The sequence below is a fragment of the Nocardia sp. NPDC127526 genome (assembly GCF_042672265.1).
Lineage (GTDB): Bacteria > Actinomycetota > Actinomycetes > Mycobacteriales > Mycobacteriaceae > Nocardia.
Genome location: NZ_JBHXVO010000014.1, coordinates 1 through 57,671, shown reverse-complemented (window position 1 = coordinate 57,671; position 57,671 = coordinate 1). Strand labels below are relative to the sequence as shown.

Here is a 57,671-nt window from a genome sequence, read left to right as displayed (position 1 = left end):
GAGCAGGCCGAGGTGGCAGGCGAAGCCGAAGCGGCGGGGGTGGGCCAGGCCCTGGCTGTCGCAGATGAAGAGATCCGGTGTGACGGTGAGCTTTTCGAGGGCCCGCAAGGTTGTCGGCAGTTCCCGGAAGGCCAGCAGTCCGGGAACATACGGGAAATCGGTGGTGCCGCGGGCGGTGACGGTCTCCACCGTTTCCAGGGTGTCGAGATCGAGGACTACTATGGCGGCGGCCACGTTGCCGTGGTCGTCGTAGGCGGAGTCAAGGCCCGCTACCGTGCGGAAATGCGGTGGCCGGGGGTTTTCCGGGACCACCAGGGAGCGCAGTCGATCTTGCAGGGCGACGGCTTCGTCGGGGGTGCCGGGCCAGTGATCGATGTTCGCTACCTTCACAATTCGCTCCAAACGCCCTCGCACGATCTGCAACGAATACCCATCGTAGGGGTCGGCCGATTCCGGGCTGACGGCTCGGGAGCTGTACCGTTGTCGCCGCTGTCACAGGGCGAGCGGTATTCGAGCGTCGTTAGACTCGGGACCGGAAGGGTGAGGATCATGACGAAAGTAGGCACACTCTCGTGAGCACAGCCATCGGATTGGGGATGCCCGCTGCGCCGGCGGCGGTCCTCGCACCCCGGCGCAAGACCCGCCAGCTCATGGTGGGCAATGTCGGCGTGGGGAGCGATTTCCCCGTCTCCGTGCAGTCCATGACGACCACCAAGACCCACGATGTGAACGCCACCCTGCAGCAGATCGCGGAACTCACCGCCTCCGGCTGCGACATCGTGCGCGTGGCCTGCCCGCGTCAGGAGGACGCGGACGCGCTGCCCATCATCGCCCGCAAGTCCGGCATCCCGGTGATCGCCGACATCCACTTCCAGCCCCGCTACATCTTCGCCGCCATCGACGCGGGATGTGCTGCGGTGCGCGTGAATCCGGGCAACATCAAGGAATTCGACGGCCGCGTCAAGGAGGTCGCCAAGGCGGCCGGCGACGCCGGCATCCCGATCCGCATCGGCGTCAATGCGGGCTCGCTCGACAAGCGCATGATGGCCAAGTACGGCAAGGCCACCCCCGAGGCCCTCGTGGAGTCGGCGCTGTGGGAGGCGAGCCTGTTCGAGGAGCACGGCTTCGGCGATATCAAGATCTCGGTCAAGCACAACGACCCGGTGATCATGGTGGAGGCCTACCGCCAGCTGGCGGCCCAGTGCGACTACCCGCTGCACCTGGGCGTGACCGAGGCGGGCCCGGCCTTCCAGGGCACCATCAAGTCCGCGACCGCCTTCGGCGCGCTGCTATCCCAGGGCATCGGCGACACCATCCGCGTCTCGCTGTCCGCCCCGCCCGCCGAGGAGGTGAAGGTCGGCGGCCAGATCCTGCAGTCGCTGAACCTGCGCCCGCGCAAGCTCGAGATCGTCTCCTGCCCGTCCTGCGGCCGCGCCCAGGTCGACGTCTACACCCTGGCCAATGAGGTCACCGCCGGCCTGGAGGGCATGGAGGTGCCGCTGCGCGTGGCCGTCATGGGCTGTGTGGTGAACGGTCCCGGCGAGGCCCGCGAGGCCGATCTGGGCGTCGCCTCCGGCAATGGCAAGGGCCAGATCTTCGTCAAGGGCGAGGTCATCAAGACCGTGCCCGAGCACCTGATCGTGGAGACCCTCATCGAGGAGGCCATGCGTCTCGCCGACGAGATGGGTGAGACCGCTGGCAGCGGTTCGCCGGTCGTCACCGCGGGATAACCACCTGGTCGCAGGCGTGCCGTGGCCGCGAGACGCGCGGCCACGGTCAATAGTGCGGCGTGTTGTCAGAAGTTCTGGCACGCTGTGAACGTGCGGAGTGTGCTGGAGCCGACCCGGCGGGCGAAGTCGTCCGGTGCCCGTCAGCTCGCGAACCGCGATCTGACGCAGGTATTGCGGGTGCTCGACACCGATCCGGTGGCGACCTGCATGGTGGCCGCGCGCTTGCAGGAGTACGGGCTCGACGCCCGCGGCACCTACGGCGAACTCTGGAGCCGCGGCGGCCCCGGGGATTCCCTGTGCTTCTCGGGCGCGAATCTGGTCCCGCTGCGCGGCAATCGGGCCGATCTGCGCGCCTTCGCCGATCGGGCGGTGCGCGGCCCGCGCATCTGCTCCTCGGTGGTGGGCCGCCGCGAACTCGCGCTGCCGCTGTGGGAGCTGCTGTGTGAGCACTGGGGCCCGCCGCGCGATCTGCGCGCCGATCAGCCGCTGCTCGCCCTGGAGAAGCCCGCCGGGGTGCAACCGGACCTGCAGGTGCGCCGGGTGCGTCCCGAGGAGATCGACCGCTACCTGGTCGCCGCGGTCGCCATGTTCACCGAGGAGATCGGCGTCGATCCCCGCGCCGGCGACGGCGGCCGCAGCTACCGCCGCCGGGTCGCGAGCCTCATCGAATCCGGCCGCGCCTGGGCGCGATTCGAGGACGGCGAGGTCGTCTACAAGGCCGAGGTGGGCGCGCTGTCCCGCCGCACCGGCCAGATCCAGGGCGTCTGGGTGCATCCGGACCGCCGCGGCAAGGGTCTCGGCACCGGGGGCACCGCCGCCGTCGCCAATGTGGTGGTGGCCTCCGGCCGCACCGCCAGCCTGTACGTGAACTGCTACAACGAGGCCGCCCGCCGCGCCTACGCCAAGGTGGGATTCCGGCAAATCGCCACATTCGCCACGGTGCTGCTCGACTGACCCATTTGTGTGATATCGGCGTGAAATCCGTTCCGGTGCAGTGTGTCGCGCGGGTTTGCCAGTAGTTGGCTCTAGCATCTGTGCCGATGTCAACACGGGTGCTCACCATGCTGATCGCGGCCGCGATCACGATTGCCGCCGCCGGCTGCTCGTCGGGTCCGCAGGGTCCGGCGCAGACCGCCGACGCCTTCCTCGACGCCTTCGCCCGCCACGATGTGCGGGCCGCGGCGGATTTCACCAGCCTGCCCGAAAAGGCCGGTCCCGCACTGGCTTCCGCCTGGGATCAGCTCCAGGCCGAGGAACTGTCGGCGACCTCCGGCGATATGCGGGTCAGCGGCGATACGGCCACCGTGGACTACACCTACGAGTGGAAACTGCCCAAGGATCGCGTCTGGACCTATCGCGGCCAGCTCAATATGGGCCGCAGCGACGGGCGCTGGGTGGTGCGCTGGATGTCGTCGAATATCCATCCGCAGCTGGGCGATACGCAGAGCCTGCAACTGCGGTCCGTCCCCGCGCCGCGCGCCCGGGTCAACGAGCGCTCCGGCACCGATGTGCTGGTGCCGGGCCCGGTCTACCGCGTCACCTTCACCCGCTCCGCCAATGTCGATCCGACCGCCGTGGCAACGACATTGGCGACGGTGCTGCGGCAGTTCGACGAGCGGATCACCCCCGCCTCGGTCATCGACGCCGCCCGCAAGACCGAGGGCCCCTACACCGTCGCGGTGCTCTCGGAATGGGAATTCGGCCAGGTGAGCGCCGATCTGCTCGGCCTGCCGGGCGTCACCTTCGGCAAGCAGTGGGATATGGTCCCCACCGATCGCCGCTTCGCCCCGGATCTCATGACCCAGGTCCGCAAGACCGTGATCGACGAGGTGGACGGCAAGGCCGGCTGGACCGTGGTCACCGTCAATGCCAACGGCGTCGACACCGATGTGCTGAAAGAGGTTGCGCCGCAGGTCTCCCCGTCGTTCTCGCTGAGCGTGGACCGGCACATCCAGAATGCCGCCCAGCGCGCGGTCGACGGCCGCACCGAGCAGGCCATGATGGTGGTGATCCAGCCGTCCACCGGCGCCGTTCTCGCCATCGCGCAGAACGAGGCCGCCGATGCCGACGGCCCCGTCGCCGCCTCGGGCCTGTACCCGCCGGGTTCCACGTTCAAGACGGTGACCGCGGCCGCGGCCATGACCACCGGCGACGCCACCCCGGACACCATCGTCCCGTGCCCGAGCCGGATCGTGGTGGGGGAGCGCACCATTCCCAACTACAACCTCTTCACCGTCGGCGACGTGCCCATGTCCACGGCCTACGAGCGATCCTGCAACACCGCCTTCGCCAAGATCGCCTCCGAGCTCGGCGGCGAGGATCTGCGCACGGCCGCCGCGGCGCTGGGTATCGGCCCGGACTACACGGTGGCCGGGCTGCCGACGGTCTCGGGCTCGGTCCCGCGCAGTGACGATCTCGTGCAGCGCGCCGAGGACGGCATCGGCCAGGGCAAGGTGCTGACCAGTCCCTTCGGCCTGGCATTGATGGCCGCGACGGTCGCGCACGGCAGCACGCCGGTGCCGTATCTCATTTCGGGCCACCCGACCGAGGTCACCGGTGAACGCCCGCAACTCCCCGAGGACGTGCTGGCGGGCCTGCGCGCGATGATGCGCAAGGTGGTGCTCGGCGGCACCGCCGAGCGCGTGCGCGATCAGGGCGAGGTCTACGGCAAGACCGGTGAGGCCGAAGTCGACGGCGGCTCGCACTCCTGGTTCATCGGCTACCGCGGCGATATGGCCTGGGCGACCCTGCTGGTGCGCGGCGGCAGCTCCGATAATGCGGTGGCGGTGACCCGGGACATGCTCACGGCGCTACCGCCCGGGTACTGAGCCGGGGGCAGGTCGCGCGGTCAGCGCGGGGAGGAGGTCTGGTAGCGCCCGCCGAGGCTCACGCACGCGGCGGGCTGGATTTCCCCGGTGAGGGCTTCGGATACATAGCGCTGCTGGGCCAGGGATTTCGCGGGCGGGCCGACGGTGGACGCATCGCCGACGATTTCGACGACACCGGCTCCGGCGAGGACCATGCCCGCGGTGGTGAGTAGCAAGAGGGCCGAGCGCTTCATATCCAACTCCCTTGTTCAGGGGGATCGAGTTGGGCGGTCCGAACGATGAGTTTCGGATAGCCGGTGCTCATTAGGGTTGGCTGACTGTTTGCCACCGTAAGGAACGGTAATCCGAGTGTGCTGGGCCTGGCAACCCTCGAGTGTGATCGGGCACACCTCTGGAACCGCAGTGCCGCAGGTCACCTGGACGTTGGTCGCGGAAGTTGGATTTCAGTTCAGCGGGCCGTCACCCGCCGCGCTCGCGGCGCTCAGTTGGCGCGCTGCATGGTGGCGGCGAGGTGATGCTGCAGCGGCTGCTCGACCGCGGCCATGCGCAGCCGGTAGCTCAGGGTGTCCCCGGCCAGGGTGATGCTGCGGCCCAGGGCGGTCACCGATTTGGCGGTGCTGCTGCGGCCGATCGAGGTGGAGTCCAGCTCGATGCGCATGCCCTCGTCGTCGCGGACGATGGTGCCCTCGCAGATCTCGGTGATGCCGGTCGGATGGGCCAGGATCAGCTCGATCCGGTCGCCGCCGATGGCCCGGAGATATCCGGTTTCGCTATGCATCGGGCGGCCGTCGTCGGCGGCGCGGGTGCGTTGCCGGTAGGTCAGGAACGGCCGGCCGACATGACCGAAATGCACTTCCTCCAGATATTCGAAGGAGTTGATGGTCGGGTACTCGCCCTGTCCGCGGCCGCGCCACGTGCCCAGCAGCGGGGCCAGATGTGCGATATCGGGATGGGGCGCGACGGCGGTTTCGGGTTCGAGCACGGCGGTCAGCTTAATCCGCCGCGTGTGATTCGGCGGCCGGTCGACGCGCCGTGCACGTGTTATTTACCGAAAGGGGGGTTGATAGGGCGTTTCGATCATGGAATCCCGGATGACGAGGTTTGCTCAGCGGCGGCTGGCGCGGCGGTAGCCGTAGGCGGCGGGCAGGGCGAAGACGATGATGGCGCCGACCGACCAGGCGATGGTGCGCAGCAGCGGACTCGCGAGGGGTCCGCCTTCGGCGAGGGCGCGCATGGTGTCCACGGCGACCGACATGGGCTGATTGCGGACCACCGGCTGGATCCACTCCGGATACGCGCCCAGCGGGACGAATCCGGTGCTGAAGAACATCAGCAGCGAGGACAGGATGGCAATGGCCTCGACGAGGGTGGATTTGGCGGTGAACACCGCGATGGCGGTGACCATGGTGGCGAAGGCCAGGCCGAACAGCACCGGCACCCACAGGAAGGCGAAGGCGGCCAGCGGGCCCTGCCGGAAGCGGAAGCCGAGCAGCATGGCGAATCCGATGATCACCAGGGTGCCGCCGAAGATCCGGCAGCCCTCGGCCAGAATGCGCGCGGCGAGCCCGGAGGCGCGGTGCACGGGCAGCACCCAGAACCGGGCCAGCAGGCCGGCATCGCGTTCCCGGCCCAGCATGACGCCGCTGGCGACGGTGCCCGACAGCGCGCCGACCAGGCACACCATGGGGACCGAACCGTAGAGGGCGCTGCTGCCGGAGAACTTCTCGATCTGGCTGCCGACCACGATGTCGAGCATGAGCAGCAGCAGGCAGGGCACGATCAGGGTTTCCAGCAGGGTGATCGGATCGCGGACCCAGCGCAGCAGCAGCCGCAGCGTCTGAATCCAGGTGTGGCGCACCAGCGCCGGGGCCGAGCCCTCGGTCGTGGTGATGGTGTCGGCGGAGTCGGTGCTCGGGGCAAGGGTGATCACGTCACGACCTCTTCGTGTTCAGGCGGACAGTGAAGTACAGCGAGAAGAGAATGATTCCGATGCCCCACAGCAGTGGCGGCGTCATGACCGCCCAGCTCACCTCGCCCGCCTTGCCCAGTGAGTCGCCGCCGAGCGCGCGCAGGCCGAAGGCGAATTGCGAGACGGGCTGATTGCGGACGAAAGGTTCGACCCAGTCCGGGAATTGGTTCGCGGGGGCGAGGCCGGTGGAGAGCATGCCGAGGATGAGCGGCGGCAGCACCAGCATCTGGGTGGTGGCCTCGGGGGATTTGGTGACCGTGCCGATGACGTCGGCGCCCAGGCAGAAGGCGATGCCGATGAGCATGGCCAGGCCCAGGAAGCCGAGGGTGTGCGAGAGCGGGCCCTCGAAGCGGAAGCCGATGACGTGCACCGAGATCAGCGCGGAAATGAGCGCGATGATCATGCGGAAGACATTGGCGGACATGCGCGCCGCGGTCGGCACCAGCGGGTGCATGGGCATGGCGTCGAAGCGGCGGTCCAGGCCGGAGACCATATCGGTGGCGGCGCGGAAGGCGGCGGAGATGGCGGTGAAGGCCGCGGCCTGCAGGATGACGATGGGGGCGAAGAATTGGGCGTAGCTGCTGAATCCGTGCCCGGCGAAGCTCATCACCTTGTTGAGCGGGATGTAGAAGCTGATGGCGAAGGTCGCCGGAGCCAGCACGGCGGTGAGGATTTCGCCGGTCTTGACCGACGGCACGATGAGCCGCACCGTCAGCACCCACCACTGCTGCAGCGTGCCCGGGGTGGCGCGGGTGCTCGTCAGCCACCCGCCCGGCGCGGTGGCCGTCGCGGCGGTCACGAGCGGGCCTTTCCATTGAGCTCCTGCTCCTCGGTCATATGCCCGGTGAGCGAGAGGAATACATCGTCGAGCGAGGGCCGGCGCAGGGCGATGTCCACCAGTTCCAGTCCCGCCCCGTCGAGCCGGCGCAGCGCCTCGGCGAGGGTCTTCGCGCCCTCGGGTGCGGGAATGCCCAGCCGATCGGTATTCCGCGTCAGCGCTTCGCGACTGGCGTCGGGCAGCAGATCGCCCAGGGCCGTGGCGATTCGCGGCAGCTCCTCGATCCGCAGCGGCACGATCTCGCAGTAGCTGCCGCCGGTGCGCGCCTTGAGTTCGTCGGCGGTGCCGTCGGCGATGACCACGCCGTGGTCGATGACAATGATCCGATCGCACAGCGCGTCGGCCTCTTCCAGGTACTGCGTGGTGAGCAGGGTGGTGATGCCGTGCTTGCGGAAGCCGCTCACCAGGTCCCAGACGCCTTGCCGGCTGCGCGGATCCAGGCCCGTGGTCGGCTCGTCGAGGAACACCACCTCCGGCCGCACCACCAGCCCGCACGCGATATCGATGCGCCGTCGCATACCGCCGGAGTAGGTGCCGACGCGGCGGCCCTTGGCGGCGCCGAGATCGAATTCCTCGATCAGCTCGTCGGCCCGCGCCCGCGCCGCGCGTTTGCGCAATCCCATGAGCCGCCCGAACATGACCAGGTTCTCGTACCCGCTGAGGGCGTCGTCGAGCGCGGCGAACTGGCCCGTCAGCATGATGGAGCGCCGCACCGCGGCCGCCTCGCTCACGCAGTCGTGCCCGGCGACCTGCGCGCGCCCGGCATCGGGCGCGATGAGAGTGGACAGGATATTGACGGTGGTCGTCTTGCCCGCCCCATTGGGCCCGAGAATGCCGAGCACCTCGCCGGGCGCGGCCTTGAAGGTGATGCCGCGCAGGGCTTGTACGGTTCCGAATGATTTCTCGACGCCTTCGACGATCACGCCGTCCACGCCGCTGCCGGGTTTCACTGTGTCCCTCCGAGGTGTTCGTCGAGGATGCGGGCGATGGCCGCCAGCGCGTCCGGCGAGGTGAGCTCGTCGTGTGTGGCCTCGATGTCGTAATTGGTGATCTCCCCGGTGATCCAGGGCCGCCAGCCGGCCGGCCCGAAGATGTCCGAGGTGTCCACGGTGCCGCTGAAATACAGGGCGTCACCGTGGAATACCGGCCGCTGATAGCCGGTGCGGGTGCGGGCGGAGGCGTTGTAGGACGCGGCCATCCGTTCCAGGGTGAGGGCGTCCACGAGCGCGACCCCGCCCATGCGCTCGCGAATCAGTTCCGCCGCCTCCTCGGCGGTGGCGTCGGGTGAGACGTCGGCAATGCCGAAGACCTGGCCGAAGGTGGCGACGAAGGATCCGGCGGTGAGCTTGTCGACGCTGTCGCCGTCGATATCGGTGCTGTCGGCGTCGAGCAGGGTGAGGGTGCCGATTTCCGCGCCCTCGGCGAGCAGCCGGGTGGCGACGGCGTGCGCGATGAGGCCGCCGAAGGACCAGCCGAGCACGTGGTACGGGCCCTCCGGTTGCAGCCGGCGGATCTCGCGCACATAGCGTTCGGCGAAATCGTCGATGCTGCGGGCGGCGGGTTCGCCGGACAGGTCGGGGGCCTGCAGGCCGTAGATGGGGCGGCCGGGGCGCAGCAGTTCGGCCAGGCCCAGATAGGTCCAGGCGATGCCGGAGGACGGGTGGATGCAGAACAGGGCCGGTTCGTCGCCGTCGGGACGAATGGGCAGCACCACATCCAATCCGAGACCGGGGCCCGAAGCCGGTTGCGCGGCAGCGAGTTCCGCGGCGGCCCGTGCTTGTTCCTGCTCGGCCATGTACTTCGCTTCCGCCTGGGCGGCCTCCTGGGCCGCGGGCATATCGGCGAAATCGGCGGCCGCCGTGAGGGATTCCATCCACAGCATGGCCAGTTCGGCGATCTCGTGCCGCGCGGTGAGCGTGACCGGGAAGGTGAAGCTCGCCTGCAGCCGGTCGCCGACCACGACGGCATTGATCTCGATCTCGGCGGTCACCGGCACTTCCGGATTCTCTTCGGTGTGCAGGTCGCCGAACTCCTCGGTCGGCAGCCAGCCCAGCCCCTCCAGTCCGGCCGGGATATCGGCGGCGGCGTAGCGGCCGAGATAGTTGAACCCGATGCGGCCCGGAACCCGGTGCGGCAGTTGGCGTGCGGTCTCCGCGTTGAGATAGCGCAGCAGGCCGTAGCCGATGCCTCTGCCGGGTACCGCGAGCAGTTGATGTTTGGCCGCCCGGATGGCGTCGCCCATGGCCGGTCCGCCGTCGAGCGCGTCGTCCACATCGATGCCGGGCAGGTCCAGCCGCATCGGGTACAGGGTGGTGAACCAGCCCGCGGTGCGGGACAGATCCGCGCCCGGAACGATCTCCTGTTGCCGCCCATGCCCTTCCATACGGATGAGTACCGAGGCCGGATTCGGTTCGGTTCTGCCGGTGTGCCCGGAACGCTCGGCCCGCCAGCGCAGCACCGCCAGTCCGAGGGTGGCCAGCAGGGCGTCTTCGACGGTGCCGTCGAACAGCGCCGGGATGGTGGTCAGCAGTGCGGTGGTGACCGATGCGGGGGCCGACACCTCGACGGCGCGCACGGTGACGGCGCGGTCGACGGCCGGATCCAGTTCCCGGGGGCCGATGAGCGGATCGGGCGTCTCGGCGATCTCGCGCCAGTAGCCGAGTTCGGCTGTGCGGCTGTCGCTGTGGGCCTCCTCGCGCAGTGCGTGCGCCCACCGGCGCATGGAGGTGCCGGTCTCGGGCAGGATCGGCGTCGCCCCGCCGGAGAGCTGCGCCCAGGCGGCGATCAGGTCCGGGATGATGATGCGCCAGGTCACGCCGTCGGTGACGAGGTGGTGGGCCACCAGGATCAGCCGCCCGGTGCGCTCGTCGGGTCCCGAGCCGACCGGGTCGAACCAGATCAGCTGCATGACCACGCCATTGGCCGGATCGAGCCGGTTGAGGGCCGAATCCACCTCGGTCACCGCGTATTCGCGCAGTTCGACGGTGCCGGCCGCGCGGAATTCGATGCGGTGCACCAGCTTGTCGACATCGACGGTGCCGGGTTCTCCGGTCTGCAAACGCCATTCGCCGTCGGCGTGGGTGAGCCGGGCGCGCAGCATATCGTGCTTGTCCACCACCGCGGTGACGGTGGCGACGAGCTGTTCGCGGGTGATGCCCTTCGGCATCTCCAGCACCGCCGACTGCGCGAAGCGCCCGAAATCGCCGCCGCGCTCGGTCATCCAGCGCACGATCGGGGTGAGCGGCAGCTCGCCGACCCCGCCGCCCGGCAATTCCTCGAGCACGATGGCCGCGCCCGCCTCCTCGGCGAGTGCCGCCAGGGCCGCGACCGTGCGATGCTCGAAGACCTGCAGGGGCGAGAGTTCGATGCCGCGCAGCCGTGCCCGCGACACCAGCTGGATGGCGAGAATGCTGTCGCCGCCGAGCGCGAAGAACGAGTCGTGCACGCCGACGCGCTCGCGGCCGAGCAGCTCCGCCACGATCTCCGCCAGCGCCGTCTCGGTGGCATCGGTGGGCGCGCGGTACTCGGTCTCGGCCTCGAACACCGGTTCCGGCAAGGCTTTCCGATCGAGTTTGCCGACCGCGTTGAGCGGGATGGCATCGAGCACCACGAAGGCCGTCGGCACCATGTAGCCGGGCAGCGTATCGGCCGCGTGGGCGCGAATGGCGGAGATATCCAGTACTGCGCCGGGGGAGGGGAGGACGTAGGCGGCCAGGGCCGTCGCCCCGCCCGGTCCCTTGACGCCCAGCGTGACGGCGAATTCGACGCCGTCGGCCCGCGCCAGCACCGCGTCGATCTCGCCGAGTTCGATGCGCTGGCCGCGCACCTTCACCTGGAAGTCGGTGCGGCCGAGGTATTCCAGGCGCGGCGCGGTGAGCGCGCCGGTCCAGCGCACCAGATCGCCTGTGCGGTACATGCGCTCGCCGGGCCCGCCGTAGGGATCGGCGACGAAGCGGGCCGAGGTCAGTCCGGTCCGAGCGTGGTAACCGCGGGCCAGCGCCTCGCCCGCCAGATACAGCTCGCCCGCCACGCCCATGGGCACCGGCCGCAGCCGATCGTCGAGCACGAGCGCGGCCGCGCCGCGGATCGGACGGCCGATGGTGACCGGCTGATTCGCCTGCAGCGCATCCGAAGTCGTCGCCCAGATCGTGAATTCGGTGGGCCCGTAGAGATTGACCAGCATCCGCCCGGCCGACCAGCGCTCGACCAGTTCCGGGCCGATGGCCTCGCCCGCCACCGCCAGCACGCGCACGCTGGACACCGCCGCCGGATCCATGGTCGCCAGCGCGGAGGGGGTGATCACCAGATGCGTGACCCGCTGGGTGGCAATGAGATCCTGCAACGCGTCGCCGCCGAACACATCGGGCGGTGCGACCACGGCGGTGCCGCCGGCGCCGAAGGCCATGAGCGCCTCGAACGCCGAGGCGTCGAAACTGGGCGAGGCGACCTGCAATACCCGCGACCGGTCGTTCAGCCCGAGCGTGTGGTGCTGGGCCCGAACGAGATCGGCCAGCCCGCGATGCGAGACGGACACGCCCTTCGGCGTCCCGGTCGATCCGGAGGTGTAGATCAGCCACGCGGGATGATCGGGGTTCACGGCGTAGTCGTAGTCCCGCTCCCAGGCTTCGCGTGACCAGCGGTCGATGTGAATCACCTTGGTGCGCGCGTCTTCCTGCGGGCCGTCGAGCACCAGCCACTGGATGGTGTCGGGCAGCAGCGGCCGATGCGCGCTCGTGGTGAGCCCCAGCACCGCCCCCGAATCGGTGAGCATGTGGTCGATGCGATCGAGCGGATTGCGCGGATCGATGGGCAGGAAGGCCGCGCCGGTCTTGGCGGTGGCCCAGATGGCGGTGAGCAGCGCGGCGCTGCGGGAGATCGCCAGGGCGACAACCGTTTCCACACCCGCACCGGCCGCGGTCAACTGCGCGGCCAGGAAGTCCGAGGCGGTATCGAGTTCCTGATAGGTGGTGGTCCGCCCCTCGGCGATGATGGCGGGCCGATCCGGGTGATAGGCGGCGGCGGTGGCGAGCACCTCGGCCAGCGTGGTGATCTCACCCCCGCGCGGCCCGCGCAGCGGCACCAGCGCGCGCCGCTCGGCGTCGTCGAGCAGATCGATATCCGACAGCCGCACCTCGGGATCGGCGATGACGGCGGTCAGGATGCGCTGCCAGCGGGTCACTATCCGGGCGGCGGTGGCCGCGTCGAACAGATCGGTCGCGTAGCTGAGCGTGCCCTCCAGCCCCGACGGTTCCGTACCCGGCCGGGGATCGCGCAGGTCGAGGGCCAGATCGAACTGTGAGGTATCGCGATCGAAGGGCTCCACCTCCACGCGCAGCCCGGGGAATTCGAGGCTCGGCGGGGCGAAGTTCTGCAGCGACAGCGTCACCTGGAACAGCGGGTGGTGGGCCGTGGAGCGCGCCGGATCCAGTACCTGTACCAGCCGCTCGAACGGCACCTCGGCGTGGGCGAACGCGTCCAGATCGGCCGAGCGCACCGAGGTCAGGAAGTCCCGGAACCCGCTGCTGGGGTCGACCGGGGTGCGCAGCGCGAGGGTGTTCACGAACATGCCGACCAGATCATCGAGCGCGGCGTCCCCGCGCCCGGCCACCGCGGTGCCGACCACCACATCGGGCGTGCCCGCCAGCCGCGACAGCAGCACGGCCAGGGCCGCGTGCATCACCATGAACAGGCTGGTATCGGTCTCGGCCGCCAGGGCCGCCAGCCCGGCGTGCAGCCGGGTGTCGAGCGCGAACGGCAGATCGGTGCTGCGCATGCTCTGCACGGCCGGCCGCGGCCGATCGGTGGGCAGTTCGAGCACGTCCGGGGTGCCCGCCAGCTTCTCACTCCAGTACCGGACCTGCTGGGCGGCACGGGATTCCGGATCCCGCTCGTCGCCGAGCAGCTCGCGCTGCCACAGCGAGTAGTCCGCGTACTGCACCCGCAGCGGTTCGCGCACCGGCTCCGCGCCCGCGCTGCGCGCCAGATAGGCGGTGAGCAGATCGGTGGCCAGCGGTTCCATGGACGCGCCGTCGGCGCTGATGTGGTGCACGACCAGCACCACGACATGGGTGTCGGGCGTATCGGTGATCCGGAACAACCCGACGCGCAGCGGCGGCTCCCGGGTCACGTCGAAGCCGGTTCCGGTCAGCTCCTCGATCCGATCCCGCAGCGCCGCACCGTCTTCGGTGTCGACGACCCGCATCTCCGGCGCGGCGGTCGCCACGCTCACCACGACCTGGCGCGGGCCGTCGGCATCACCGGGATAGATGGTCCGCAGCGTCTCGTGCCTGGTCACCAGATCGGTGACGGCGGCGCGCAGCGCATCGGTGTCCAGTGCACCGGTGAGCCGCAGCGCGGCGGTGATGTTGTAGGCCGCCAGGCTCGAATCCATGCGATTGAGCACCCACATGCGCTGCTGCGCGGGGGACAGCGGCACCCGGTCGGGCCGGAGGCGCGGCGCCAGCGCCGGGCGGCCGGACAGATCGCCGGAAGGGACCACCCGGGAAGACAATTGGGCGACCGTCGGCGCGTCGAACAGATCGCGCAGCGCCACCGTCGCGCCGAGCACCGCGTTCACCCGCGCCACCACCTTGGTGGCGCTGAGCGAGTTGCCGCCGAGTTCGAAGAACGACCGGTCGATGCTGACCCGGTCGACGCCGAGCACCTCGGCGAAGACCTCGCCCACCGCCGTCTCGACCGCCGTGCGCGGCGCGAGATACCGCTCTTGCAGGCTCGCGAAATCCGGTGCGGGCAAGGCGTTCCGGTCCAGCTTGCCGACCGGTGTCAGCGGGACGTCGTCCAGTTCGATGATGTAGCTCGGCACCATGTATCCCGGCAGCGCCGCCGCCACCCGGGTGCGCAGCAGTTCGGTGTCGAGCGGCTCGCCGCGCACGCCGACCACATAGGACACCAGCACGGTCTGCCCGCCGGGTCCCGGTGCGCCGATGGTCGCCGCGTACTCGATCTCGTCATCGGCATGGAGCACCGCGTCGATCTCGCCCAGCTCGATGCGCAGGCCGCGAATCTTGACCTGGAAATCGCTGCGCCCCTGGTATTCCAGCTCCAGCCGCGCGCCGTCCTCGCCCTTGACCTCCACCCAGCGCACCATGTCGCCGGTGCGGTACATGCGGGTGCCCGAGGCGCCGTACGGATTGGCGATGAAGCGCGCCGAGGTCAGCGCGAACCGGTTGAAATATCCACGCGCCAAGGCGGGTCCGGCAAGATACAGCTCACCGGTCACCCCGAGCGGCACCGGCCGCAGCCAGGAATCGAGCACCATGGCCTGCGCGCCGCGAATCGGCCCGCCGATGGTGATCGGTTCGCCGGGCAGCAGCACGCCGGGCCCGGTGGCCCAGATGCTGAATTCGGTGGGCCCGTACAGATTCAGCATGCGCCGGCCGGGGGCCCACGCGGCCACCAGTTCCGCTCCGGCGGCCTCGCCCGCCACCGACAGATTGGTCAGGTCGGTGAGCCCCATCGGGTTCATGGTCGCCAGCACCGACGGGGTGATGACCGCATGGGTCACGCCCTGGGTGCGCAGCAGCTGTTCGAGTTCGCTGCCGCCGTACACATCCGGCGGCGACACCACCAGCCGCCCGCCCATGCCGTGCGCCTTGAGCAGCTCGTGCACCGAGGCGTCGAAGCTGGGGGAGGCCACCTGCAGGGTGCGCGACATCTCGTTGAGGTCCAGGCCCTTCTCCTGGGTGGAGACCAGATTGGCCAGGCCGCGATGGCTCACCAGCACGGCCTTGGGCTTGCCGGTGGAGCCGGAGGTGTAGATCAGATAGGCGACCTGGTCGAGGCTGATGGGCCCGCCGCGCTCGGCATCGGTGATCGGCGCGTCGGAGACCGTCATGACGCGCCGGATGGTGTTGAGATCGTCGAGCAGCAGCCAGTCGATGCTGCCCGGCAGCGACTCGCCGACCGCGCACACGGTCACGCCGATGGGCGCGCGGGAGTCGGTGAGAATGTGCTCGATGCGCTCCACCGGATAGTTGGGGTCCAGCGGCAGGAAGGCCGCGCCGGTCTTGGCCAGCGCCCACACCGCCACCACCGATTCCACCGAGCGGGTCAGGGCCAGCACCACGAAGACCTCGCGACCGACGCCGCGCCGCAGCAGCACCCGCGCGAACCGGTTCGACCAGGTATCCAGGTCGCGGTAGGTCATGGTGAGATTGCCGGAGCTGATGGCGATGCCGTCCGGATTCACCCGCGCGCCGGCGGTGAGGATATCGGCCAGCGTGCGCATGGGCACCGGATCGCCGCCGCGCACCGGCAGCAGGGCGCGGCGCTCGGCCGGATCGCAGTGCTGCAACTGGGCGACCCGGCGGTCGGGCCGGTCGGCGATCTGGTCGAGCAGGTGCACGAATCGGTCCAGCAGCCGCCGCGCCGCCGCCTCGGGCAGGTGGTCGGCCAGGAATTTCACGCTGATCTGCAGGCTTTCGGTCCCGTCCGGGGCGCGCTGCGGAATCACCATGAGGTTCAACGGGTAGGGCGTGGCGTCGGTGCCCTCCACATCCAGGATGCGCATGCCCGCGATATCCATGGCCTGCGAGAGGGTTTCGCGGTCGATCGGGTAGGACTCGAACACGGTGAGGGTGTCGAAGAGCTCGGGCAGCCCCACGGCCTGATGGATGGCGGCCAGCCCGACATGCTGATGGTCCAGCAGCCGCGCCTGCTCGGCTTGCACCCGCGCCAGCAGATCCGCCACGCGCTCACCGGGATTCAGCCGCACCCGCACCGGCAGGGTATTGATGAACAACCCCACCATCTCCTCGACGCCGGTCAACTGTGGCGGGCGGCCGGAGACGGTGCCGCCGAAGATGACGTCGGTGCGGCCGGTGAGCATGGCCAGCAGCAGCGCCCACCCGGCCTGCACGGCGGTGTTCACCGTCGCGCCCGCCTCGCGCACGGTGGCTTCCAGCCGGGACAGCTGTGCGGCGGTGAAATCGACTGTCACCATGCCGGATTCGGTGGAGGTGATATCGGCCAGCGTCGGGACGGCCCGGGTGGGCGAGTCCACGCCCGCCAGCGCCTCGGTCCAGGCGGCGAGGGAGGCGGCGTCGTCCTGGTCGGCGAGCCAGGCCAGGAATTCGCGATAGGAGTGCGCGGGCGCGGCGGTGAGCTCCTGGCCCGTGATCGAGGCCAGATAGCCGGCCAGGAGTTCCCGCACCACCAGCGGCGTGGACCAACCGTCCAGCACCAGGTGGTGATTGGTCATGAGCAGCGTGCACGCCTCGGCGTCGGTGCGAATGAGGCTGAAACGCAGCAGCGGCGGGCGGGTGAGATCGAAACGGGAACCCGCGTCCACGTGCACCAGGCGCTCCAGCTCGCGCTGCCGGGCCGAGGCTTCCGGGATGTCCGTCAGATCGATTTCCTGCCACGGGATTTCGGCGGCGGCGAGCACCAGCTGCCGGGGCCCGTCGGGAGTCTCGGCGAAGGACACGCGCAGCACGTCGTGCCGGTCGAGCAGGGCTTGGGCGGCCGTGCGCAGCCGGGTGGAATCCACGCGCCCGGCCAGCGACAGCCGGGTCTGCACGGTGTAGCCGTCGGCGGTGTCGTTGTCGTAGCGGGCGTGGAACAGCAGCCCATATTGCAGGGGCGAGAGCGGCCACACATCGGTGAGGCCGGCGTATTCGCGCTCCCAGCCGTCGATGTGCTGTTGGGAGACGCCGACCAGCCCGAAATCGGAGGGCGTGTGCCCGCCCGCGCCGGATTGGCGCGCGTGTGCGGTGAGACCGGCCAGGGCCCGGGCCCACAGCTCGGCGAATTCCCGCACCTGCGTCTCGGTGAACAGCTCCGAGGCGTACGCCCAAGTGATCTCCAGCCCGGCGTCGGTGTGGAAGGCATTGATGTCGATGGCCGCTTCCAGTGGCGCGCGGTCGTCCTGCGTCGCCGCGAAACGTCGTGGCAGCCACGGGGTGTCGCCGCCGTCGGCGGTCTCGACGCCCGCGCCGGTGCGGCCCAGGTAGTTGAAGCTCAGCTGCGGGACCGCGGTGCGGGTCAGGCTCTGCCGGGTATCGGGGTGCAGATAGCGCAGCATCCCGTAGCCCACGCCCTTGTCCGGAATGGCGCGCAGTTGCTCCTTGACGGCCTTGAGCGCCGCGCCCGCCGCGGGCCCGCCGTGGAACGCCTCCTCGGGATCGATGCCGCCGAGATCGAGCGCGACCGGATAGACGCTGGTGAACCAGCCGATGGTGCGCGAGATGTCCGCGCCCGGTGCGATCGCCTCCTCGCGGCCGTGGCCTTCGAGGGTGAGCAGCGTCCGCCGGGTGTCGCGCCACCGGCTCGCCGCGAGCGCGAGCGCGGCGAGCAGCGCGTCGTCCACACCGCAGTGGAAGCGCTCGGGCACCAGTTCCAGTGCCGCGGCCGTGGTTTCGGCATCGATGACCGTCCGCACCTGCCGCATGGTCGCGACGGTGTCGGCCTGCGGGTCCAGCGCCCGCGATCCGAACAGCGGATCCGGGGTGTCCAGAATCCGTTGCCACAGCGGGACTTCCGCCAGTCGTTCGGCGGCCTGTTCGCGCTGGGCGTGCGCCCAGCGCCGGAACGAGGTGCCCACCGGCAGCAGCTCCCCGCCCGCCCAGGCGGTGGCCAGGTCGGGGAGCAGGATGCGCCAGGACACGCCGTCGGTGACGAGGTGGTGCAGCACCACCCACAGCAGCGGATCGGCGTTCTCCCGCTCGATCAGCACGAAGCGCGCGACCACGCCGGCGGCCGGATCGAGCAGGTCGGCCGCCGCCTCGAGTTCCTCGGAGCCATCGCTGTCCGCGAGCGCGTGGACGGTGTGCACGAGCGATTCGGCCCGCACCGTTCCCGGTTCGCCGACCGCCCACTGCCGGCCGCCCGAGCCATTGCCGCGCGAATCACCGTGGTGCGCGAGGGTACTGCGCAAGAGATCGTGCCGGTCCAGCAGCGCCTGCACCGCGGGCACGAGCCGGCCGCGATCGACATCGCGGGGCAGGCCGATCAGCACCGCCTGCGCGAAGCGCGGCCAGGTGTCGCCCTGCGCGAGCATGGCGTGCACGATCGGGGTGAGCGGCACCGCGCCGACCCCGCCGCCCGGCAGCTCCGGCAGGGCCGGCGCCGCCGCGTCACCGGCCACGGCCGCCAGCGCGGCAACGGTCTTGTGCTCGAACACATCCCGGGCGCGCACCGACAGCCCGGCCTTCTTGAGGCGGGCCACCAGCTGGATGGCCACGATGCTGTCGCCGCCGAGTGCGAAGAAGTTGTCGTCCGCGCCCACGGCGTCGAGCCCGAGCACCTCGGCGAAGACGGCGGCCAGGATCTGCTCCCGCTCGGTGCCGGGGGTCCTGCCGGTGTGCGCGCGGGTGGCGAAGTCCGGCTCCGGCAGCGCGCGCCGATCCACCTTGCCCGCCGGGGTGAGCGGCAGCGTGTCGAGGACCATGACCGCCGACGGCACCATGTGCGCCGGAAGATGCTTGGCGACCGTGGTTTTCACGGCCTCGGGATCGACCACGGCATCCGCGGCGGCCAGCACGTAGGACACCAGGGCCGTGGTTCCGCTCGGTGTCGTGGCCCCGACCGTGATCGCCACCTCGACCCCGGGGTGGCGCGCGACGGCGGCATCCACCTCGCCGAGTTCGATACGGAAGCCGCGCACCTTCACCTGGGTGTCGCCGCGCCCCGCGTACTCCAGTTCCGGGCGGCCGTTGCGCCGCCGCCAGCGAACCAGGTCGCCGGTGCGGTACATGCGCTCGCCGGGGGCGAACGGGCTGGCCACGAACCGTTCCGCGGTGAAGCCGATGCGCTGGTGGTAGCCGCGCGCCAGGCCCGGGCCGCCCAGGTACAGCTCACCGGTCACCCCGGGCGGCACCGGCCGCAGCCAGGGGTCGAGCACCACCGCGCTCATGCCCCGCGCGGGCGCGCCGATGGTGATCGGATCATCCGGCGCCAGCGGCGTACTCAGCGTCGCGGTCACCGTGGTCTCGGTCGGGCCGTAGCCATTGAGCACGCACCGACCCGCCCAGCGCACGGTCAGCTCCGGCGGCACCGCCTCGCCGCCGACCACCACGGTCCGCAGCCGCGGCAGGGTCTCCGGTTCCAGCGAACCGGCCACCACCGGAGTCACATTCAGGTGGGTGACCTCCAGTTTGCGCAGGACTTTCGCCAATTCCTCGCCGGCGTACGCGGCGGGCGGCACCACCGCCACCGTCGCCCCGACCGCCAGCGCCACCAGCAGTTCCTCGATCGAGATATCGAAGCTCGGCGACACCGCGTGCGCCATGACCGCGTCCGCGCCGACGCCGAAGGCCGCGCCCGAGCCGGTGACCAGATTCGCCAGGCCGCGGTGGGTGACGCCGACGCCCTTGGGCAGGCCGGTGGAACCGGAGGTGTAGATCAGATAGGCCAGCTGATCGAGCCGCACCGGGGCGAGCCGATCACGGTCGGCAATGGGCGCGGAATCGGTTGCGGCAAGGGTCTTCTCGGTCTCCGGATCATCGACTGCCAGCCATCGCACCCGATCCGGCAGCGCCGCCCGCGCGGCGGCGACCGTCACCCCGGCCACCACGCCGCTGTCGGCGATCATGTGCTCGATGCGGTCGGTCGGATAGCCGGGATCGATCGGCACGAAGGCCGCCCCCGTGCGCGCCACCGCGATCATGGCCAGCACCGACTCCGCCGAGCGCGGAATGGAGATCGCCACCGCGCGTTCGGGTCCGGCGCCGGCCGCGATCAGCACCCGCGCCAACCGGCTGGTGTACTCGCCGACCTCCCGGTAGGTGAACGCTGTGCCATCGGCGCGCATGGCGATGGCCGACGGGTCGACCTCGGCGCCCGCATCCAGAATCTCCGGCAGCGTGCGCGGTTCGGTGCCGCGGCGTCCGCGGGCGGGGACGAGTTCGGAGCGCTCGGACTCCGACAGCGCCGCCACCGCGGACAGCGGCCCCTGCGCTCCGCCCGCCAGGAAACGATGCAGGAAGTCCAGGAACCGCGCGTGCAGGGCGGCGAGCTCGGATTCGCCGTAGCGATTCGGATTGGCCTGGAAGTCGATATGGGTGCGCTCCCCGCCGACGCCCGGATACACATTGACGAACAGATCGTCGATGAGCCCGGAGGTCAGCACGTGCAGCCGGCCGGTCACCCCGCCCAGGCGAATGCGGGTATCGGCCAGCATGAGATTGACCGTCGGCCCGAAACCGGCCATTTCGTCCATGGCCCAGCCGAGATCGCGAATGATGTCCTCTTGGCGATAGCGCTGCCGGCGCAGGGCGGCGGTGAGCTCACCCTGGGTGGCGCGAATCAGATCGCCGACGGTGGCGGTGGGCGTCGGGTGCAGGCGCAGCGGCACCACATTCGCGACCATGCCGCCCGAGCGCCGCAGCACCGCGGTGGTGCGGCCGGACACCGGCAGGCTCAGCACGATTTCGCCGCTGCCGGTCATGGCGCCCACATAGGCGGCGAAGGCGGCCACGATTATGGGCGCGGGGCTGCTCGACTGCTCGGCGGCCAGCGCGTCCAGCAGCGCCGCGGTGCGCTCCGGCAGTTCCCCGCTCAGCAGGCGCGGATGCGCGTCGACCGCTCCCGTGCGACGGCCGAGCGAGACCGGTTCGGCCATCCCGGCCAGATGCTCTTTCCAATACTCCCGATCCGCTTGCAGCTTGTCCGAATCCCGGTAGGCCGCATCGGCTTCCACGATCTTGGCCAGCGGCTCGGCCTTGCCCTCGGGGATCTCCCGGCCCGCCACCGCCGCGTTGTAGATCTCCGAGGTGCGCTGCAGCATGGTCAGCGCGCCGACGCCGTCGAGCAGGATGTGGTGGAAGCGGGAGTACCAGTACCACCTGCCCTCGGCCAGCTTCAGCATGCGCACCGCGCACAGGCGGTCGCGCGTCATGTCCAGGGGTGCGGTGAATTCCGCCCGCATCCACGTCCGCGCCGCGGCCTCCGGATCCGGCTCGCCGCTCAGATCGATGGTCTCGATGACGTCCTCGAGCGCGGTGTCCACGACTTGCCAAGGCAGTTCGTCGATTTCGAGCAGCCGCAGGTAGCCGGTCCCGAACTCCCGGCCCGCCTGCCGCGCCGCCGCGGCCAGCAGCTCCACGTCCACCGCGCCCGCCAGCTCCACGTACTGGGCTATGGAGACGGGGGTGTCACCGGCTAGATGCTGGGCGAACCAGATGCCGCGCTGGGCCGCCGACAAGGCGAACGCCTCGGTGGGCAGGGCGGGGGCGGAACCGGACAGGGCAGAGCTGGAAGCCATGAAACATCCTGCGTGCTGGTGAAATTCGGCGGGTTAGGAGGCCTTCCTCGCCAGATACAGTTCCGCGTCGGTGATCGGTTCATCGGAGCCGGTCAGGTACTGCACCAGTGTGGAGCGGTCGTCCAGCACCAGCCAGCGGGCCGGGTCGGTGATCCGATCGCGGCCCTCCTTCGTGGTGATACCGAAATCGGCGCGCGCGGAAGTGGTTTCGGTGGTGAAGGGGACCGGGGTCGCACCGGTCTTGGTGATGGCCAGCCGGGACACGATCGCCTCCAGCTTGGGCACGTCGGCGATCACGATCCGGGCGCCGGGGCGGGCCCCGAGGGCGAGCAGCATGCGGGCCAGCCGGTTGGACCAGCGATCCAGCTCGGCGTAGGTCAGCTCGCAGTCGGCGGCGGTCACCGCGACGGCGGCGGGATCCGAGTGGAGGGCGGACTCCGCGGAGAGGGCAACGGGCTCCCCGCTCGCCCGCATCGGAACGAGTGTGATGGCGGGCGATTCGGCCGTCTTGCACATCGATATCATCCTCTCGGAAGTGCGACTATGTGGTGCTGTTCGGGATGTATCCACTGTCGCAACCACCGAGTTCGACCGACAGCAACCACAGTGCTGCCCGTCCCCGCCCCGGGAGTGAGGGATTGCCCACCTAGGGTGGGTGGAAGATCAAATCGGGTTGTGTGAGATCAACTTCCGAGATCGACGATGGCCTGGGAGATCATGGCCATGGAATCGCGGGGGCTCAGCGCCATGGCGCGCAGCTGATCGAACATGACGCCGTAGCGGCGCACCTCCGGATGACCCTCGATGAGCTCGTCGCTGGCGATGCCCTCCACGTAGACCAGCTCCGGATCGGCCGGATCCGGGAAGTCCAGCAAGGTGAACGAGCCGAGCATGCCCGGGTGGGCGCCGGCGTCGAAGGGCAGGATCTGCAGGATCACATTGCGCTTCTCGGTGTGGAACAGCAACTGGTCGAACTGTTCCCGCATGACCTCCGGGCCGCCCACGAGCCGGCGAATGACCGCCTCGTCCAGCACCACCCACAGCTCCAAGGGGTCGGACTTGTCCTTGGTGAGCACGCGGGCGCGTTCCTGGCGGGCCCGGACCCGTTGTTCCCGAACCTGTTCGGAGATCTTGGGCATGGTGGTCTCGTAGACCGCGTTCGCGTACGCCTCGGTCTGTAAGAGGCCGGGGACGTAGGTGGACTGGAAGAAGCGCGCCGAGAGCGCCTCCGCCTCGAAGTTGATGTACGCGCCGTAGACCTCGGAGACGGCGTCCTCGAAGGACCTGGCCATACCGGGTTTGAGCGCGTCCACCAGCAACTGCAAGGCATCTGAACGCTGCGGCTCGCCGATGCCGTAGAGATCGAGCATGGCGGTCAGGGTGCGCCGCTGTGGCCTGGCCTGAGCGGTTTCGATGCGGTACAGCGTGGTGACATTGATGCCGGTTTTGGCGCTGACCACCTCTTTGCTGAGATGGGCGTCCTCGCGCATCTCGTGCAGCATCGCCGCGAGGCGGCGCAAACGGACGGTAAGCACGGTGCGCTTGCCTGCCATGACAACCCTTTCGCCTTGCGCACTACCTAGAACGCATTCTTGCGTTCTTGCATTTGTAAGAGCATGATCCAGCTAGCCTATTCGTGAACAACCGATCCGATGAGCGGTATAGCTGAATCCGGAGACCAATCATGTTGGTGCGATTAGTGATGTTGTCGGGTGCTTTTGGGGAGTCGCGATGACCATGTCGATTGCCGGCGCGCTGCCGACTGCCCCGCAATTGCTCTGTGCCTTCCAGGGCCGTCGATTTCAAGATCGAGTCCTGCTCCGGTCGGCACATGCTCTCGCCGAGCTGCACGAGCGGCGGGCACAGGTGCGCGACCCCATGTTGATCACCGAGATCGATTGCCGCCGCGACGAACTCGTTGACGATATCAACGATTGGGTGGATCAGGAACTGCCACAGCATCGCAATGGCGCCGCGCTGCACACGGAAAGCCTTGGGGCGGTGGTGGACCGTATGGCCAGGAGCTGGGTGGAGGCCAATCAGGTGATAGATCATGAAGGCGCCGCTAGTGATAACACCCATAAACACTGGTACCATCTGGCCGAACTGGTTGACGGTTACACTGATCTCGTAATCGACGTGGCCGGTGGCCGCCGCCGTTTACCAGAACAATGATTCCAAATGCATTGACACAATTGATGCATTGCCACGGAACCATTGTCGTCATCGGTGACGTCAACCGAGTGGCGCTATCGGACCAGTAGCTCGCTCGAACCGTGAGACGTCGCCCGCCCAAGACGGCGGGCGCAACGGGGCGCCCCGCCCGGCGTGCCGCGTGGTCGACTGGCGCGGCACGCCCGCCTCGAATCTCACATTCTTCTCATTCGCGAAATTGCGGTCGTCAATCGGCTTTTCACATTCGAGGACGGAGTCCGGTCGTGACAGCGGGGGAAACCACAGCCCATGAGCTCTACCGGCAGGCGAGTACCGGCGCCTTCCGCATGGAGGTTCCCGCGGCCCGCAAGTGCGCCGCGAACTTCCTGCGGTTCGCCGACTGCCTGGACTCCCATATCGACCGCTCGGCCCGGCTGCGCACGCTCTCCGGCTTCGGCGACTTCGATTCCGCCCACCAGCTGCGGCGCGGTTTCGAGGACAAGGGAACCCAGCTGACCGAAACCCTCACGGCACTGCAGGACTCGGCCCTGCGCATGGCCGCCGCCTACCTGCTGGCGGCCGGACTGATCGAAGCCACCGACCACTCCCACGCCCGCCCGCTGCTAGCGGCCACCGCGGGCCTCTGAACTCCGGCACCGATCCCTCCCGGAGAACAGTTGGGCTGGTACCGCCACAGGTACCAGCCCAACTGCCGTGTGTGCGGGCGCCATCCATCCGGCGAGCGGCCACGAATAACTGCTAATCCATTTCTGGATGTTAATCAGTACGGACCTGTCGGTATTTCAACTAGCAGTGGGAAGGAGGGCGCGATGATCCCGCATTTTCTCGGCACGATCGTCCATATGGTCAACAGCTTCCTTGGGATGCTTCTGATTCCGTAGGTGCGCTGTAGCGGTCCGGGACGGGCAGCCGTCCCGGACCGGTCTGCGGTGCGGGCCCGGCTGGTTCCCGGCCCGGTTCACGGTTGCTTCGTGGCGGTGAAGTGCAGCAGCGCGCCGGAGCGGTCGAGGCGGTCGGGGCGCAGGCCCGCCGCGGTCATCCAGCTCTCGAAATCGGCCGCGGTGCCGCTGGGACCGAAGACTCCCGACGTGCGCATGGTCAGCTGAAACAGTTCGGAGCGCGAACCGGCGCCCCGGATGATGGCGGTGCCGATCAGGCGGGCTCCCGGCTTCAGGCAGCGGGCCATCTCCCGGATGGCGGCGGCCGGATCGGGCAGGCAGTGCAGCCCGTTGTAGCTGATGCAGAAGTCGAAAGTGTTGTCGGCGAAGGGAAGCGCCTCGATATCGGCCTCGGTGCAGCCGATGCCGGTCAGGCCCAGATGGGTGGCGCGGGCCCGGGTGCGGTCCAGCATGGCGGGGGAGATGTCGGCGGCGACGTAGTCCAGGCGCTGGCCGGGACGCACGGCGCGCAGCGCCACCCCGCCGCCGCAGGGAACGTCGAGGACCGCGGTGCCGTCGGGCAGCTCGCCCAGGAAATCCATGCTGCTGTAGAAGAGTCCGACGTCGGTGCCCCAGAGCACGCGGCCGGCGGGCCGGGCCAGCTGCTCCCGCTCGACCACGGCGTCGTAGACGCCGGCCCCGATCGCTCCGAATGTCTTGTTGCGCCAGGTCTCTCGTGTATCCGGCATCGTGTACCCCCTCGCTCCGGGTAAATCGACACTACCCAGTATGGCGCAGCGGAACCCGATGGTCAGTCGTGCAGGTTCGCTTGGAACGCAATGCGATCGCCGCGATAGAGCGAGCGGACGCGCTCCACCGGGACGCCGTCGACATCGACGCTGCGGCGGTGCAGCAGCAGCATCGGCAGGGCGGTGGTGCATTCCAGCAGCGTCGCCTCGCGGGGCGAGGCCAGCACCGTTTCGATGCGCTCGGTGGCCCGGGCGTACACGACGCCGGTCGCGCGCACGGCCGCGTAGAGCGAGGTGGCCGGATCGTAGGCCGCGCGCAGGCCGGCGAAGCGGGGCAGCGGCATATACGTGCTCTCCAGGCCGATGCGCTCCCCGTCCGCGAGCAGGATGCGCTCCAGGTGCATGACCGGCGCGCCGGGCTCGATGTCCAGGACGGCGGCGGTATCGGGATCGGCGGGGATATCGGTCCAATCGACCAGCAGGCGGCCGGGCGTGCGGCCGTATTTCAGCGCCCCCTCGGTGTAGGAGCGCAGCGACAGCGGTTGCACCATCTTGGGCCGCGACACCACCGTGCCCCGGCCCTGGCGGCGAATCCTGCCCTCCACCAAGAGTTCTCGCACCGCCTGGCGAACCGTTTCGCGGGCCACGCCGCAGCGCAGCGCCAGCTCGCGTTCCGACGGCAGCGGATCGCCCTCGTTCAGTGTGCTCAGCAGCGATTCCAGTTCCGCGCGCACGCGATAGGACTTGGGCATGCGGGCCGATTCTGCGGAAAGCATGGGCCCCAGCGTACCCGGAATTGGTCTATACCAATTGTTAACCTAGCGTTTGCGTACGAAACACTCCTAGGTCTAGACCATTCGCCACCATGGGCGCATGCGATTGGTCATCATTGGAGGCGGCATTCTCGGCACGGCCCACGCCCTGGCCGCGATCGGACGCGGTCACGACGTGGTTCACCTGGAGCGGGAGGTCGAGGCGCGCGGCGCCACCGTTCGCAATTTCGGCCTGGTGTGGGTGTCCGGACGCAGTGCGAACGAACTCGGCATCACGCTGAAGTCCCGGCAGCTGTGGGAGGAGATCGGCGGCAAGGTGCCGGGCGTGGGCTTCCGGCCCGCGGGCTCGATCACCCTGGTGCGCACCGAGGCCGAACTCGCCGTGGCCGAGGCGGCCGCCGCGCACGCCTCGGCGGCGCAGCGCGGGTTCGAGCTGCTCGATCCGGATCAGGTGCGCGCGGTCAACCCGGCGCTGCGCGGCAAATTCCTTGCCGGACTGCACTGCTCGACCGATGCGGCCGTGGAGTCCCGGCAGGCGCTGCCCGCGCTGCGGCACTACATGGAGGCCACCGGCCGCTACACCTTCTTCGCCGGCACCGAGGCCCGCGCCGTCACCGGCACCACCGTGGTCGACGACCGCGGCCGCCGCCACGAGGGCGATCTCGTCCTGGTCTGCCCGGGCGCGGCGCACTCCGGTCTGACCCGCGAGCTCGCCGGTGATCTGCCGGTACGCCGCGTCCGGCTGCAGATGATGCAGACCGCGCCGCTGGGCGAACCGCTCACCACCGCGGTGGCCGACGGCGACAGCTTCCGCTACTACCCCGGCTTCCAGGGGCCGGAGCTGGATCGCCTGAATCGTGAAGAGGCCCAGCCGTTCACGGCCGCCCAGCACAAGATGCAGCTGCTGTGCGTGCAGCGCCTGCACGGCGGGCTCACCATCGGCGACACCCACGAATACGACGAGCCGTTCACCTTCGATGTCGACGAGGCCCCCTACGAGCACCTCACCGCCGTGGCCGAGGAACTGCTGGGCCGCAAGCTGCCGCAGGTGGTGCGCCGCTGGGCGGGCGTGTACAGCCAGTCCATCGATCCGGGCGCCATCGTCACCCGCGCACAGGCCGCCGACAACGTCTGGGTGATCACCGGCCCGGGCGGCCGCGGCATGACCCTCGGACCCGCGCTCGGCGAAGAGACCGCCGACCTGCTCGAGCTGTAAAGGAAAAACCTTGACCGACAAGCAGATCGATCTCGCCGTCCTCGATATGGCCGGCACCACCGTCCTCGACGACGGGCTGGTGATCCGGGCCTTCGAGCAGGCCGCCACCAGCGCCGGAATTCCGGCCACCGGACCGGAGCGCGAGGCCGCGCGGCAGTACGTCATCGACACCATGGGGCAGTCCAAGATCGTCGTCTTCCGGGCGTTGCTCGGTGACGAGGACAAGGCGCAGCGGGCCAACGAAGCCTTCGAAGCCGCCTACGCCGAGTTCGCCGATGCCGGGGTCACGCCGATTCCCGGTGCGGAGGAGGCCATTTCGGCGCTGCGGGCGGCCGGGATCAAGGTGGCGCTGACCACCGGATTCAGCCGCGCCACCCAGGACAAGCTGCTGAACGCGCTGGGCTGGAACGAGATCGCCGATCTCACCCTCGCCCCGTCGGAGGCCGGGCGCGGGCGCCCCTACCCGGACATGGTGCTGACCGCCGTGCTGCGGCTGGGCATCGATGCCGTGGATCGCGTTGCGGTACTGGGCGATACCAGCAGCGATATCGGCACCGGCCTGGCCGCGGGCGCGCGCATTGTCGCGGGCACGCTCACCGGCGCGCACGACGAGCAGCAGCTGCGCGCCGCCGGGGCCACCCACGTGGTCGCCTCCGTCACCGAGTTCGCGCAACTCCTGCTGGCCGAACGCGCCTGAGACTTCCGCCGCCCCGCCGGGGCGGCGGAACACCCCCGAGTCCCTCCGAGCAGACCTACCCCACGAACCGAAAGTTGCAGTCACCGTGCGTAATACGAACAACCGCCTCGCACGCACCCTCGCCCGCACCGCCCTGATCCTCACCTCCGCCACCGCTGTCGCCCTGAGCCTCACCGCCTGCGGCGGCACCGGCGCCGACTCCGCCGACGGCAAGAAGGTCACCGTCTACTCCGCCGACGGCGTCGGCGAGTGGTACAAGACCCAGTTCGCGAAGTTCAAGGAGCAGACCGGCATTGCGGTCGACCTCGTGGAAGCCGGTTCCGGTGAGGTCGTCAACCGCGTCGAGAAGGAACAGTCCAACCCGCAGGCCGACGTGATCGTCACCCTGCCGCCGTTCATGCAGAAGGCCGACAAGTCCGGGCTGCTGCAGTCCAGCGGCGTGGACACCGCCGCCTTCGCGGCCGCCGACAAGGACGCCGCCGGCAAGTGGGTCACCCTGGCGGGCAACTACCTGTGCTTCATCGCCAACCCCTCGGTCGATGCGGCCAAGCTCACCTGGGACGACCTGCTGAAGCCGGACTACAAGGGCAAGCTGCAGTACTCCACCCCCGGCCAGGCCGGTGACGGCACCGCCGTGCTCATCCTGCTGCAGCAGCTCTACGGCAAGCAGGGCGCGCTGGACTACCTGACCAAGTTGCAGGCCAACAATGTCGGCCCGTCCTCCTCCACCGGCAAGCTGCAGGCCAAGGTCGACAAGGGCGAGATCCTCATCGCCAACGGCGATGTGCAGATGAACCTGGCCACCATCAAGGAGAAGGGGTCCAAGTTCACCGTCTTCTTCCCGGCCGCCGCCGACGGCAAGCAGTCCACCGTCGCCGTGCCCTACCTGATGGGCCTGGCCAAGGGCGCCCCGCACTCCGCCGAGGGCAAGCAGCTCATGGAGTTCCTGCTGTCGGCCGAGGTGCAGAAGACGCTGGCGGACGCCAATGCCGTGTCCGTGCGCACCGATCTCGGTGAGGTCACCGCCACCGGCGCGGGCCCGACCCCGGCCTCGCTCATCAAGAACGTCACGGTCGTGCACCCGGATTGGAACCAGGTGCTCAGCGATCTCGACGCCGATCTCGCGGCCTATCAGAAGGCCACCGGGCAGTAATCGAAACCAGGAGCAGCAACCATGTCCTCCGCGTTGACGACAACCTCGGCCACCGCCACAGCCGCCGCCGAACCGGCCATCGTGTTCGACCGGGTCGGCGTCACCTACGGCCGCGGCCGCAAAACCACTGTCGCACTGGCCGATTTCAACCTGCGCGTCGCCGCGGGGGAAACGGTTGCCCTGCTCGGACCCAGCGGCTCCGGCAAGTCCACCGCGCTCAAGGCCCTGGCCGGATTCATCCGGCCCACCTCGGGCACGGTGCGGCTCGCCGGCCGTGACGTCACCGGCCTGTCGCCCTCCAAACGCGGGATCGGAGTGGTGGTGCAGTCCTACGCCCTGTTCCCGCACATGCGGGTGCACGACAATGTGGCCTTCGGCCTCAAGGCACATCGCGTGCCGCGCAACGAGATCGGCGATCGGGTGACCGAGGCCCTCGACATGGTCGGCATGGGCGCCTACGCCACCCGGCTGCCGCGTGAACTCTCCGGCGGTCAACAGCAGCGCGTCGCCATCGCCCGCGCGCTGGCCATCCGCCCCAAGGTGCTGCTGCTCGACGAACCCCTCGCCGCACTGGACGCCCAGCTGCGGCAGAACATGCTGGGGGAATTGCAGCAGCTGCGAAAGGCATTGCCGGACACGGCGATGATGTACGTGACCCACGATCAGTCCGAGGCGCTGGCGCTCGCGGACCGGATCGCCGTCATGCGCGACGCCCGGCTGGTCGACATCGACACCGCGCACAACCTGTGGCAGCAGCCCTCCACCGACTTCACCGCCTCATTCCTGGGCGGCGCGAATCTGCTGCCGTGCGAGGTGAAGCACGTCTCCGGCACCGCCGCGCTGGTCACCGTGGGCGAACACACCCTGCGGGCGGAAGCGCCGTCCGCCGGAGTGGGCAGGCCCGACTGGGCGCCCAATGCCGAAGCCCACCTGTGCGTGCGCCCGCATACCGTGCGAATCGTGCCGCTCACCGAGCGAGATGCGCTGCGCGGCACCGTGATCACGAGCGTGTGGAAGGGCGCCTCAACGCGCCTGCACCTGGAAGTCGCCGGAATCCCGGTCGAGTTCACCGCAGACGTCCCCGGCCACACCCCGCTCACCGCCGGTGACCACGTGGGTGTGCAGTTCGCCGACCCCGCAGGCGTGCTGATCCCGCCGGGAATCGGAACCGAATCCGCAACAACGGATCCCGAGGTGCGCGCATGAGCGCCGCAATAGCCTGCGCTCGAGGTGCGGGTGGGTGCGCCGCGGCGAGCAGTGCGCGGGATGCGGGCCGGAGTGGCACGGCGATCCGTGAGGGGGATCGGCCGTGACCGCTCTGCTCGAATCTCCGGCCGCGCCGGCGGCGCCGGAATCGCATCCGCCCGTTCGCGGTTGGAAGCCGATCCTGTGGACGCTGCCGCCGGTGCTGGTGGTCCTGCTCATCGCGGTCTACCCGATCGGGCGCGTGCTGCTGGAGTCCACGCGGACCAAGGACGGCGCGCCGGGCACCGGGACCTGGACGAGTGTGCTGGGGGAGGAGTTGTTCCGGAATGCCTTGTGGCGCACGGTGTCCATCGCGGTGTCGTCGACCATCGGCTGCCTGGTGCTGGGCACCTTTCTCGCGATCGTGCTGGCGTTCATTCCGTTTCCGGGGTCGCAGGTGGTGGGGAGGCTCATCGACACCGTGCTCACGCTGCCGTCGTTCCTGGTGACGCTGGCATTCACGTTTCTCTACGGAACGGCGGGCGCGGTGAATGCGCTCATCGGGGAGATCACAGGCAGCACGGAACCGGCGTTGAACTTTCTCAGCACGCCGTGGGGTGTCATTCTCGCCGAGATCACCTTCTTCACGCCGTTCGTGGTGCGGCCGCTGCTTGCGGCGTTCGCGCAGCTGCCGCGGGAACAGCTCGATGTGGCTTCGAGTCTCGGCGCTTCGCCGTGGCGGGTGCTGCGGCAGGTGGTCATGCCCGAGGCGTGGCCCGCGCTCGCGGCGGGCGGGAGTCTCGTACTCCTGTTGACCCTCAACGAGTTCGGCATTGTGCTGTTCACCGGGGCCAAGGGCGTGATCACCTTGCCCGCGCTCATCTATACCCGCGGCATCGTCACCTTCGACCTGCCCGGCGCGGCCGTGCTGGCCACCGTCCAGGTGCTGCTCTCGCTGAGCCTGTACATCGGCTATCGCGTGATCTTCGCCCGCTTGACCGGAAACCGGAAGGAGAGCTGACCATGCTGGTCTGGACTCGTCGCGGTCGCCTCGCCGTGCTCGCGGTGTTCGCCGTGGTCGTCACGGTCGTGTTCGTGGCGCCCATCGCGACCGTGGTGGCCGCCGCGCTGGCCGGGAGCTGGACCGGGCCGCTGCCTTCGGATCTCGGATTCGCCAACTTCGGCGAGGCGCTCTCCGGTGAGCAGGCCGCCAGCCTTTCGGTCAGCTTGCAGACCGCGCTGCTGGCGGGCGGCATCGCCCTCGTCCTGGGTACCTGGGCCGCGCTCGCCGCCCGGGAAGCCCCGAAATGGTTGCGCAGCACGACCGATGCCGTCTTCCACGTGCCCGTGGCGGTGCCGTCGGTGGCAATCGGGCTGGGCGTGCTCATCGCCTTCAACGAGCGGCCACTGCTGCTCGGCGGCACCAAATGGATTGTCATCCTGGCGCATACGGTTCTCGTCCTGGCCTACGCCTTCAGCGGCGTCTCGGCGGCGCTGGACCGGCTGGACCCCGGCTATCAGCAGGCGGCGGAATCCCTGGGCGCGGGCCCGGCCCGGGTGCTCTTCCGAATCACCCTGCCGCTCTTGCTCCCCGCACTGGGCGCGGCCGCGGGCTTGGCCATCGCCCTGTCCATGGGTGAACTCGGCGCGACCATCATGGTCTACCCCGCGAGCTGGAAGACCTTGCCCGTCACCATCTTCGCGGCCACCGACCGCGGCGAGGTCTTCGACGCCGCGGCCAGCACCACCCTGCTCGTCCTGGTGACGCTCGTCGCGCTGATCGTGCTCGGCCGCCTGAAAGGCCGTGCCGCCCTGCGCTGATCATCAGCGGACCTGCGGAGCCACCTTCGCGCCGAGCAACTCGATATTGCGCAGGACCTTCTCGTGCTCGAGGGTGCCCACGCTGGTGTGCAGCATGAAGCGGTCCAGGCCGAGGGTGTCGCGAATGTCGGCGATCTTGCTCGCGACGTAGTCGGGGGTGCCGACGAACAGGGAACCGCTCTGGGAACGCAGGGCGGAGAACTGTTCCGGGGTCATCGGGCCCCAGCCGCGCTCGCGGCCGATGCCGGACATGGCGCGGGCGTAGGGGGCGTAGAAGTCCGAGACCGCTTGCTCGTCGGTTTCGGCCACATAGCCGTGGGCGTGGACCGCGACCGGCTGCGGTTCGTAGCCGCCCTCGTCGAGGGCGCGATGGTAGAGGTCGACCAGGGGCTTGAAGCGGGCCGGTTGACCGCCGATGATCGCGATGGCCAGGGGCAGCCCCAAAAGGCCTGCGCGAACCACGGATTCGGGGCTGCCGCCCACGGCGATCCACACCGGGAGCGGACGGTTCTCGGTGCGCGGATAGACCACCACGTCGTTGAGGGGTGCGCGGAACTTGCCCGACCAGGTGACCGGCTCGTCCTCGCGGAGCTTCAGCAGCAGGGCCAGCTTCTCCTCGAACAGCTCGTCGTAATCGGACAGGTCGTAGCCGAACAGCGGGAAGGATTCGATGAACGACCCCCGCCCGGCCATGAGCTCGGCGCGGCCGTTGGACAACCCGTCGAGAGTGGCGAAGTCCTGGTAGGCGCGGACCGGGTCGGCGGAGCTGAGCACGGTCACCGCGCTCGTCAGCTGAATGCGCTCGGTGCGGCCCGCGATGGTCGCGAGCACCATGGCCGGCGAGGAGGCGGCGAAGTCCTTGCGGTGATGTTCGCCCACGCCGTACACATCGAGCCCGGCCTGTTCGGTGGCCACGGCCTCCTCGACCACCTGGCGCAGTCGTTCGCCCGCGGTCGGCACCGGGCCGTTGCCGCCGACCGGGTGCGTCTCGGCGAATGTCGTCAGTCCCAATTCCACGGCTCGAGCCCCGCTTCCTGTATCGATATCCGATTTGTTTCCGGATCAACCAACAGGCTAAACGGACCATGGTCCGGAAGTATTCCCGGTATCGGAACCGGCGGTGAAGCCGTACCGGTGCAGCTCGGCGAGGAACTCGACGGGCTCGACCAGCTGCTCGATATGGCGGACGCCGGGCGGGAACCGATGCACCCGCTCGGCCAGCAGCGCCGCCACCAGCCCGGTCGCCCGGCTCTGCCTGCGGCCGGTGAACCACGCACCGGCGACGTCGGATTCGACCTTCAGCGCGAATCGATCCGAACCCACATGCACCCGCGCGAGCGCGGCTTCGACCGCGCGGCCGCGCATCAATCGCCCGATCCCGGGTCGGCGGGTGGCGGCCTCGCGGCCGACCGTGCCGTACCCGCCGAGAATCACGATTCCTTTCGCGCTGCTCATGCCGCCTCGTCCGCTCCGGGAATCGGTCGTGCGTTCTCCATTGTCGATCGGGCTCCGACCAGTTCGCGGGTGCGGTCGGGGGAGTACCAGGCGAGTGCCACCACGACGCCGAGGGCTGCCAGCAGTGCTGCCGCGGCGAAGTCGATTCGCAGGCCGGTGGTACCGCCTATGCTCGCGGCGACGATGAGCGCGGCGGTCAAGCCGAGCGAAGCGCCCAGGCGCTGAACGGTATTCACCACACCGGAGGCCGCGCCCTTGTCGGCGTCCGCCGCCGCGCGCAGCACCGGCGCGGTCGCGCCCACGAACACCGGGGGCAAGCCGACGGCGAAGACCAGGCTCACCGGCAACACCACGGTCAGATATCCCGCGCCCGGTGTCAGGAACAGCGCGTAACCTGCCAAACCGATGGCCTGCAATGCCATTCCGGCCGCCAGGACGAGGCGCGCGCCGTAGCGTTCCATGGCCTTGGGCACGATCGTGCGGGCGACAACGAGATTCAGCAGCGCGATGGGCAACACCGCGAACCCGGCGGCGATGGCCGAGTAGTGGAAGTGCTCCTGGAGCATGATCGTGATCAGCACGAACGCGGGCACATGGGCCGCTCCGAGAATGAAATTCGCCGCGGACCCGGCATGCACGGCCCGCAGGCGCAACAGCGCGTTGGGCACCACGGGCGCGGCACTGCGTCGCTGATTGCGCACGAAGACGAGGGCGCAGGCGAAGGTCAGCGCCGCGGCGGCGAGGGTGACCGCGTCGATACCGCGGCCCGGCAGCTCCGAGGCCAGGTAGACCAGCGCCAGCAATCCGGCCGTGGCGCTGAAAGCGCCTGCCGGATCGAGTCTTCCGGCATCACGCGAGGCGAGCTCGTCACCGGGCAGCAGGCGTGCGCTCGCGATCAGGACCAGCAGTCCGACCGGCACATTGATCAGGAAGATCGCGGGCCAGCCGAACCATTCGGTGAGCACCCCGCCCAGCGAGACGCCGATGGCCGCGCCGGCCGCACCCATGGCGCTCCACACCGCGAAAGCCTTTCGGTACGCGGCGGGTTCGGTGAAGATCGCCGACAGCAGGGCCAGCTGGGCGGGAATGACGATCGCGCCGCCCATGCCCTGCACCGCGCGCGCCGCGATCAGCCATCCGGCATTCGGCGCGAACGCCGCCGCCAGAGACGCGGCGGTGAACAGCGCCAGGCCGATCTGGAAGACGCGTCGCCGCCCGAACAGGTCGGCCATGCGCCCCGCGACCAATTGCAGGCCGCCGAAGGTGAGCAGATACGCGTTGACCACCCACGCGGCGCCCGCCGGGGTCAGCCCGAGCGCGGTGGTCATGGCCGGTAGGGCCACGTTCACCACGGACCCTTCCAGGAAGACGAGCAATTCGACCGAGGTGAGCAGCAGGAGCGCCGCTCTTGTTTTCGTAGTCACGCTACAAGAATGTTTTAGTAGTGCCGCTACAGTCAAGAGTGTTGGCAAAGTTTTAGTAGTGGCACTACAGTAAGTCGGCATGGTGAAAGAAGACGGCCGCAAAGCGCGGGCCCGCGCGACCAGGACCCGGATCGTGCGGGCGGCCACCGAGCTGTTCGTCTCCGACGGCTACGCCGTGACCAGCATCGCGGCCGTCGCCGCGCGAGCCGGGGTGGGCGAGCAGACCGTCTACTACTCCCTCGGCAACAAGCGGGCCCTGCTCACCGCCGCGCTCGATCAGGCCATTGCCGGTGACGACGAACCGGTGCCCACCCTCGAGCGATCGTGGACGACCGACGCACTGGCCGACCCGGACCCGATCGCCCAGCTGCGCGCACAGGTCGAGGGCGCGGCCGAGATCCTGCAACGCGCCGCGCCGCTGCTCGAAGTGGTGCGCGGAGCCGCCGCCACCGATACGGAACTGGCCGGCATCTGGACCACCAATATCGAGCAGCGCGCCACCGTGCAGCACACCTTCGCCGCCGCACTGGCCGCGAAAACACCACTGCGCGACGGGCTCACCGTCGCCGAGGCCGCCGACATCATGCTGGCGCTGCTCGGCCCGGAGAACTACACCCTGCTCGTCGGCGCGCGCGGCTGGTCGCCGCGGCGCTGGCGGGAGTGGACCCTGGCGGCGCTGATCCGGGAGCTGACCGAACTCGCACCGCCCGCCGGGCCCTGAACCCGGCGGCACCGGGTCGGGCGGAACAAGTGGACGCATGCGGCGAGGCACTCCGGCCGGGCGGATAGTCTTGATCCATGTCTGTGCGCACCCGCAAACCCCTCGTTCCCGGCACCCAGTCGCCCATCCGTGAGGTGCCGAAATCCATCGAGCGGCCCGAATACGTCTGGAAGAAGACGGCCAACGAAGGACACGAGCCCTGGGTGCAGACCCCGGAGACCATCGAGAAGATGCGCATTGCCGGCAAGATCGCGGCGCAGGCCCTGGAGGAGGCCGGCAAGGCGGTCGCGCCCGGTGTGACCACCGATGAGCTGGACCGGATCGCGCACGAGTACATGATCGATCACGGGGCGTACCCGTCGACGCTGGGCTACAAGGGTTTTCCCAAGTCCTGCTGCACCTCGCTGAACGAGGTCATCTGCCACGGCATCCCGGACTCGACGGTGATCGAGGACGGCGACATCGTGAACATCGACGTGACCGCGTTCATCGACGGCGTGCACGGCGACACCAACAAGACCTTCCTCGCCGGTGACGTGGACGAGGAGGTGCGGCTGCTGGTCGAGCGCACCGAGGAAGCCACCATGCGCGCCATCAAGGCGGTGCGGCCGGGCCGCGCGCTCAATGTCATCGGCCGCGTCATCGAGTCCTACGCCAACCGGTTCGGCTACGGCGTGGTGCGCGACTTCACCGGCCACGGCGTCGGACCCACCTTCCACAGCGGCCTGGTCATCCTGCACTACGACCAGCCGGCCGTGGACGCCGTCATCGAGCCCGGCATGACCTTCACCATCGAGCCCATGATCAACCTGGGCGGCATCGACTACGAGATCTGGAACGACGGCTGGACCGTGGTCACCAAGGACCGCAAGTGGACCGCGCAGTTCGAGCACACGCTGGTGGTCACCGACGACGGCGCGGAAATCCTCACCCTGCCGTGAGCGGGCGCCTCGGCGGGCGCCTCGTCATTCCGGCGCGGAACCGTCTCCTCGCCATCCCGGCGCGGAACCGTCTCCTCACTATCCCGGCGCGGAACTCTTGCCCTGTCATTCCGGCGTGCTCTTGGCCGGAATCTCGCGGTGGATCCCGGCCACAAGCACGCCGGGATGACCGAGGGCTGCGCCCCACTGAAGGAGGGCTGCGTGGTGTTGACGGAGGACTGCGCCGCCTTGACGGAGGGCAGTGCGTGTGAAGGGCGCGCTGCTGGTTGCCGGTACTACCTCTGACGCGGGCAAAAGCGTTGTTGTGGCCGGGCTTTGCCGGATGCTGGCGCGGCAGGGCGTGCGGGTCGCGCCGTTCAAGGCGCAGAACATGTCCAACAACTCCGTCGTCACCCTGGACGGCGGGGAGATCGGGCGTGCTCAGGCGTTGCAGGCGCGGGCGTGCGGGCTGGAGCCGAGCGTGCGGTTCAATCCGGTGCTGTTGAAGCCGGGCAGTGATCGGCGCTCGCAGCTGGTGGTGCGGGGCAAGGCGATCGACACCGTCGGGGCCAAGGACTACTTTCGGCATCGGACCGAGCTGCGGGCCCTCGTGGCCGCGGAATTGGCTTCGCTGCGGGCGGAATTCGATGTGGTGATCTGTGAGGGCGCGGGTTCGCCCGCCGAGATCAACCTGCGCGCAACGGATCTGGCGAACATGGGGCTGGCGCGGGCGGCGGCGCTGCCCGTGGTGCTCGTCGGCGATATCGATCGCGGGGGAGTGCTGGCGCATCTGTTCGGGACCGTGGCCATCCTGGAACCCGAAGACCAGCAGTTGATTTCCGGATTCATCGTCAACAAGTTCCGCGGTGACGTGGAGCTGCTGCGGCCCGGCATCGATCAGCTCACCGAGCTCACCGGGCGGCCCACCCTCGGGGTGCTTCCCTTCGCCGAGGACCTGTGGATCGACGCCGAGGACTCGCTCGGCACCGTCGCCGACGCGCCGGTCGGGCGACCCCGGCCGCCGCTGGGCGGGACCTGGCTGACGGTCGCGGCCATCCGGCTCCCACGGATCTCGAACTCCACCGATGTCGAGGCCCTGGCCTGTGAGCCCGGCGTCGCGGTTCGCTGGGTGGACGATCCCTCCCGGCTGGCCGGGGCCGATCTCGTGGTGCTGCCGGGCAGCAAGGCCACCGTCAGCGATCTCGAGTGGTTGCGCCGCACGGGCCTTGCCGCGGCGCTCACCGAGCGCGCGGCGGCCGGCGGCCCGATCCTCGGCATCTGCGGCGGCTATCAGATGCTCGGCCGGGTCATCGCCGACGACGTCGAGTCCGGGGCCGGCGAGGTTCCGGGACTGGGCCTGCTGGATCTCGAGATCGAGTTCGCCGATCCCAAGGTGCTGCGCCGTTCCGCCGGTCACAGCGGGGAAATCCCGGTGCGCGGCTATGAGATTCACCACGGCCGGGTGCGGTTCAGCGGCGACGAGCCCTGGCTCGAGCTCGACGGAATCCCCGAAGGCAGTGTGCGCGGGGCGATCTGGGGCACGCACCTGCACGGCGCGCTGGAATCCGACGAATTCCGCCGAGCCTGGCTGCGCGCGGTCGCCGTTGCGGCTGGTCGCGCGGATTTCATTGGGGCAGAAGACGTTTCGGTTGCAGACGAGCGCACCAGGCAGCTGGACCTGCTGGCCGACCTCATGGCGGCCCATCTCGACCTCGCCGCACTCGAAAAGCTCATCGCCGGTGGGGCTCCCGTCGACCTGCCGACACTCACTGTTCATCGGTGACGCCGCTCACAGCAATCCGTGCGACTCCCGCCGGGGACCTCCGGCGGCCGTGTAGCGTAATTCGATATGGAATCTCGGCGGATCACGGTCGGTGACCGCGTATGGACCGTGCGGGTCGGAGGCAATGAATCCCGGCACCACGTGGTCCTGCTACCCGATGCGGGCGATCCGGCCGACGTGTACGACGAGGTCTGCGCCCGGCTGCAGACCTCGGATTTGCGCACCATCGTCATCGAGACCGCGGAGGGTCTCGACACCACGACGGTCTTCGCCATCCTCGACGAACTGCGCGTGCCCTGGGCCAATCTGGTCGGCTGCGGCGCCGGCGCGGCGCTGGCCTGGCAGCTGGCCGCGCGCGGCTTCGGCCGGTTCATGAGCCTCATCGCCGCCGGTAGCGGCCATCCCGCCACCCCCGGCGCGGACGGGACCATCGCGGATTCCAGCTGCCCGCCGGTGGAGATCCCCACCACCCTGCTGGCCACCAAGCGGCTGCCGCCGGAGCTCGCCGAAGCCTCCGGCCGCCACGTCTACGGCGAATTCCGGCTGGTGCCGGTCGATGTCGCGGACGTGGCCACCGAAGCCGGCAGCGAGCTGGCCACCGAGATCGTGCTACGCACCAGCTTCTGGTGACGTAGCCGACAGCCACTCCAGCCAGGAATCCAACTCGGCGAACGCCTCGGTGCGCGGCTTCTCCGACGACAGGAACACGTCGTGACGTGCGCCTTCGATGGGGACGATATTGGTGCGATCGCCGAGGCAGCCCGACCAGCGCTGAATCTGGCGCACATCGAGCACCACATCGGACACATCGGCGGCCGGACCGTACTTGCTCATGAACTTGGTGATCTTGGACCGCAGCACCAGCGTGGGCACGCCGACATCCAGGCCCTGATGCACGCGGGCGTGCCCGCGACGGATGGCGCGCAGCCAGCCGGCGTGAACCGGGAAGCCGGTCAACGGTTTCCAGTCCAGGTTGTAATCCCATTCACCGGAGGCGGTGTGATGCAGGCTGTCGCCATAGGTGGAGATGACGCCCAGCGGCAGCTTGGTCATGGCGCTCAACCGGCCGATGCCGTGAATCAGCGCCGTGCCCACCGAGCGGTAGTACGCCGGCCCCTGCAGGTCGAACCAGGGGCTGTTGAGCACCAGCCCGGTAATGCCCTGCGCGCGCGTGCCGCCCGCCGAATTGAGGCGGTTGAGCCACAGCGAGGTCACCAGCCCGCCGGTCGAATGCCCCATGACCAGCACCGGCAGCCCGGTCTCCTCCCGCACGATCTCCAGCGAGCGATTCAACTCGGCGTCGTAGAGCGCCAGATCGCTGACATAGTGCGGGGTTTGCCCGGCCCGCGAGGAACGCCCGCACTTGCGCAGATCCAGCGCGTAGAAGGCGTACCCGCGCGCGGCCATGTGCTGGGCCAGGTGCTCCTGGAAGAAGTAGTCGGTGAACCCGTGCACGTACAGCACGGCCCGGGTCACGGTCGGGCGTTCGGCGGGCGCGTAGCGCACCAGCGTGCCCGCCACATCGCCCTCGCCGTCGGGGTCCGGGCCCAGCGGGATGGTCAGTTGCTGATAGTCCGCTCCGAGCACATCGGGCTGCCAGGAACCCGTGGCCTGCGCGGGGGCGGAGGTGGTCGCGGTGGACGACGTATCGGAGCTCACATGCCCAAGGCTAACGCCGCCGTCCCGAGATGGCGTGTGGAGGTATCTCTCACATTCGGCCTTTTCGTTGCGGGATTTCCACGTGTCCAGGGGCACAATCGGTCTTAGGTGAACGACGGGTAACCTAAGCGCCGCTGGGTTGCCATACAAAGACAAGGAAGTCGATCAACGCCGTGTCGAACGCTGCCACGATTGAAAAGACCGATGTAGTCCTCATCGGTGCCGGCATCATGAGTGCCACCCTCGGCGCACTGCTTCGACAGGTGCAGCCCGATTGGTCGATCACCCTCTTCGAGCGGCTCGACGCTGCCGCCGCCGAGTCCAGCGACCCGTGGAACAACGCCGGCACCGGCCACTCCGCGCTGTGCGAGCTGAACTACACGCCGCAGAACGCCAAGGGCGAGGTCGAGATCACCAAGGCCGTCGACATCAACGAGCGCTTCCAGGTGTCGCGCCAGTTCTGGTCCTACGCGGTCGAGAACGGCGTGCTGGCCAACCCGTCGAACTTCATCAACCCGATTCCGCACGTGAGCTTCACCCACGGCGCGGCCGGCGTGGAGTACCTGCGCAAGCGCTACGAGGCGCTGTCGCGGCATCCGCTGTTCCAGGGCATGGAGTTCATCGACGACGCCGACGAGTTCACGCGGCGACTACCGCTCATGGCCAAGGGCCGCGACTTCTCCGATCCGGTCTCGCTGAACTGGACCGAGTCCGGCACCGATATCGACTTCGGCGAGCTCACCAAGGAGCTGCTCGCCTACCTCGGCGCGTCCGGTGCGGATATCGCCTTCGGGCACGAGGTCAAGGATCTGACCAAGCAGTCCGACGGCTCCTGGATGGTCAAGGTCCGCAACCTGCGCAATGGCAAGGTGCGGGTCATCAAGTCCAAGTTCGTGTTCGTCGGCGCGGGCGGCGGCGCGCTGCCGCTGCTGCAGAAGTCGGGCATCAAGGAGATCTCCGGTTTCGGCGGTTTCCCGGTGTCGGGCCTGTTCCTGCGCTGCACCAACCCGGACCTGATCGCCCAGCACGAGGCCAAGGTGTACGGCCAGGCTTCGGTCGGCGCGCCGCCGATGTCGGTGCCGCACTTGGACACTCGCGTCATCAATGGTGAGCGCGGCCTGCTGTTCGGCCCGTACGCCGGCTGGACGCCGAAGTTCCTCAAGGACGGCAAGCTGACCGACCTCATCAAGTCGGTCAAGCCGAACAACCTGTTCTCCATGCTCGGCGTCGGCGTCACCGAGATGGGTCTGGTCAACTACCTGGTCTCCGAGCTGCTCAAGTCGCAGGCCGGCCGGGTGGGCGTGATGGAGGAGTTCATCCCGCGCGCCGACGGCCACGACTGGGATCTGATCATCGCCGGCCAGCGTGTGCAGGTCATCCGCCGCAAGGGCGCGGGCGGCGTGCTGGAACTGGGCACCGCGGTCGTGGCGGCCGAGGACGGCACCATTGCCGGTCTGCTCGGCGCGTCCCCGGGCGCGTCCACCTGTGTGAGCGCCATGCTCGATGTCATGAAGAAGTGCTTCCCGCGCGAATTCGATGGCTGGGAGCCGAAACTCAAGCAGATGGTGCCCTCGCTGGGTGTGAAGCTGTCCGAGAATCAGGCGCTGTTCCAGGAGGTCTGGGACTGGTCCAACAAGGCGCTGCACCTGGACGGAACCAACACGCCGAAGCACGCCGGGGTTTCTTCTCACGCGTAGTTGTGATAGCAACAATCGATGATGTCAACGGTTGCTCTCAAAAGGTCGTGGGCCGAAGATCTCGACACCGCGACGCTGTACAAGCTGTTGAAACTGCGCGTCGAGGTGTTCGTCGTCGAGCAGAAATGCGCCTACCCGGAACTCGACGGCTTCGACCTGCTCCCGGAAACCCGCCACTTCTGGCTCGACGACGAGGGTGACATCGTGTGCACCCTGCGCCTGCTCGAGGAACACGAGAACGGCGTGAAGTCCTTCCGCATCGGCCGCGTGTGCACCACCCCGTCCGCGCGCGGCCACGGCTACTCCAACCGTGTGCTCCAGGCCGCCCTGGCCGAGGCCGGCTCGGCGACCGTGCGCCTGAACGCTCAGAGCTACCTGGCCGACATGTACGCCAAGCACGGCTTCAAGGTCGACGGCGAGGAATTCATGGACGACGGCATCCCGCACGTTCCGATGCGCCGAGGCTGATCGGCTCGTCATCGCGCCCGCTGTGGATCACCACGGCGGGCGCGACCTTTTCCGGCGCCGTCCTCGTCATACCAGCGTCGTCCTCGTCATACCAGCGTCGTCCTCGTCGTTCCGGGGCCGTCCTCGTCATACCGGCGCCGTCCTCGTCATTCCGGCGCGCTTTTGGCCGGAATCCACCACGCTGGGTGAGATCCCGGCCAAAAGCATGCCGGGATGACGAGGGGGCGGCTTTGACGGCTGGGGTAGCGAAGGCCGCCATGAGCGGCGCGCATAGAGTTGGGGGCGTGTCCGTTTCCTCTGTGGCTCCGTATTCCGAATCCGTGCGCGCGGGCGGGTCGTCCGGTGATGAGGCCGGGTTCCCGTTCTCGGCGGTCGTCGGGCAGGAGCGGTTGCAGCTGGCGTTGATCCTGTGTGCGGTGCATCCCGGCATCGGCGGCGTGCTGGTGCGCGGCGAGAAGGGCACCGCCAAGTCGACCGTGGTGCGTGCGCTCGCGCAGCTGCTGCCGCCGGTCGTGGACGAGAGCGGCGCGCGTCCCGCGCGGCTGGTGGAGCTGCCGGTCGGCGCCACCGAGGACCGCGTCGTGGGCTCCCTGGACCTGGAACGGGTGCTGCGCGACGGGGAGCAGGCGTTCAAACCCGGTCTGCTGGCCGCGGCGCACCACGGCGTGCTGTACGTGGACGAAGTGAACCTGCTGCACGACCATCTGGTGGACGTGCTCCTCGATGCGGCCGCCATGGGCCGGGTGCACATCGAACGCGACGGCGTATCCCATTCGCACCCCGCGCGATTCGTGCTCGTCGGCACCATGAACCCGGAAGAAGGCGAACTCCGCCCCCAGCTCCTCGACCGCTTCGGCCTGACGGTCGACGTCGTCGCCTCCCGGGACGTGGACGTGCGCATGGCGGTCGTCCGCCGCCGCCTCGACTACGAAGCCGATCCGGCCGCCTTCGCCGCCCGCTACGCCGCCGCCGATCGCGATGTCGCGGAACGCATCCTGACCGCCCGCGACCGGCTCGCCGATGTCGAACTCGACAATGTGGAACTCCGCCGAATCGCCGCCCTGTGCGCAGCTTTCGACGTCGACGGCATGCGCGCCGACCTGGTCGTGGCCCGCACCGCCACCGCCCACGCCGCGTGGCGGGGCAGCGCCGAGGTGACCGAGGCCGACGTCCGGATCGCAGCCGAACTGGCCCTCCCGCACCGCCGCCGCCGAGATCCCTTCGACGAGCCGGGAATCAGCGAGGAACAACTCGACGACGCCATGCAGCAGGCGGCCGAGGAAGCCGCGCGGGCCGAGCAGCAGGACGGCGGTGCCGACGACCTGGGAAAAGGTGAAGCGGTCCCGCAGGACGATGCGGGGCCGCAGCACCTGACCGAGGACGGCTCGCAGGGGCCGGACGACGACCCCGACGGCGGACCCGATTCGCCTGGGGGAGGAGCGGATTCGCCCGAATCGTCGTCCACCCGGCATGGACCGGATACGCCGCACTCCAGCGACCCCGCCGGGTCGGATTCGACAGGCGATCCGAATTCCACTGGCAGCAGCCAGGATTCGTCCAACAAACCCGACTCCCGGGGCGAGCCTGATTCGCGGGGCGAGTCCGACGCGCAGGGCCGCCCCGCCCGCGAGGGCCGTACCGCCGCACCCACCCGGTCGATCGCCAAGCCGCCCCGCTGGGAGGTCCCCGGCATCGGCGAAGGCGCCCCCGGCCGCCGCTCCCGCGCCCGCACCCGCAACGGCCGCGTCGTGCGCGCCATCGCCGAGACCGGCACCGGCCTGCACCTGCTCGGCACCATCTTCGCCGCGGCCCCCCACCAGCGCGCCCGCGGCCGCTCGACCGGACCACTGGAATTCGCCCCCGGCGACCTGCGCGGCGCGTATCGCGAAGGGCGCGAAGGAAACCTGGTCGTCTTCGTCGTGGACGCCTCCGGCTCCATGGCCTCCCGCGACCGCCTCTCCGCGGTCACCGGCGCAGTAATCGCCTTGCTCCGCGACGCCTACCAAAGCCGCGACAAGGTAGCGGTGATCACCGTCCGAGGCCAGGACGCCGAACTCGTTCTCCCACCCACGTCCTCGGTAGACATAGCGGTCCGCCGCCTGAGCGACATGCGCACCGGCGGCAAAACCCCGCTGGCCCAAGGCCTCCTGAAGGCCCGAGAAGTCCTCCGCCGAGAGCGAGCCCGCGACCCCCACCGCCGCCCACTCCTGGTCATGCTCACCGACGGCCGAGCCACCGGCGGCCCCGACCCCGTCCCCCGCGCCCGCGCCGCCGCCCGCCTCCTCGCCGCCGACTCCATCACCGCCATGGTCGTCGACTGTGAACGCGGCATGATCCGCCTCGGCCTAGCCCGCGACCTGGCCACCGAACTACGCGCCGGCTACCTGCAACTATCCGAACTAACCGGCGACGCCGTAGCAGGACTAGTCCGAGCCACCAACGCAGCCTGACCCCGTCCACCACCCCCGGCACCGACGACACACCCCACCCGTTCAACCGACACAGGGAGGTCTATCCGCTCCCGTCCGCCGCAGGCGATCCCCATATGCGGTGACCGGGTTGGTCTATCCGCTCCCGTCCGCCGCAGGCGACCCCCTTATGCGGTGACCGGGTTGGTCTATCCGGCCCCGTCCGCCGCAGGCGATCCCCTTATGCGGTGACCGGGTTGGTCTATCCGCTCCCGTCCGCCGTAGGCGATCCCCTTATGCGGTGACCGGGTTGGTCTATCCGGCCCCGTCCGCCGCAGGCGATCCCCTTATGCGGTGACCGGGTTGGTCTATCCGGCCCCGTCCGCCGCAGGCGAACTGGCAATGAACTGTAGGGATGACAGTTGGTGGACTCGCTGTGTGGGTTCGGGGCCGTCTCGATTTTGGACTGAGTGGAGCGTGCGTCGGAGCGGGGGAGCGAAGCGGAGGAGCTCCGGCGTGCGCGGAGGGAGGGAAAAATCGAGACCGTCAGGCCCCGAACCCCGCCGGAGCGAAGCGGAGGCAAATTAAACACAGCCACGAGCGTTCCTGGATGGAACTCCCCGACCCCCCGATTCGTCTGAACGGTATGGGGATCTTTCGTCGCAACAGGTCACGCCGCCGCAGAGAGGTGGCCGAAGCCGGTGGGGATGTGGCCGGTGAGGCCGTGATGGGCGCGGCCGAGGCCGTGACGCCCGGCGTGCTACACGCAGTCGGTGCCGGCATCGGGCGGATCTTCTCGGCGATCGCGCACGCTCTGACCTGAGCGCTCCGCACCGCGCGGACCCGAGCGCTCCGCACCCCGCGCCCAGCCACGCCCGCCGGTGGCGCCGCGCCCCCGGTATGGCACCGTTGGGGGCGAGTGGCCAGAGCAGGCCGCGCGGTGAAAGGAGCTCGTTCGATGCCCAAGGGTGTTCCGCTGCCGGAAAGCATTCCCGACGACGGACTCACGACTCGGCAACGGCGCAATCAGCCGGTCCTGGCGGTGCACACCGGCCCCGGCAAGGGCAAATCCACCGCCGCCTTCGGCATGGCCCTGCGCGCCTGGAACCAGGGCTTCGACATCGCGGTCTTCCAATTCGTGAAGAGCGCGAAATGGAAAGTGGGCGAAGAAGCCACCTTCCGCACCCTCGGTCAGCTGCACGAGGAAAAGGGTGCGGGCGGCGCAGTCGAATGGCACAAGATGGGCGAGGGTTGGTCGTGGACCCGCAAGCACGGCACCGATGAGGACCACGCCGCAGCCGCCCTGGCGGGCTGGCAGGAGATCGCGCGTCGCCTTGCCGCCGAACAACACCGTTTCTACGTCCTCGACGAGTTCACCTACCCGATGAAGTGGGGCTGGGTCGATGTCGACGAGGTCGTCGAAACCCTGCGCAACCGCCCCGGCAACCAACATGTCGTGATCACGGGTCGTGATGCCCCGCAAGCACTCATCGACGCCGCCGACCTGGTCACCGAGATGACCAAGGTGAAGCACCCCATGGACGCGGGCCGCAAGGGCCAGCGGGGCATCGAATGGTGAGTGTGCCCGCGGTGGTGATCGCCGCCCCGGCTTCGGGCAGCGGCAAGACCACCCTCGCCACCGGTTTGATCGGCGCGCTGCGGCGGGCCGGACATCGGGTCGCGCCGTTCAAGGTGGGGCCGGACTACATCGACCCCGGCTACCACGGCCTCGCCGCCGGCCGCCCCGGCCGCAACCTCGACCCGGTCCTGGTCGGCGCGGAGCGGGTGGTCCCGCTGTACCGGCACGGCAGCCGGGGCTGCGATATCGCCGTGGTCGAAGGCGTCATGGGCTTGTTCGACGGCCGTATCGACGAAAACAACACCGCCCCCGTCGCCGAAGGCTCCACCGCCCAGATCGCGGCCATGCTCGGCGCCCCCGTCATCCTGGTCGTCGACGCCCGCGGCCACAGCCAGAGCCTCGCCGCCCTCCTGCACGGTTTCGCCACCTTCGACACCGGAATCCGCCTCGGCGGAGTAATTCTCAACCGCGTCGGCAGCGAACGCCACGAACAGGTCCTCCGCGCCGCCTGCGCCCGAGTCGGCCTCCCCGTCCTGGGCGCTCTCCCGCGCATGGCCGAATTGGCGGTCCCCTCACGCCATCTCGGCTTGATCCCCGCAGTAGAACACGGCACCGCCGCCCACGCCGCCACCGACGCCATGACCGAACTGGTCACCGCACACATCGACCTCCCCGCCATCGTAGCCTTGGCCGCCTCGAGTACAGCAGGACCGCAATGGAACCCGGCCGACGAACTGCACGCTGCGGACCCGGTCGACGGCTCTACCGGATCCGCGGCTGCCGTATCGACCAGTTCCGCGCCGAACGGAAAGGCAGGCGCAGCCGTCGCAGCCGCCCCGGCGCCGACGAGTCTCTCGCCGGCCGGTCCGGTCGTGGCCATAGCCGGTGGCGCAGCCTTCACCTTCGGCTACGCCGAGCACCGCGAACTCCTCGGAGCAGCCGGCGCACGCGTAGTAGCCTTCGACCCCCTGCGCGATGAACTGCCTTCCGGCACAGCGGGCCTGGTCCTCCCCGGCGGCTTCCCCGAAGAACACGCCGCCGACCTGGCCGCCAACACCCCCCTCCTGGAAGCGATCGCCCACCGCGCCCGCGCAGGCATGCCCGTCCACGCCGAATGCGCCGGCCTCCTCTACCTCACCCGCACACTCGACGGCCACCGCATGGCCGGAGTAATCGACGCCGACGCCGAATTCGGCCCCCGCCTCACCCTCGGCTACCGAGACGCCGTAGCCCTCACCGCCTCCCCACTCTGGCAACCCGGCGAACGAGTCCGCGGCCACGAATTCCACCGCACCCGCCTCACCGCACCCGCCTCCGCCCCACCCGCCTGGGCCTGGCGTTCCCCGTCCGGGGAAACGGTCCGCGAGGGCGCGGCCGCCCACCGGGTCCACGCCTCCTACCTGCACACCCACCCGGCGGGCAACCCCACCGCCGTGGCTCGTTTCGTCTCCGCCGCCACCGATTTCGCTCGGGTGTCAGCCCTGGTGTGAGGGTGCCCGCCCGCCGGACGCCAGCGATCCCCACCGGCATCGCCACGGTGGCGGTGGCTCCGCACGTACGCGATGTGGCGGCCGATGTCCGGGCGCTGTCCGCTGCAGCGCCGCCGGATGTGCCGTCGGCTCGACGCCGAGCGCGGTATCACTTCGTGGCCGGACACGCGATTCATGAGGTTGCGGCGCGATCGCGCATTGTCGGTGCACACTCGAGTCGTGGGTGATGCGGCGGGTGAGCGAGTGCGGGGTGAGCTGGCTGTCGGGGTGGGCATGCGGGTCGGAGCGACGCCCGAGGCGGTTGTGGCAGCGGTGCGAGAAGCCGTGGGGGAGAGGGATATCGGGTGTTTGACGTCGGTGGATCGGCGGGCGGGAGAGCCGGGGCTCGCGGCCGCCGCGGAGTACCTCGGGGTGCCGGTGGTGGTGTTCTCGCCCGAGGAGCTGGCAACGGTGGCGGTCCCGACGCCGTCGGCGCGGACCGCGCGAGCGATCGGCACACCCAGCGTGGCGGAAGCGGCCGCACTGCTCGCGGCGGGGAGTGATCGGCTGGTGGTTCGCAAGCGGGTGATCGCCGGGATCACGGTCGCGGCAGCGGTGATTCGAGAACGGGGCGAGACCTAAGCTGCTGTCGTGGTGTATTCGACCGAGGGGGAGAGCCGGTGGCGGGGATTCGCGGCGCTCTGGTTCGTCATGGGCGCGGTGGGGTTCCTGGTGGCGGCGGCGGTGTCCGTCCTTCTCTACGATGTGCAGAGCTATCGGCGAATTCCGTTGGAGTTCTGGGTATCTCCAATAGTTGTTTGGGCGCTCGCGGGTGGCGTCGCATGGGCATCGGGGTGGGTCGCGCGCCGGCTGGACCGGTCGCCGTACTGGGGGATCGGCGCGGGGTTCGCGGTGTTCCTGCCCGGTGAATACCTCTGCGCGGTGGCTGTGGCGAACTACCTGTGGTACTAGCGAAACGAATCCGCCGCACCCGCCGGCTGGTTGGTACCGGCGGGTGCGGCGGGGCGAATCACGGTTGCAAGGGAAGTGATTCGCGGATACGGGGAGTCAGGGGGCGACCGAGCCCCAGTCGGCGAAGCCGGTGGGGTCGTGGCGGCCGAGGCTGCCGTGTTCGAACAGGCCCCAGCCTTCGGCGCCGTTGCAGCGGGCCTTGCCGACGTGGTCGATGACGCCGAAGGGGATGCGGCCGGCCAGGGCGGGATCGGAGAGGTCGTAGAGTCGGCTCTCGGACCAGTTGCGGCCCTTCCATTGGCCGTGCAGCCAGTCCGGGTCGCCGCCGTAGCCGCAGCCGACGTTCAGGGCCACGAAGGTGCCTGCCTCGACTTCGACTTCGAGGGGTTTGCCGTCGGGGGTGGTGAGTTCCAGGCGCAGGGCGGTGGGGATGCGGGTGCCGGACTTGTAGGTGAGATGCACTCGCGGCCAGCCCAATTGCTCGATGCGCCCGTCCGCCCAGATGCGGGTGGCGTCATTGAGGGTGCGGAAGCCGTTGGGCTCCTCCTGGACGATGACGATGATGGAGAAGTCGTCGAAGCGCAGCGGCACGTAGAGCCACCAGAACCCTTCGGAGGGTTCGTCGGCCACGCGTCCGGCCGGGTCGCCGTCGCCGACGGGCCGGATGCCCCAGGAGCGGTCGCGGGTGCCGGTCCACACGGCGGGGTCGACGGTGAAGTCGGTCCCGTCGACGGCGAGGGTGCCCGACCAGGAACCGACCTGAGCGAAACGCTGGGCGTCGATTATGGGCCGGTTCAGGCCGGTGATGATGGTGTGCGGCTGCTCCTGCACGACGGGGAAGGCGCCCTCCCAGGTCATGTCGAAGGACAGATCCTCGTGTTCGCACACGACGCGAAGCTTCTGCAGGGGCTCCACGATCTCGATGCGGTAGCCGCCGACCTTGGTGTCCAGGCTGCGTTCGGTGAGCGCATCGGAGAACCGCACCGCGCGCTGCTGATCCCCGCGGCGCACGGTGGCGAAGGCGTCGATCACCCCGAGGTTCGGGTACACGCCGAACCCGGTGACCAGGAAGGTGCCGCCGTCGCGATCGCAGGCGTTGAAATAGCTGCGGTCGTAGAAGTTCCGATCGCTGGTGCCGACCCGCGCCATGGGCAGCGGGGTCTGGTGGATGGGGTATTCGTCCAGTGGACCGATCATGGTCAGTTCTCTCAATCCCAGGCGTAGGTGCCGTCGAGCAGGGCTTCCAGCAGTGGCCGGTGCATGACGTAGTCGTCGCGGTCGGCGGTGTCGGTGTCCTCGCCGAAATGGATCATGCGGCGCTTGACGCGGCCCATGACGATGCCGTGCCGCAGCGCCGCGTAGAGCAGATACCAATCCAGGTCGACGGGCTTGTGGCCGGTGAATTCCTCGTACATCGCCTCGACGTGACTGCGGCGCATGTAATCGGGCAGGCCCGGCTGGTCGAAGCGGGTGGCGATGTCCTGGAAGAAGCGGTGGATCAGGATGGTCCAGGCGATATCGAGCTCGCGCGGCCCGAGCGCGGCCATCTCCCAGTCCAGCACGGCCACCGGGTCGTGACCGTCGAAGATGATATTGCCGGGCCGGGCGTCACCCCAGCTCAGCACGGTCTCGGTCTCGGCGGGCCAGGTGGCCTCCAGATGTTCGAAGGCGCGCTCCAGCAAGGGAATACGGAAGCCGTCGCGCGCGAGCGCCCAGTCGTACCACGCCTTCTGGGCGTCGAAATGCCGGCGCAGCGCCGAACCCTCGCCGTCCAGCATCGGGAACTTCCCGAGCGGATTCTCGATGGCGTGGATCTTGGCGATCACCTCGACGGTATTGCGGGTCAGCCGATACCGCTCCTCGGGCGTGGAATCGAACAGCCAGCCCAGGAATACGTACGGCGGATTGTCCTCGGGCACACGCCCGTCGACCCGCCGCATGACGAAGAACGGTGACCCGAGCACCGTTTCGTCGTTCTCCAGCCAGCACAGCGGCGGCAGCGGCAAATCGGTGGCCTTGGCGACGCCGTCGATGACGGCGTATTGCGTTGCCAGATCGTATTTCTCGAAAACCGGGAAGGAACTGTCCTCCGGCGCCAAGCGCGCCACGAAGGAGCCGCCCGCGGGCTGTCCGTTCTCGCTCCACTCGGCCTCGAACAGCAGCGTGGTGCTGGACATGCCGCCCGCCGTCGGACGGGTCAGCGAGGTGACCTTCGGCGGCGCATCGGCGTCGACTTTGGTGGCGAGCCATCCGGTGAGTTCCTCGGTGAGCACATCGAGGTCGCGCTCGCTGGTGGTCAGTTGCCGCCGCTGGTTGGGGTCGGCCGACGTCATTGGTCCTCCTGACGCAGTGAAATTGAGTGAAATGTAACTCGTTCTAGTTGGCTCGCGAAGGGAATTCCGGGGTCGAATTCGAGCAGTTCCGTTCAGCGGGATTCCGCTTGTCCACCCTGATGTTGCGCGCGTACCGCCCAGGGGCGATTAGTTCCGTAGGGGGATGCGAGATTCGTTCTGGAGTCTGATGCGTGCACGCCTCGGCACTCCATAACGTCGGAGGAAATGTGACGTGAGGGGTTTGGATGAGTGTGCAGACTGCGGACGCGACGATCGACCTCGAACCGGAGATTCCGGAAGGGCCGGGACGCTGGAACCCGGCGCTGCGCATCCTGTTCCGGTTCTGTTTCGTGTACTTCGGGCTGTTCCTGCTGATCTATCCGCAGCCGATCCTGGCGTTGCTCGGGCCACTGACCAAGTGGGTCCCCGAGAGCTGGGGCCGGGGCTACGCGGACTTCCCGAGCCCGTTGGTGGAGTGGGTGGGCCGCACCGTCTTCGATGTCGAAGCCGTCCTGCGCACCGACTCCGGCAGCGGTGACCAGACCTACCTGTGGGTCCTGGTGTTCTGCTTCTTCGTCACCGCCGTGGCGGCCACGATCGTGTGGAGCGCACTGGACCGCAAACGCCGCGAATACCGCCGACTCGCGGGCTGGTTCCTACTGTTCGTCCGGATCCTGCTGGCCGGTCAGATGCTGCTGTACGGCTTCGCCAAGGCCATTCCGGCGCAGATGCCGGAGCCGTCGCTGGTCACCCTGCTGGAACCGTTCGGCGAGTTCACCCCGATGGCCGTGCTGTGGACCCAGGTCGGCGCCTCGCCGGTCTACGAGAGCCTGCTCGGCATCGCCGAGATCACCGGCGGCGTGCTGCTGTTGCTGCCGCGCACGGCCCTGGCGGGTGTGCTGGTCAGCCTGATCAGCATGGCGCAGGTATTCATCCTCAACATGACCTACGACGTACCGGTCAAACTGCTGTCGTTCCACCTGCTGTTGCTGGGCCTGGTGCTGCTGGCTCCCGAGGCGCGGCGGCTGACGGCGGTGCTGCTGGGCGGCGCGGCCGGACCCTCCACCACACCCGAACCGGTCGACAGTCGCCGTGGCCGCCGCATCATCGCGGCCGTTCAGGTGGTGCTCCTGCTCTGGTTCTCGGCCGGATTCGCCATGGCGACCTGGGAGGGCTGGACCCAATGGGGCAGCGGGCGGCCGAAGTCGGAGCTCTACGGCATCTGGGAGGTCACCGAATTCACCCGCGACGGTCAGCCGGTGGCGCCCCTGCTCACCGATGAAAGTCGTTGGCGGCGAATGGTCTTCGAAGATCCGGGCATGGCCGTGTACCAGCGGATGAACGACGAGATGGTGGTGGTCGGCGCCGAGATCGATGCGGGCGCGCATCGAATCACGCTGAGCCCGCCCGAGGCCGAAGCGCCCTTGGCGACCTTCACCTACGAACGGCCCGCACCGGACTCCATGACGCTGACCGGTGAACTGGAAGGCCGCCCGGTGACGATTTCACTGCACGCGGTCGACCTCGACTCGATACCGGTCCGCCAGCAGGAAGTGCACTTCGTGCAGGACTACCCGCGCACCGGCGCCGGCGTGCGCTAACCGGTGGCACTGCCGATCTGATTGACCCAGTTGGGATTCGGTGTGAAGAACACACCGGATCCCGGCACGAAGGCTTGCCGCGCCTCCTGGTCGCCCAGCAGTCGGGCGGCCAGCCAGGCGGTGGGGTAGCCGAGGTATCCGTACACCCCGGTCGTGCAGGGCCAGGACGCCTCGGCGCATCCCGGCCGGCCCTGCACGTCATTGTGATTCGGTCCGACGAGCGTGCCCCACACCTTCGGGATCACCGGCGGAATCGCCTCGTAGTACGCCCGAATCGACTGCAATCCGATCAGTTGCGGCGGCAGCGGCTGCGTCGACGGCGCGACGAACACATCCTCCGAGCCGTTGACCAGGAAAACGGACCCGTCGACCAGCCGCGAGGTGTCCGGGCACCAGGCGCCGGTCGAGCACAGGATCTGGATGGGCAATTCGATCGGCACCGCCGTCTCGATCCGCCCGCCGGAATTGGTCATGGCATTGAGCGCGCCGGTCGCGCCCTGCGAATGCCCCACCGCGCCAATGGCATTCGGATCCAGCCGCTCATGGAACACGCTCGCCGGATCGGCCGCCCTGCCCAGCAGATAGTCCACGGCCCCGGCGATATCGATCCCCGACCCGGTCTGCTGATTCTCGGTGGCGATCACCACGAACCCCCACGACGCGAAATGCCGCAGCAGGTACTCGTACTGCGCCGGCACGGCATCGGTCCCATCGCCCCAGGTGATGATCGGATGCCGCACCCCGCCCGCACCCAGCTCCGCCGGATACCAGACGTCATAGGCCGCGCCGGTGGAATCGCAACAGCCGAAACCCTTTTCGGCCGCCACCGCCCACGGCCCCGGTTGCGAGAACCTTGTCTCGACCCCCGGAGCCGGTCGATACGGATCCGCCGCCTCGGCCCCCGCCGTCCCGGCGCACGGCAGCATCACCAGGAGCGCGACGACAAGCACCCTGAGCACGGCATGACGCGTCATACCAGCAGAGCTTAGGAATCCCGCACCCGATTTCCCGGGCGCGACGCTCCGCCGGGAATCTCCGTGCGCACCACGGCGTTCACTCCACGCGTGACCACACTCCCGGAGGAACTCGAGAAGTACGTCGACGAATCGAAGGTCTACGCCACCGTGGCGACCATCGGCGCCGACGGCCAACCGCACCTCACCGTCGTCTGGCTGCTCCGCGACGGCCAGGACCTGATCTACTCCACCACGGTGTCCCGCCAGCAGTACAAGAACCTGGTCCGCGACCCGCGCGCCACCGTCCTGATCCTGCCGCCGGACCGGCCGTTCGTCTATGCCGAGATCCGCGGCAAGGTGACCCTCGAACCCGATCCGGCCCGTGAGCTTCCCGATCGCGCCGCCCTGCACTTCACCGGCAAGAAGTACGCCGAATTCAATCCCGCCTCGGTCAACGACGCCGAGCGCGTGATCGTCCGCATCACCCCGACCAAGGTCTACAGCCGCATCTGATCCTCGCCGCCGCCCGCCGGCCGCGTGCCGCGCAGCCGCGGCGGCGGGCTCCGGCCCGGACGGCCCGGTGAGGTTTCTATCGGTTGCCGCACGGACGCCGGGCGGTTGATGCCCCCGCCGATCCAGCCCGTAGGCTCAATTCTTGTGCCACACACGTCAGCCGCAGCCGATGACCAGCCCGTTGGAGACCCGAACTACCTGGTCGGGCTCGATCTGAACGGCCGCCGAGTCGTAGTCGTCGGCGGCGGAACCGTCGCCCAGCGCCGCCTCGGCCTGCTCATCGCCTCCGGCGCGGACGTGCACGTCGTCACCCGCGAGGCCACCCCGGCGGTCGAGGGCATGGCCACCTCCGGGCAGATCACCCTGGAGTTGCGGCCCTACGCCGACGGCGATCTGGACGGCGCCTGGTACGCCATGGCGTGCACCGACGAGCCCGAGACCAATGCCGCGGTCGTCGACGAGGCCACCCGCCGCCGCGTGTTCTGCGTGCGCGCCGACACCGCCCGGCTGGGCACGGCCGTCACCCCCGCGACCGCCCGCTACGACGGCATGACCCTCGGCGTGCTGGCCGGCGGCCAGCACCGCCGCTCGGCCGCGGTCCGCACCGCACTGCTGGAAGCGCTGCAATCCGGTGTGGTCACCGATGATTCGGCTCCCGTCACCCCCGGCGTCGTGCTCGTCGGCGGCGGTCCGGGCGATCCGGATCTCATTACCGTGCGCGGCCGCCGCCTGCTGGCCCGCGCGAATCTCGTTGTCGCCGACCGGCTCGTCCCGCAGGAGCTGCTGGCCGAGCTCGGCCCGGACGTCGAGGTGATCGACGCCGCCAAGATCCCCTACGGCCGGGCCATGGCGCAGGAGGCCATCAATGCCGCGCTGATCGAGGGCGCGAAAGCCGGGAAGTTCGTGGTCCGCCTCAAGGGCGGCGACCCCTATGTCTTCGGCCGCGGCTACGAGGAATTGGAAGCCTGCGTCGACGCCGGTGTTCCGGTCACCGTCGTCCCCGGCGTCACCAGCGCCATCTCGGTGCCCGCCCTGGCCGGCATTCCGGTCACCCATCGCGGCGTCACCCACGAATTCGTGGTCGTCTCCGGCCATGTCGCCCCCGACCACCCGGATTCGCTGGTCGACTGGCCGGCCCTGGCCCGCCTGCGCGGCACCATCGTCCTGCTCATGGCGGTCGAGCGCATCGACAAGTTCGCCGCCGCCCTGCTGGACGGCGGACGCGCCGCCGACACCCCGGTCACCGTGATCCAGGAAGGCAGCCTGCGCACCCAGCGCATCGTGCGCGCCGACCTGTCCACCGTGGCCGAGCAGGTCCGCGCCGAGGGCATCCGCCCGCCCGCCATCATCGTCATCGGCCCCACCGCCGGTTTCACCGCCGGGGCGCCGGACGGCGAGGCCGCCACGGCGAGCCCGCGCTGATCCGGGTTCAGCGGCGCCGCAGGGCGAGCCAGAGGGCCGTGCCCAGCAGCCCGCCCGTGCCGATGACCACCGCGACCAGCAGCACCAGCACCACCGCGAGATCCGGCGCACCGGTCGCGACCATGATCCAGGCGATGACGAGCTCGATGACCGCGACCGCCAGCAGCCCCAGGCAGACGGGCAGGGAGATGGTGAGGCGTGGCGGTTTCTCGGACACGGCCAACTCCTTCGCAGCGCGCGGCGACACCTGCCGTGATGTAGCGATCGTAGCCGCGCGCCCAGGGCCGGGACGCGTTTCGCGAGGCGGCGGGGGAGTGCCGCGAGCTTCCCGGCGGCTACCGCCACCAATTCCGGGTGGTCGCATGACCGGTGCGGGTGCGGTGTGTCGAATGACGGCGATTCGCGGGCAGAGGGCATCCACTACAGTGGCGGGGTGCTCGAGAAACCCGCTGCGACGATGCAGTATCCGGTGACCACGCGGGCGTTCGGGCTCGCCATCCTCGTACTGAGCGGTTTGCAGCTGATGGTGGTGCTCGACGGCACCGTCATGATTCTGGCGCTGCCGCGGCTGCAGGACGAGATGGGGCTGTCCAGCGCGGGCAGCGCGTGGACCGTCACGGCGTACGGTCTGCCGTTCGCGGGGCTCATGCTCCTGGGCGGGCGGCTCGGTGACTCGTTCGGGCGGCGGCGCATGCTGATTCTCGGCGTCGCGCTGTTCACGCTGGCTTCGGCGCTGTGCGGTATGGCGCAGAACGAGGCCTGGCTGATCGCGGCTCGCGCGCTGCAGGGGACGGGTGCGGCGATCGCCGCGCCGACGGCTTTCGCCTTGGTGGCGAGCACCTTCGCGCCCGGGCCGGCGCGGAATCAGGCGGTCGCCATCTTCGGATCCATGGTGGGCATCGGATCGGTGGGCGGCCTCGTGCTCGGCGGCGCCCTGACCGAATGGGATTGGCGCTGGATCTTCTGGATCAACGTGCCGATCGGCATTCTCATCGTGATCGGTGCGATCTATCAGCTGCGCGATACCGAACACCAGCGGATCAGCCTCGACGTCCGAGGCGCGGTGCTGGGAACCGCGGCCTGTGCCGCAATCGTTTTCGGCGCGACCGAGGGGCCGTCGATGGGCTGGGACAGCCCGGTCATCCTGGGCTCGCTGCTCGGCGGTCTGGCGCTGCTGATCGTCTTCGTCTTCGCCGAGCGCTCTGTCGCCAACCCGCTGCTGCCGTGGTCGCTGTTCGACAGCCGGGACCGCGTGATCTCCTTCGTCGCGATCTTCCTGGCCTCCGGCGTGCTGGGCGCGACGACCTTCTTCGTGGCGCAGTTCCTGCAGAACGTGCTCGGGTACAGCCCGCTCATGGCCGGTCTGGCCAGTATTCCGTTCACCCTCGGCGCGGGTGTGGGCACCGCCGTCGCCTCCAAGGCGGTGCAGTACGCACAGCCGCGCTGGCTGCTGGCCGGCGCCGCGACCCTGCTGGCCTGCGGCCTGTATTTCGGTTCCACACTGGATGGTTCGGCCCAGTACGTGCCCACCCTGCTGATTCTGCTGTCGGTGGTGGGTTTCTCGGTGGGCATGGCCATCGTGATCCTGCCGCTGTGCGTCCTGGTCGGTGTGGACATGGCCCATATCGGCCCGCTGTCGGCGGTCGGGCAGATGTTCATGAATATGGGCACCCCGTTCGCGGTCGGCCTGCTCAGCCCGGTCGCACTGTCGCGCACCCTGTCGCTCGGCGGCACCAATGGCAAGGCCGCCGATATGACCCCGCTGCAGATCGACGCGCTCGGCAGCGGGTACACGCTGGTGCTGCTGGTCTGCGCGATCGGCACGGCGGTCATGGGCCTGCTCGCGCTCACCCTGCGCTACACCCCGGCGCAGCTGGCCCAGGCCCAGCACGCGCAGGATGAGGCGCAGAAGTCCTGAGCAGCCGAGCGCGCAGTCAATAGCTCGCGCCCTCATTCGCCTCGTCATTCCGCTGTCGGCGGGCTACCGCTCCGACCGCATGCGCGCGTTCTTCAATCCGGGCGACGATCCGCAGGGCATCGGCTACCAGGCCCGCCAGG

At 69.2% G+C, this 57,671-nt stretch carries 46 protein-coding genes (1 of these 46 running past the window's edge); 27 read left to right on the top strand and 19 right to left on the bottom strand.

The features are described from left to right. Nucleotides 1–390: the 5' portion of an endonuclease V gene (locus ACFVIV_RS22405; RefSeq protein ID WP_379199243.1), read on the bottom strand. 297 nt of this gene lie to the left of the window's left edge; only the first 390 of its 687 coding nucleotides appear in the window; it begins with the start codon at nucleotides 388–390; its stop codon lies beyond the left edge, outside the window. Between the two features lie 206 nt (nucleotides 391–596). On the opposite strand from ACFVIV_RS22405, the gene ispG reads away from it, so the two are divergent. The 3 genes from ispG to ACFVIV_RS22390 all read left to right on the top strand — a co-directional run bounded on the left by ispG (nucleotide 597) and on the right by ACFVIV_RS22390 (nucleotide 4,558). Further along, nucleotides 597–1,730 (top strand): flavodoxin-dependent (E)-4-hydroxy-3-methylbut-2-enyl-diphosphate synthase, encoded by a 1,134-nt coding sequence (gene ispG / locus ACFVIV_RS22400; RefSeq protein WP_379199408.1) that lies wholly within the window; start codon nucleotides 597–599, stop codon nucleotides 1,728–1,730. A 90-nt stretch (nucleotides 1,731–1,820) separates the two neighbouring features. Beyond that, a complete protein-coding gene (locus ACFVIV_RS22395; RefSeq protein WP_379199241.1) occupies nucleotides 1,821–2,684 on the top strand; it encodes a GNAT family N-acetyltransferase in 864 nt (287 codons plus the stop codon). Nucleotides 2,685–2,770: 86 nt separating this feature from the next. Further along, entirely contained in the window at nucleotides 2,771–4,558 is a 1,788-nt protein-coding gene (locus ACFVIV_RS22390; protein ID WP_379199239.1) for a penicillin-binding transpeptidase domain-containing protein, read from the top strand. Between the two features lie 20 nt (nucleotides 4,559–4,578). Here ACFVIV_RS22390 and ACFVIV_RS22385 read toward each other — a convergent pair whose 3' ends face one another. The 8 genes from ACFVIV_RS22385 to ACFVIV_RS22350 form a co-directional block, all read right to left on the bottom strand. Next, complete coding sequence (locus ACFVIV_RS22385) at nucleotides 4,579–4,791, bottom strand: hypothetical protein (RefSeq protein WP_379199237.1); 213 nt, start codon at nucleotides 4,789–4,791, stop codon at nucleotides 4,579–4,581. A gap of 248 nt (nucleotides 4,792–5,039) precedes the next feature. Continuing rightward, nucleotides 5,040–5,549 (bottom strand): peroxynitrite isomerase, encoded by a 510-nt coding sequence (locus ACFVIV_RS22380; protein ID WP_379199406.1) that lies wholly within the window; start codon nucleotides 5,547–5,549, stop codon nucleotides 5,040–5,042. Between the two features lie 114 nt (nucleotides 5,550–5,663). Beyond that, the gene (locus ACFVIV_RS22375; protein ID WP_379199404.1) at nucleotides 5,664–6,485 is read right to left on the bottom strand and encodes an ABC transporter permease; all 822 of its coding nucleotides are present in this window, start codon (nucleotides 6,483–6,485) and stop codon (nucleotides 5,664–5,666) included. 4 nt (nucleotides 6,486–6,489) lie between these two features. Then, a complete protein-coding gene (locus ACFVIV_RS22370; RefSeq protein ID WP_379199235.1) occupies nucleotides 6,490–7,326 on the bottom strand; it encodes an antibiotic transporter in 837 nt (278 codons plus the stop codon). After that, nucleotides 7,323–8,315 carry an ATP-binding cassette domain-containing protein gene (locus ACFVIV_RS22365; protein ID WP_379199233.1) on the bottom strand — a complete coding sequence of 331 codons (993 nt, stop codon included), beginning with the start codon at nucleotides 8,313–8,315 and terminating at the stop codon, nucleotides 7,323–7,325. Before ACFVIV_RS22365 ends, ACFVIV_RS22370 begins: the two co-directional genes overlap by 4 nt. After that, nucleotides 8,312–21,586, bottom strand: coding sequence for an amino acid adenylation domain-containing protein (locus ACFVIV_RS22360; RefSeq protein ID WP_379199231.1), 13,275 nt, complete (start codon nucleotides 21,584–21,586; stop codon nucleotides 8,312–8,314). Before ACFVIV_RS22360 ends, ACFVIV_RS22365 begins: the two co-directional genes overlap by 4 nt. A gap of 33 nt (nucleotides 21,587–21,619) precedes the next feature. Continuing rightward, nucleotides 21,620–22,102, bottom strand: a complete 483-nt coding sequence (locus tag ACFVIV_RS22355) for an AMP-binding protein (RefSeq protein ID WP_379199229.1) — start codon at nucleotides 22,100–22,102, stop codon at nucleotides 21,620–21,622. Nucleotides 22,103–22,269: 167 nt separating this feature from the next. Then, on the bottom strand, nucleotides 22,270–23,139 hold the full coding sequence (locus ACFVIV_RS22350) for a helix-turn-helix domain-containing protein (RefSeq protein ID WP_379199227.1): 870 nt from the start codon (nucleotides 23,137–23,139) through the stop codon (nucleotides 22,270–22,272). Between the two features lie 262 nt (nucleotides 23,140–23,401). Between ACFVIV_RS22350 and ACFVIV_RS22345 the strand changes: the two genes are divergently transcribed. Beyond that, nucleotides 23,402–23,761, top strand: a complete 360-nt coding sequence (locus tag ACFVIV_RS22345; RefSeq protein ID WP_379199402.1) for a DUF4254 domain-containing protein — start codon at nucleotides 23,402–23,404, stop codon at nucleotides 23,759–23,761. 263 nt (nucleotides 23,762–24,024) lie between these two features. Next, nucleotides 24,025–24,387: a hypothetical protein gene (locus ACFVIV_RS22340; protein ID WP_379199225.1), complete on the top strand. Its 363-nt coding sequence runs from the start codon at nucleotides 24,025–24,027 to the stop codon at nucleotides 24,385–24,387. 332 nt (nucleotides 24,388–24,719) lie between these two features. Here the strand turns inward: ACFVIV_RS22340 and ACFVIV_RS22335 are convergent, their stop codons facing one another. Both ACFVIV_RS22335 and ACFVIV_RS22330 read right to left on the bottom strand, forming a co-directional pair. Beyond that, on the bottom strand, nucleotides 24,720–25,388 hold the full coding sequence (locus ACFVIV_RS22335) for a class I SAM-dependent methyltransferase (protein ID WP_379199223.1): 669 nt from the start codon (nucleotides 25,386–25,388) through the stop codon (nucleotides 24,720–24,722). Nucleotides 25,389–25,450: 62 nt separating this feature from the next. After that, entirely contained in the window at nucleotides 25,451–26,164 is a 714-nt protein-coding gene (locus ACFVIV_RS22330; RefSeq protein WP_379199221.1) for a GntR family transcriptional regulator, read from the bottom strand. 97 nt (nucleotides 26,165–26,261) lie between these two features. On the opposite strand from ACFVIV_RS22330, the gene ACFVIV_RS22325 reads away from it, so the two are divergent. The 6 genes from ACFVIV_RS22325 (at nucleotide 26,262) to ACFVIV_RS22300 (ending at nucleotide 32,233) form a co-directional block, all read left to right on the top strand. Then, entirely contained in the window at nucleotides 26,262–27,377 is a 1,116-nt protein-coding gene (locus ACFVIV_RS22325) for a TIGR03364 family FAD-dependent oxidoreductase (protein WP_379199219.1), read from the top strand. Nucleotides 27,378–27,387: 10 nt separating this feature from the next. Then, the gene (locus ACFVIV_RS22320) at nucleotides 27,388–28,074 is read left to right on the top strand and encodes a phosphonatase-like hydrolase (RefSeq protein WP_379199217.1); all 687 of its coding nucleotides are present in this window, start codon (nucleotides 27,388–27,390) and stop codon (nucleotides 28,072–28,074) included. 85 nt (nucleotides 28,075–28,159) lie between these two features. Then, nucleotides 28,160–29,227, top strand: coding sequence for a 2-aminoethylphosphonate ABC transporter substrate-binding protein (locus ACFVIV_RS22315; RefSeq protein WP_379199215.1), 1,068 nt, complete (start codon nucleotides 28,160–28,162; stop codon nucleotides 29,225–29,227). A gap of 21 nt (nucleotides 29,228–29,248) precedes the next feature. Then, complete coding sequence (locus ACFVIV_RS22310; RefSeq protein WP_379199213.1) at nucleotides 29,249–30,433, top strand: ABC transporter ATP-binding protein; 1,185 nt, start codon at nucleotides 29,249–29,251, stop codon at nucleotides 30,431–30,433. Nucleotides 30,434–30,536: 103 nt separating this feature from the next. Continuing rightward, nucleotides 30,537–31,433: a 2-aminoethylphosphonate ABC transporter permease subunit gene (locus ACFVIV_RS22305; protein WP_379199211.1), complete on the top strand. Its 897-nt coding sequence runs from the start codon at nucleotides 30,537–30,539 to the stop codon at nucleotides 31,431–31,433. 2 nt (nucleotides 31,434–31,435) lie between these two features. Next, nucleotides 31,436–32,233, top strand: a complete 798-nt coding sequence (locus ACFVIV_RS22300) for an ABC transporter permease (protein WP_379199209.1) — start codon at nucleotides 31,436–31,438, stop codon at nucleotides 32,231–32,233. Nucleotides 32,234–32,236: 3 nt separating this feature from the next. Here ACFVIV_RS22300 and ACFVIV_RS22295 read toward each other — a convergent pair whose 3' ends face one another. From ACFVIV_RS22295 to ACFVIV_RS22285, 3 genes are read right to left on the bottom strand one after another with little or no spacing between them, the layout of a single operon-like run. Then, the gene (locus ACFVIV_RS22295; protein ID WP_379199207.1) at nucleotides 32,237–33,250 is read right to left on the bottom strand and encodes an LLM class flavin-dependent oxidoreductase; all 1,014 of its coding nucleotides are present in this window, start codon (nucleotides 33,248–33,250) and stop codon (nucleotides 32,237–32,239) included. Nucleotides 33,251–33,307: 57 nt separating this feature from the next. Beyond that, nucleotides 33,308–33,688, bottom strand: coding sequence for a hypothetical protein (locus ACFVIV_RS22290; RefSeq protein WP_379199205.1), 381 nt, complete (start codon nucleotides 33,686–33,688; stop codon nucleotides 33,308–33,310). Beyond that, on the bottom strand, nucleotides 33,685–35,112 hold the full coding sequence (locus ACFVIV_RS22285; protein WP_379199203.1) for an MFS transporter: 1,428 nt from the start codon (nucleotides 35,110–35,112) through the stop codon (nucleotides 33,685–33,687). The genes ACFVIV_RS22290 and ACFVIV_RS22285 overlap by 4 nt, the downstream gene beginning before the upstream one ends. Before the next feature lie 79 nt (nucleotides 35,113–35,191). On the opposite strand from ACFVIV_RS22285, the gene ACFVIV_RS22280 reads away from it, so the two are divergent. The 4 genes from ACFVIV_RS22280 (at nucleotide 35,192) to ACFVIV_RS22265 (ending at nucleotide 39,166) form a co-directional block, all read left to right on the top strand. Beyond that, complete coding sequence (locus tag ACFVIV_RS22280; protein ID WP_379199202.1) at nucleotides 35,192–35,833, top strand: TetR/AcrR family transcriptional regulator; 642 nt, start codon at nucleotides 35,192–35,194, stop codon at nucleotides 35,831–35,833. Nucleotides 35,834–35,910: 77 nt separating this feature from the next. Continuing rightward, nucleotides 35,911–36,774: a type I methionyl aminopeptidase gene (gene map / locus ACFVIV_RS22275; RefSeq protein WP_379199200.1), complete on the top strand. Its 864-nt coding sequence runs from the start codon at nucleotides 35,911–35,913 to the stop codon at nucleotides 36,772–36,774. A 247-nt stretch (nucleotides 36,775–37,021) separates the two neighbouring features. Further along, nucleotides 37,022–38,536 (top strand): cobyric acid synthase, encoded by a 1,515-nt coding sequence (locus ACFVIV_RS22270; protein WP_379199401.1) that lies wholly within the window; start codon nucleotides 37,022–37,024, stop codon nucleotides 38,534–38,536. Between the two features lie 66 nt (nucleotides 38,537–38,602). Then, nucleotides 38,603–39,166, top strand: coding sequence for an alpha/beta hydrolase (locus tag ACFVIV_RS22265; RefSeq protein WP_379199198.1), 564 nt, complete (start codon nucleotides 38,603–38,605; stop codon nucleotides 39,164–39,166). Here ACFVIV_RS22265 and ACFVIV_RS22260 read toward each other — a convergent pair. Then, the gene (locus tag ACFVIV_RS22260; protein WP_379199196.1) at nucleotides 39,146–40,195 is read right to left on the bottom strand and encodes an alpha/beta hydrolase; all 1,050 of its coding nucleotides are present in this window, start codon (nucleotides 40,193–40,195) and stop codon (nucleotides 39,146–39,148) included. The genes ACFVIV_RS22265 and ACFVIV_RS22260 overlap by 21 nt on opposite strands. A 173-nt stretch (nucleotides 40,196–40,368) precedes the next feature. Between ACFVIV_RS22260 and mqo the strand changes: the two genes are divergently transcribed. The 8 genes from mqo (at nucleotide 40,369) to ACFVIV_RS22220 (ending at nucleotide 48,788) form a co-directional block, all read left to right on the top strand. Then, nucleotides 40,369–41,892, top strand: coding sequence for a malate dehydrogenase (quinone) (mqo, locus tag ACFVIV_RS22255; RefSeq protein ID WP_379199195.1), 1,524 nt, complete (start codon nucleotides 40,369–40,371; stop codon nucleotides 41,890–41,892). An 18-nt stretch (nucleotides 41,893–41,910) separates the two neighbouring features. After that, on the top strand, nucleotides 41,911–42,360 hold the full coding sequence (locus ACFVIV_RS22250) for a GNAT family N-acetyltransferase (protein ID WP_379199193.1): 450 nt from the start codon (nucleotides 41,911–41,913) through the stop codon (nucleotides 42,358–42,360). Between the two features lie 320 nt (nucleotides 42,361–42,680). Then, nucleotides 42,681–44,810, top strand: coding sequence for a magnesium chelatase subunit D family protein (locus ACFVIV_RS22245; protein WP_379199399.1), 2,130 nt, complete (start codon nucleotides 42,681–42,683; stop codon nucleotides 44,808–44,810). A gap of 568 nt (nucleotides 44,811–45,378) precedes the next feature. Further along, entirely contained in the window at nucleotides 45,379–45,591 is a 213-nt protein-coding gene (locus tag ACFVIV_RS22240) for a hypothetical protein (RefSeq protein WP_379199191.1), read from the top strand. A 135-nt stretch (nucleotides 45,592–45,726) separates the two neighbouring features. Beyond that, a complete protein-coding gene (cobO, locus tag ACFVIV_RS22235; protein ID WP_379199189.1) occupies nucleotides 45,727–46,347 on the top strand; it encodes a cob(I)yrinic acid a,c-diamide adenosyltransferase in 621 nt (206 codons plus the stop codon). Next, a complete protein-coding gene (locus ACFVIV_RS22230; RefSeq protein WP_379199187.1) occupies nucleotides 46,341–47,837 on the top strand; it encodes a cobyrinate a,c-diamide synthase in 1,497 nt (498 codons plus the stop codon). The genes cobO and ACFVIV_RS22230 overlap by 7 nt, the downstream gene beginning before the upstream one ends. 219 nt (nucleotides 47,838–48,056) lie before the next feature. Further along, on the top strand, nucleotides 48,057–48,458 hold the full coding sequence (locus ACFVIV_RS22225) for a cobalamin biosynthesis protein (RefSeq protein ID WP_379199185.1): 402 nt from the start codon (nucleotides 48,057–48,059) through the stop codon (nucleotides 48,456–48,458). A gap of 9 nt (nucleotides 48,459–48,467) precedes the next feature. Then, complete coding sequence (locus tag ACFVIV_RS22220) at nucleotides 48,468–48,788, top strand: hypothetical protein (protein ID WP_379199183.1); 321 nt, start codon at nucleotides 48,468–48,470, stop codon at nucleotides 48,786–48,788. 96 nt (nucleotides 48,789–48,884) lie between these two features. Here ACFVIV_RS22220 and ACFVIV_RS22215 read toward each other — a convergent pair whose 3' ends face one another. Next, entirely contained in the window at nucleotides 48,885–49,985 is a 1,101-nt protein-coding gene (locus ACFVIV_RS22215) for a hypothetical protein (protein ID WP_379199181.1), read from the bottom strand. Nucleotides 49,986–49,996: 11 nt separating this feature from the next. Then, a complete protein-coding gene (locus tag ACFVIV_RS22210; RefSeq protein WP_379199179.1) occupies nucleotides 49,997–51,121 on the bottom strand; it encodes a phosphotransferase family protein in 1,125 nt (374 codons plus the stop codon). A 245-nt stretch (nucleotides 51,122–51,366) separates the two neighbouring features. On the opposite strand from ACFVIV_RS22210, the gene ACFVIV_RS22205 reads away from it, so the two are divergent. After that, nucleotides 51,367–52,722 carry a DoxX family protein gene (locus ACFVIV_RS22205; RefSeq protein ID WP_379199177.1) on the top strand — a complete coding sequence of 452 codons (1,356 nt, stop codon included), beginning with the start codon at nucleotides 51,367–51,369 and terminating at the stop codon, nucleotides 52,720–52,722. Here ACFVIV_RS22205 and ACFVIV_RS22200 read toward each other — a convergent pair. Then, a complete protein-coding gene (locus ACFVIV_RS22200) occupies nucleotides 52,719–53,696 on the bottom strand; it encodes a hypothetical protein (protein ID WP_379199175.1) in 978 nt (325 codons plus the stop codon). The genes ACFVIV_RS22205 and ACFVIV_RS22200 overlap by 4 nt on opposite strands. A 90-nt stretch (nucleotides 53,697–53,786) precedes the next feature. Here ACFVIV_RS22200 and ACFVIV_RS22195 point away from each other — a divergent pair, with 90 nt between their 5' ends. Together ACFVIV_RS22195 and cobA are read left to right on the top strand one after the other, a co-directional pair. Next, nucleotides 53,787–54,191, top strand: a complete 405-nt coding sequence (locus ACFVIV_RS22195) for a PPOX class F420-dependent oxidoreductase (protein WP_379199173.1) — start codon at nucleotides 53,787–53,789, stop codon at nucleotides 54,189–54,191. 108 nt (nucleotides 54,192–54,299) lie between these two features. Beyond that, nucleotides 54,300–55,613, top strand: coding sequence for a uroporphyrinogen-III C-methyltransferase (cobA, locus tag ACFVIV_RS22190; RefSeq protein WP_379199171.1), 1,314 nt, complete (start codon nucleotides 54,300–54,302; stop codon nucleotides 55,611–55,613). Nucleotides 55,614–55,620: 7 nt separating this feature from the next. On the opposite strand, the gene ACFVIV_RS22185 is transcribed toward cobA, so the two are convergent. Beyond that, complete coding sequence (locus ACFVIV_RS22185; RefSeq protein WP_379199170.1) at nucleotides 55,621–55,830, bottom strand: hypothetical protein; 210 nt, start codon at nucleotides 55,828–55,830, stop codon at nucleotides 55,621–55,623. 240 nt (nucleotides 55,831–56,070) lie between these two features. Between ACFVIV_RS22185 and ACFVIV_RS22180 the strand changes: the two genes are divergently transcribed. Further along, complete coding sequence (locus tag ACFVIV_RS22180; RefSeq protein ID WP_379199397.1) at nucleotides 56,071–57,531, top strand: MFS transporter; 1,461 nt, start codon at nucleotides 56,071–56,073, stop codon at nucleotides 57,529–57,531. Nucleotides 57,532–57,671 lie beyond the last annotated feature (140 nt).

Coding starts and splice junctions, on each gene's coding strand:
- ACFVIV_RS22230 (WP_379199187.1), top strand. CDS start 46,341: ATGGTGAGTGTGCCCGCGGTGGTGATCGCCGCCCCGGCTTCGGGCAGC.
- ACFVIV_RS22360 (WP_379199231.1), bottom strand. CDS start 21,586: ATGGCTTCCAGCTCTGCCCTGTCCGGTTCCGCCCCCGCCCTGCCCACC.
- ACFVIV_RS22385 (WP_379199237.1), bottom strand. CDS start 4,791: ATGAAGCGCTCGGCCCTCTTGCTACTCACCACCGCGGGCATGGTCCTC.
- ACFVIV_RS22290 (WP_379199205.1), bottom strand. CDS start 33,688: ATGAGCAGCGCGAAAGGAATCGTGATTCTCGGCGGGTACGGCACGGTC.
- ACFVIV_RS22300 (WP_379199209.1), top strand. CDS start 31,436: ATGCTGGTCTGGACTCGTCGCGGTCGCCTCGCCGTGCTCGCGGTGTTC.
- cobO (WP_379199189.1), top strand. CDS start 45,727: ATGCCCAAGGGTGTTCCGCTGCCGGAAAGCATTCCCGACGACGGACTC.
- ACFVIV_RS22350 (WP_379199227.1), bottom strand. CDS start 23,139: ATGGCAGGCAAGCGCACCGTGCTTACCGTCCGTTTGCGCCGCCTCGCG.
- ACFVIV_RS22280 (WP_379199202.1), top strand. CDS start 35,192: ATGGTGAAAGAAGACGGCCGCAAAGCGCGGGCCCGCGCGACCAGGACC.
- ACFVIV_RS22330 (WP_379199221.1), bottom strand. CDS start 26,164: ATGCTTTCCGCAGAATCGGCCCGCATGCCCAAGTCCTATCGCGTGCGC.
- ACFVIV_RS22265 (WP_379199198.1), top strand. CDS start 38,603: ATGGAATCTCGGCGGATCACGGTCGGTGACCGCGTATGGACCGTGCGG.
- map (WP_379199200.1), top strand. CDS start 35,911: ATGTCTGTGCGCACCCGCAAACCCCTCGTTCCCGGCACCCAGTCGCCC.
- cobA (WP_379199171.1), top strand. CDS start 54,300: ATGCCCCCGCCGATCCAGCCCGTAGGCTCAATTCTTGTGCCACACACG.
- ACFVIV_RS22200 (WP_379199175.1), bottom strand. CDS start 53,696: ATGACGCGTCATGCCGTGCTCAGGGTGCTTGTCGTCGCGCTCCTGGTG.
- ACFVIV_RS22390 (WP_379199239.1), top strand. CDS start 2,771: ATGTCAACACGGGTGCTCACCATGCTGATCGCGGCCGCGATCACGATT.
- ACFVIV_RS22210 (WP_379199179.1), bottom strand. CDS start 51,121: ATGACGTCGGCCGACCCCAACCAGCGGCGGCAACTGACCACCAGCGAG.
- ACFVIV_RS22355 (WP_379199229.1), bottom strand. CDS start 22,102: ATGTGCAAGACGGCCGAATCGCCCGCCATCACACTCGTTCCGATGCGG.
- ACFVIV_RS22215 (WP_379199181.1), bottom strand. CDS start 49,985: ATGATCGGTCCACTGGACGAATACCCCATCCACCAGACCCCGCTGCCC.
- ACFVIV_RS22310 (WP_379199213.1), top strand. CDS start 29,249: ATGTCCTCCGCGTTGACGACAACCTCGGCCACCGCCACAGCCGCCGCC.
- ACFVIV_RS22240 (WP_379199191.1), top strand. CDS start 45,379: ATGGAACTCCCCGACCCCCCGATTCGTCTGAACGGTATGGGGATCTTT.
- ispG (WP_379199408.1), top strand. CDS start 597: ATGCCCGCTGCGCCGGCGGCGGTCCTCGCACCCCGGCGCAAGACCCGC.
- ACFVIV_RS22180 (WP_379199397.1), top strand. CDS start 56,071: ATGCAGTATCCGGTGACCACGCGGGCGTTCGGGCTCGCCATCCTCGTA.
- ACFVIV_RS22250 (WP_379199193.1), top strand. CDS start 41,911: ATGATGTCAACGGTTGCTCTCAAAAGGTCGTGGGCCGAAGATCTCGAC.
- ACFVIV_RS22335 (WP_379199223.1), bottom strand. CDS start 25,388: ATGCCGGATACACGAGAGACCTGGCGCAACAAGACATTCGGAGCGATC.
- ACFVIV_RS22325 (WP_379199219.1), top strand. CDS start 26,262: ATGCGATTGGTCATCATTGGAGGCGGCATTCTCGGCACGGCCCACGCC.
- ACFVIV_RS22205 (WP_379199177.1), top strand. CDS start 51,367: ATGAGTGTGCAGACTGCGGACGCGACGATCGACCTCGAACCGGAGATT.